This window comes from Niallia sp. Marseille-Q9988, assembly GCF_976954375.1.
Genome location: NZ_CDRJSZ010000016.1, coordinates 1 through 57,671, shown reverse-complemented (window position 1 = coordinate 57,671; position 57,671 = coordinate 1). Strand labels below are relative to the sequence as shown.

The window sequence follows — 57,671 nt, the reverse complement described above, 5'->3', positions numbered from 1 at the left end:
AAAATATTTTTTACAATCTTTTCGCATATAACTCTATAGTCTTGTAACTCACTTGTCCTACTCAACATATATAATGCATTTAACCATTGTATATGTTGATAATCTAAATCTTCTAGCAGTTTATCAAGCAGTTTTTTCCCTTCACTACTTAATCCTTTTTTTAACCCATTTTTTACTCCATAATGATTCTCTAGAATATAATGGAACCATACTTTATTACTCGAAAATGTATCCTTAAAATGCCCCATATTAGCAAATAGAACTATAAGTTCGATAACTTCAGCAGCTGTTATTTTTTCTTCATATTTTAATTCTTTATCTAAATCCCAAGATTTAAAATTAAATTTAGATCCTAAACCTATCTCACTGTTTTTCTGAACAAAATTTATTAGCATATATTGCAATAATACATATTCGTATCTTGTATAATGTGCTCCGTTATGAATATATCTAATTGCCCCTAATTGGTTAGTATCTCTCAATTTTCTCTCAAGATTAAGATTTTTATTTTGGTAAAGACCTTTAGGAAAATTATATATAATAGGAGTAATTATACCTATACCATTAATATTGTATTCCAATTTCACCGAACTATTTTGCATTATAACTACCTCCACCTAAACTAGCCACTACTAAGTCTATCAAACTAGAATAATAGTTCCCTAATGAAAAACCTTTTAAAATATAATTTTACTATAGATCTTATTTTACACCATTATAAGGAAAAATATTGAAATGGTTTACAAAAAGAAATACAAGGTCATTTACTTTTATTTATTTGTTTGTTGATACACCTTTTTCACACTTGCTTCCCGGAAACTTTTCATTATCGAAAAAAAGACCCTAGCTTTAAAAGCTGGATCTCTTGAGCATATTTCAATATTCTTTTTCTTACGCCCCTTCATACTCCTCAACATTACGATTAATGGTATCAATAACTTTTATAATCCTTCTAACATCATCTATATTATCTCTAAACAATTCAGTTACGCTCCCCAATGATCGGAATGGGTCTTCTTGTAATACTTTCTTTTCAAGAGTCCCATTTTTAACAACATAATCAATGATAAGTTTAACGAATCGCAACTGATTAACATTCAACTTTTCTTCATTCAAGAACTCTGAAAATGCTTCATTAGCTGCCTGTTGATCAAGACCAACTATTTGTCTTACTAGTTTTGTGATAGGTGTATCGCCAAATTCCTTTTTATAATCTTCCTGTGAACCAAGTTCTCCCCAAAGGATTCCTTCAAGCGTTTGCACGTCCTGTTTTGTTAACGGTTTGTTTTGACGCAACTTGTAAATCGCTGTCTGATCTTGGTGTTCTTTTAAATATTGATTAACCTTCTTACGATAATTTTGCAAATCATTTGAACCATAAAAAGGAGTGTCACCTTCACCAATCAAAGTGAAGTTATCCTTAAAGTTCGTGTAATAATCTTTTTGACTTTCTTTTTCTAAGAATTTAACCAACTCCCGTATTGCTTCACGTACTTCTTCAAGTTCAAAAATATTGGCTTCTTCCCAAAAAACATCTGTCTGTACCTTTAACAGAATGTCTCTTTTGACATTAACTTGAGGGATTGTACTTAGCTTTGATAGCTCCTCGGCTGTCTGAACTACACTTTTTATAGGTCTAGTTGCATTCTTTACAGTAAGTTTAGCAAGTTCTATGGAATACATTACGCTATCAAACCGCTTTGCTAGTTCATCATCTATTATTGAAATAATCAATGGTGAGATATGCTCCTGAATTTCACTTACATTCGTTACGCTAAGAGCTTGCCAATTCTCCCGGTTTTTATATTTGTGAACATACTGTAGATGCATTCTTACTTGGAAGTTTTCATCATTAAGTCGACTAATCTCTTGATACACATCTTCAACTAATCTTGACGGTGTCGAATATAAGGTTCCTCTTGAAAATCGAGTGCCTGAAGTTCTTTAATAATATCTACCTTCAAATTAAAGATTCGTTCAGTTAAACCAACTGAGACTTTCCCTTCGATTCCTTTTTGATTTTCTCTAAAAAACTCAAAGTTTCTTAAATAATCAAAAATTAAAAAGTACTCTTTATCCTCACCCACTCCAAAAAGATTTTCACATAGCCGAGTACCTCGGCCAATCATCTGCCAAAACTTTGATTTTGAGCGAACCTTTTTGAAAAATACCAAGTTTACTACTTCTGGAATATCTACTCCGGTATCTAACATATCAACGGATACTGCAATCTGCGGAAACTTATCTTTAGTTGAAAAATCATCAATAAGAGTTTGTACGTAATCAACTTTATAGTCAATTTGAGCAGCAAACTTTCCATTGTATTGGGGATATATATGGTTAAACCGTTCAACAATACGTTTAGCGTGCTTGGAATTATTAGCAAAGATAATAGTCTTACCAAGCTTATCTCCACCCTCAACCTTAATTCCTTTCTCCATTAGGTCATTCAATACTTGGTCGATGGTATTGTCATTAAACAACCACTGGTTAACAGCGGAGTTACTTATCTCTTCGCCTTCTTCTTCATCAAAGGTATCTTCAAATTGTTCTTTCTCTTCATCAGATAATTCATCATAGCGGAGACCGTCATCTAAGATTTTTGAAGAAGCTTCAAATGTTCGATACTCAACTAAATAACCATCTTTTACTGCTTGTTCCAGTTCGTATGCATAAGTAGGAGCACCAGTCTCTAAGCCGAAAATATCGTAAGTATTTTTATCAATTTCATCTTTTGGAGTGGCTGTTAATCCTAATAAGATTCCATCAAAATATTCAAAGATTGCCCGGTATTTTTTATATATACTCCGGTGACTTTCATCAACAATTATTAAATCGAAATGCCCAACCGTAAAAAGCTTATTACCGTCTTTTCGTTTAGTATCATCTATCGCATTCATCATTGTTGGATATGTAGAAAATACCATACGGCTTAATTCCGGGTTATCTTTGTTATCAAGCAAGTTACATAGAGTCATACTTGGAAGAAGATTGTTAAAGTTTTTCTTTGCTTGTAGGACAAGAGCAGTTCTGTCCGCTAAAAACAATACGTTTTTTACCCAGTTATGTCTTACCAAAACATCAACTAAAGATACAGCGGTTCTTGTTTTTCCGCTTCCAGTAGCCATAACCAAGAGTGTTTTTCGTTGTTTTGATTGTATAGCTTCACAGACAGCAAGGATTGCTTCTTTTTGATAATAACGGTTGGAGATATCCTCTTTAATTACAATATCCACCAATGGTCTTTGAATTGTGCGACGATCAATTAAAAGTTGAAGATCTGACTTAGTATAAAATCCAGATACTTTCCGTTCAGGGTAATTCACATCATCCCAAAGGCGGATATCAAATCCATTTGTGTAAAAGATTATCGGTCTTTGACCGTGCATTTGTTCAATGCAATCAGCATATAACTTTGCTTGCTGCTTTCCTTTGTTAGCATCATATGAAGTTTTCTTCGCCTCAACCACAGCAATTGGTTTACCGTTATCTCCAAGTAAAACATAATCCACAAATCCTGTGTTTTGACTGTTTGGCATACCAGAAACTTGATACTCTTCAATTACGTTTTTTCCAAACTCCCAACCTGCTAATTTAAGTTCTAAATCAATGTAGATCTTTCTGGTTTGGAGTTCAGAAATTTCGTCTACTTGGAAATTGTATTGTTCGGTGTTCTCAATACGTTTATCAGTTAAGACCTTACGTAGTTCCTCATTTTCACGCATCAAATCTTCAAGCTTTCGGTCTTTGGAACTCAACTTTTCATATAGTTCTTTATATTCTTCAGGTCTTCTTCTTGGCTCGTCTCCAGTTAAAAGAAGCTCTTCTTTGAACCCTGACTCTGAATAATTATCCGAATAACAATAATCTAACCAATCAATAAATTGATGAAGGTTATGTAGTGCTAGTACAGCCTCATCCCTTGTAATGGAAGAATTAGTATGAACCGCCACATTGCCTAGCTTAATGATGTATTTCATTAAAGGAAAAAGATCTTCATCTATAATTGACTTAAAAGTTGGTTCGTGAATCAAGCTAGATAAATTATCTTGATATGGTACCTTTAACTCACTATCTGAAGCATATAGCCATTTAACTGCTAATTCCAACGCACGCCGTGTTAAAATTGCACAAGTAGCAGGACTTACTTGGAGACTTTTCTCTGCCTCCAAGCAAGCATTTGAAAAACTATTAAATTGAGATTTATCACGAAGATACTCAAAATTGCTTAACAAAAATAGTCCCCCCTTGCTTAATAAAATTTACAAAAAAGTGTTAGACACTAAATAATTCCCCTTTAAAAGCCCTTTGTTTAATGGAGTTTAGATTATTCTCAAGGCCTAATAATCCATTGATTAATAATTGCTTCTGATTTTCAATATTTATTATTATGTTTGAAAACTGTTCTTGTAATTCTAGTGGTGGAACAATTATCTCTAGTCCTAATAAATTTTTCTTTGATATATTAGGCATTGACCCAGAACTTCCCTCAGCTAAAGAAGATACTTTACGTTTAAAAGTATTATTATTTAGTAATCTCCATAGAAAAATAGGGTTAATTGGATTTTCAGATTCCTTAAAGACTAGTCTAAAAACGGTATCAGGTATCATTAGATTAGGTGGAGTATCAAAAACATACGAGCAAGCACCGACTAACTCTTTAGTATTTTTTCTTGTAATTAATAAATCACCTTTTTTAACTTCCAACACTTTTTTTAATGGTGTATCTGAATATAGGGCTTTATTTTCCTTGTATTGATAGACTCCTTTGGTTACTGCACTTAATTTCAGTACCCCTTTTTCTCCTTCTATTGCTGGAAACGATTCACTTTTAGGACTCCATCCACTTTCAATTTTCTCCAGATATTCACCTAAAGGTCTAATACTCCATTTGTTATTCAGAATTGGGTTACCAAACATTTCAGTAAACACACTTTGAGCAAGATTTGATAATGAATCAATTTGTTCAATTCGAAAGTTTATTAATGATTGAGCTTTTTCAATAACCTCTACAATTTTTTCTTGAATTTCTTTTGGTGGAAGAGGAATTTTAATATCTTCTAATACCTGTCTAGAGATATGTGGAATAGTTGCCCCAGTGCAATTATCACGTAAAAATTGTGCCTTTGTTTTTAAAAATATAGCAACATAATGTGTATTAATGTCTACTACCTTACTTTTTAGTACCGCAAGTGTGCTTCCTATCGCTCCTTCAAGGTTATATCCAATAGTACCTGCGTTTGCCCCATCCCAAGCGATAATTACATCATTTTTTGTTGCGTAGACATAATTCTTTTCAGGAAGACAATATTTTATATTTTTATCATTTCGTAAGTCATCAATTTGAATATAACGAATACTCTCTAAAGTTTTTAATTGTATCTGTTCTACTTTTTTTCCCTTTTTTATATCAAACAACTGCTTTAAAGTTATCTCTTTCATATTAATTACTTCCTTCAATCAAGCCTTTTAGTTCTATCAACCCATCTTTAATCTCTTCCTCTAAACTAATTATATTTTTAATAATATCACTTGGTTTTTCATACTCTAACTCTTCATATTCAATTTCTTTATATTTGTTTATTGATAGGTCATATTCTTTTTCTATAATTTCATTAACGGGTACAAAGAAGGATTGCTCGGTCCGTTTTCTGTCTTTATCAGCTTTTATGTTATTAAATCTTTCAAGAATATCAGGAATATCATTTGCTTCTATAGGATTTCTCTTATCGTCTAAGGAGTATCCATCTGCTTTCATTTCATAGAACCAAACATTGTCAGTACCACCAGCACCAGTTTTTGTAAAAATCATTATAGCAGTTGAAACTCCAGCATAAGGTTTAAATACACCCGATGGCATTGAAATAATTGCTTCTAATTTGTGATTATCAACTATTTCTTTTCGAATAGATTTATGTGCATTAGAACTACCAAAGAGAACACCGTCTGGAACAATAACAGCAGCCCTTCCACCTTTTTTTAGCAATCTGATAAACAATGCTAGAAATAATAACTCAGTTTTCTTTGTTTTAGTTATTTTTAAAAGGTCATCAGATACAGATTCATAATCCAAAGAGCCTTTAAAAGGTGGATTTGCCAGAACAAGTGTGTACTGCTCAGTATCCTTATTCTGCTCGGACAAACTATCACGGTAAGCTATATTAGGATTATCCACCCCGTGAAGCATCATATTCATTGCACCGATCCGGAGCATCGTTCCATCCATTTCAAATCCGTGGAACATTTTCTGGTTAAAATGTTCTTTCAAACTCTGAACTAAGAACATATCACTGTGATTTTCTTTTAAATACTCTCCAGCGGAAACAAGAAATCCTGCTGAACCAGCTGCCGGATCCACTATAATATCTTCAGGTGTTGGCTTCATCAATTTAACAATCATATCAATAATATGACGGGGGGTTCTAAATTGACCATTTGTACCAGCAGTAGAAAGTTTGGAAAGTAAATACTCATATAAATCACCTAAAGTATCCTTTTTACCATCTGTATTACTGGCTTGCATTAGTCCATTTATTCCTGCAACTACTCTTGCTAAGAGCGATGGTGTAGGAATTACGAAAATAGCATCCTTCATAAACTTAGAGTAAATAGATCCTTTCCCACCCAAATCTTTAATAAATGGAAAAACTTCCTGTGATACTACTTTAAACATTTCGTCCGGTCCCATATTTGAAAAGATTGACCAACGTAGCTGAGGCTTATCTTGTGGGAAGATACCTTCGTGTTCTATCCCTAAAAGTTCTGCATCCATTTCTTTTTTCTTCTCGTTATCATCTAGGCCTTTGATATACAACAAATATGTAAACTGCTCAATAACAGTTAAAGGATTTGTTATTCCACCTGTCCAGAATGTCTCCCAGACTTTATCTACTTTATTCTTCAATTCTCCCGTAATCATTGTTACACCTCATAAATTAAAAATCATAAATACATATGTAAGTCCTATTATACTATATCTCCACTTGGAAATATAATGGAAACCATCCAATCAGAGTATGTACGAATAGTACTTTTTACCTAAAATGAATTTTTTCTCCAAAACCTTGGTTTTTAAAAAAATTAAAGAATATAATCCGTTTGAAAATTTTAAAGCAAGAAATTTGGAAGTAATTTAACCGATAATTTAACACTTACATACAAGAATCAGTATTGAGCTTACTTTACTTCTTTTTTTCTGACATATACACCACTAGAACAAGGAGAGAGAAATTTGAAAGTTACACGCTACTACGCATCTCAAGAAAATGCCCTAAATGTAAGAACTATTATCCAAGATTTATTAGTTTCCGAGTTAGAAAGAATACTAGTTCAACCAGCTATTGAAAAAAATCCCGGAGAAAAGAAACATCAGTTAGGAAGTGAATGTGCTTGAGACCTACAGATCAAGATTTTCCGTCAAAGAGATTAAACCATAACAAATTTACAGAAAAATTAGTAAGGCTTCGGGTGGAAGGCTACTTATCGCCTTTCCTTCTAGAACAATTTTTAGCCCATAAATCTGGGGGGATAACCAATGAAAGAAAAAAACATTAAATCTTTCCCAGGTCAGCAGAAAGGAATTATTCAAATACTTGTTAAGCACACAGATACAGAAGAAGAATCTGTACAACTAAGATTTGATTTAGAATTTGACGATCAGGAATCATAACTATTTAAGCTTAACCGTATAAAACCCACCGCTTTCCGTCAAAGATGAAAAGCGGAGGTGTGTTTATGCGGAAGAAAATTAATATTCAAACCGAATCTGAGATGAACCCTGTTGCTGATATTTGGGTGCAACATTTAATTCAACGAATAATTGTTGAGCAATTAGATGTTCATCATAGGATACAGGCAAAATTACTTTATCAAGACATTGTAAAGGAAAGAAGGAACAATGATTCAAGTAATAAAAAACAAAAATAAGTATAAGGTTTTTTTTCGAAGAGTAAGTACCGCCAACCAAGATTTATCTATGCAAGAATCGGCTGATGCAATGTACAGAGAGAAGTACTTAAGCAGTGAGATATTACTTATGAATGAGGATGGAGTTTCTGCTAACAAACTGGATATTGAGAATAGGCCACAAATGAAAAAACTAATTCAAATGATCATTAATAATCAAGTTGAGATTGTCTATGCCTTTGACCGCTCAAGATTGTTCCGGGACTTTTATGAGTCCAATTACTTTGTTTCACTGTGCAAAAAACATAAAGTGAATATTTTCTTTACATCAGCAGGGAATGGTCATCAACAGGCTACAGATAGCACACTTCTTGAAGGCGTAATGAATATTGTAAGTGATGTTGAGGGGAAAAACATTGCTAGGCGAACGGAAGAAGCGAGAAAAAGATATCCTCCTCGTAAGCTTGGATACATAAAACAAAAAGAGACCAAGCAGTACATTAAGGATCCTAGTAAAAATGATGCTTTACTCAAATTCTTTGCAGCAATCAAAAAGGTTAATACACACAAAGATCTGGAAGAAACACTAAAGGAATATAAAAAAATCCTTAAAACTACTCCAAATCAACTAATAAAAATTGCAAAAGATCCTTTTTATGCCGGATATGATTTGACAAACGGGAAGAATAAACTTTCACACATAGAGCCTTATTTAAGTTATGAGGACTTCGAAGAGTTACAAGCTCACAATACCGTGCTTTTAACTTATCAAGAAATTGAACGCTCTTTAAAAAATCAAGACATTTACGATATCAGTTGCGGAATTTGTGGGAAGCCAATGAAATTTCATTTGAATATCCCTGCTGAAAAAGCCTGGTACTCCTGCTCTCGAAAACACTCAAAAACTTTTATAGGAACTGAAGATTTATTTCTTATTATTAATAAGTCACTTGAGAAAATCATTGAGCACTTAAATACAGAAATGCTGCTTAAAGATTCAAGGCATTTCTTCCAATTAATTCGAAAAAATGTTGATGCAGAACTGAAATCACTAGAAGTAAAAAAACATAATTTAATGGAGAAAATCATTTTTGATACTGATGATTTTACGAATTGGAAAGAGAACCCTCACTACGTTGAAATAACAAAATTAGAGAACATACAAAAGGATCGTCTTAACCTAATCGAAGAAAAAGAGGACCTTTTATTAGAAAATGAGAGATTGGTAAAACTAGTAAAAGATTATTTACATAAATGTAGGCAAACAAATCCTTTTTTCCTAACTTCGTTGCTTATCCGAACATTATATGTTTATCCAAATGAGGTAAACATTGAAGTTAGCAAATTTGACTATCTCCAAGATATTCGTTCCCAATACATTTTTAAAGGAGATGATTTACTTTGAAATTAGCATTTGCTTATATTCGTCGTTCTTCGTATAAGCAACAAGAAAATAACAGTGTCGAAATCCAGAAACAGCATATTCAAGAATTTGCCAAGCGGAATCAACTCTTTGTCCCTAATGAACTAATTTACATTGAAGATGTTACAAGTGCATATTCCAAACGTGCTGCTCAACGAAGAAAGTTGATGGAACTGGGAGAAAAAATGGTTGAAATGAATATACCGACTGTTATTTTTCACGATATTTCCCGGATGGATCGTACTGGTTATTCCTTTACTATTGATTTTTACCGCCCAATGCTAGAAAAGCTGCCGGAACTAGAAGTCTATACAACTGACTCGAATAAACCTATTGATCCTGAAGACACTAGTATCAAAATGAATTTCTTGTTATTTCAACACGAATCAGAAGTAAAATCTGAGCGTGCAGTAGGTAATTTAACAACTTTTTTAGAAAGTAAAGAAACATTTAGACCCGGATCAAAAACTCCTTATGGATATAATCAGATTAAAAAACAAAAACACCAACAACAATTGGAACCCAATGAAAATGCTGACATTGTATCTTTTATTTTTTTCCTGTCTAGCTGGGGGAAATCCTTACAAAAAATAGCCATAATTTTAAATGAAGCAAATATTCCCTCACCGAAGGGAGGTACTTGGCGGTCCAGCACAGTTGAAAATATCCTTAAAAATCCAGTTTATACAGGAAAATTAATCTGGGATATACCTAAACGGACAGATGGTGGAAAAAAGCAATTTGTTTTTGAAGATTCACATCCCGCAATTATAAGCAAATTCCATCCACAGTTAATAAAGTTAAATAACCAACTTCAAAAAACTTTTGGCAGAATAGATACACCGTTTCTTTTTTTAAACAAGGTGAAATGCAGACATTGCGATCAATTGTTAAGTACTCAAAATGCTTCGACCAGACGAAATGGTATCAAGTATCCGTATTATTACTACGTATGTAAGAATTGCGGTTATAAAGTGAACATCCAAGAAGTTCACGACAGGTTTATCCCTTTGATTTTAAAACGTGTAATGGAGCTATTATCTAGTCACCAGATAGAACTTCAAACCTTATCATTTATTAATCAAATGATTGATGAGGTTGAAGACAGTATCAGCTCTAAAGATCAACTCTTAAAGAAACTCGAGGATAAACTAAAAATTGCAAGAGAACTTAAAGATCGAGAACTTGAGCTGAAAATTTTGGAATTTATTCATCAACACAAAATTTCTTTAAAAGAATACACGATTTGCCAAGAAAATTTAAAGACAACTTATCAACTTGTAGAAAAGGATCAGTTCTTTTCCAGATTTAATGAGATACTGGATCATCGATTAGGGACAGATGAGAAAAGACTCATCATCCTGTATTTTGTAGACTACCTTGTTCTCTCTACTGACCAGGAACCACAATTACATTTCAAATCAAATATCTTCTCCAATCTAATTGATTAACATATTGGATGAATTATCGAAATGTAATAGTTGATTATTGGACAAATAACCGAACATTTAGCTGTTGGAAATAACGCCAATTTAGACTATACCCAGAACCCCTATAACAAGGGGTTTCATTTGAGGCTTGTTCGGTACTTTATCCAGATTGGTATACCATTACGGACAAAGTATCGAAAAATTATTATTAGTATGGACGAACTTCCGAAATTTATACATAGGTAAAATGAAAAAGGAGAAATCAAAATGTACTTAAACTCAACTCAGATAAGCTCAGCAACTATTGGCAATGCTATAGTCATAAACCCACCAACATCTCAATACTTTACTACTTTTGGTGGTGAACGCATTATGAGATGTGCAATTTATGCTCGTGTATCCACTGAGATGGAGACACAAAGAACTTCTATCGATAATCAAATCGATCTATTTCGAAATTACGCTGCCCAAAATAATTGGGAGATCGTAGAGATATACACAGACAAGCAATCAGGAACAAAAGGAAACCGTCCAGGTTTAAAAAAACTGATTGATGACGGTAAGGCTGGTTTATATGATGTGATATTAGCTAAGGAACTTTCCAGGTTAGCTCGAAACGGAAGATTGTCTTATGAATTAAGGGATACCTGCCTACTAAATAACATTCATATTGTCTGCCTTGATAACTCGATTAATACAATTACCGGGGACGTTCAGAACTTTGGTCTTTTTGCTTGGCTGTATGAAAATGAGTCAGCAAATAGCAGCCGAAGAAATAAGGCTGCCAAACGCACAAAAGCTAATAGAGGTTTATTTGTAGGTTCCAATCCACCTTATGGATACTACTCTGACAAAGGTAAGCTAAAAATTCGTGACGATAACACACCGGAAATTGTTAGACGAATTTTCGAAGAATACCTGGATGGAAAAGGAATGGATTCCATAGCTAAAACCTTCACAGCTGAAAGAATCCCTACTCCTTCTCAAATCGCGAGAAAGTCTAATGCATCACCTTTATGGCACGCATCAACAGTAAAAAACATTTTAAACAATCAACATTATTGTGGTGACCTTGTTCAAAACAGAACTGAAACTGTATCCGTTACAACAACAAAACGGAGAATTCTTGGTGAAGACAAAGCTACGATACAAGAGAATACTCACGAGCCTATCATCTCAAAAGAGACATTCCAGGCCGTCCAAAAGATGCTTCAAACAAGAACTCGTACAAGTACAGCCCCTAAAAAGCATCTGTTTACGAATATTTTGTTCTGTGAAAATTGCCAAAAGGGAATGTGGTTCAAGGCTAATCAAAAAGGCTATAGGTGTGGCGGCAATATTAAACACGGAGATACTTTCTGCGAGAATAGAGTAGTTATCCGAGAAAAAGAACTAGAAAACATTATCATCGAAGATTTACAAGAGCTTTTTAAATCTATTCAAGACGATGAGTTCCTAAGAAGCTTACAAAAGAGACTCGATCAGAAGAAATTTCTGATAAATAATGAACTCAAAAAAATTGAAAACAAATCAAATAAATTACGTTCTAGAAAGAAAGATTACCTTGATATGTATGCTGACGAAATACTATCTCGGGAAGAGCTAGTGGAATATCGTAAACAGATTGATCAGGAAGTATCAAATTTAGAAACGGCTAAGATCAAGTATCAAGAAAAACTAGAAGAATGCGAAAGTGAGAACTATGCAATTGATTTAGGTAAGAAGCTTAAAGAAGTTTCAATACTAAACGATTTAACTCCTCAAGTCTTACACTCACTGGTGAATAAAGTCACCTGTAGCGTTGATGGTAATCTTCGTATTCATTACAATTTCGTAAATCCTTTCGAAGAACAGGAATAGGCAACAACCACAAGGATTAGTTGCCTTCTTTTAAAATGAGTTGCGAGATACATTCGACGTGCATTGTCTGCGGAAACATATCCACAGGCTGCACTTCTTCTGTTTTGTAGCCCCCGTCTTCTAATATCCGCAAATCGCGAGCTAAAGTTGCTGGATTACAGGACACATAGACAACTTTTTTCGGCTTCATATCAAGAATAGTCTGTAGTAATGCTTCATCACAGCCTTTTCGTGGTGGATCTACTACTAAAACGTCTGCTTCATTTCCTTCTTTATACCAGTTGGGGATAACTACTTCTGCCTCTCCTACTGCGAATTCCACATTGTGGATATCATTTAGGCGTGCATTGTTTCTAGCATCTTCAATCGCTTGTGGAACAATTTCAACACCGAATACTTGGCTAGCTTTTTTTGCTAAAAATAATGAAATGGTTCCAATTCCACAGTAAGCGTCTATTACTTTCTCTTCCCCATTCAAATTTGCATACTCCAATGCCTTCTCATAAAGCACTTTTGTTTGTTCTGGATTTACTTGGTAAAAAGAGCGGGCAGAAATAGCGAATTTCACATCGCCAATATAATCGGTAATGGTTTCTTCTCCCCAAATCGTACGCGTTATATCTCCCATTATTACATTCGTTTTTTTGTTATTCACATTGTGGATAATTGATTTGATATTTGGCACTTTTTGCACAATTTCATCAACAATTGCTTTGCGATTGGGGATATCCTGTGTACGAGTGATTAATACAACCATTACTTCCTTCGTAACGAGCCCTCTTCTCGCCATAATATGACGTAACTCTCCTTTATGGCGTGCTTCGTCATAGGCGCGAACTCCATATTTCGAGCAAATAGCTTTTACTGTATTGACGACATAATCATTTTCCTCTTGCTGAATCATGCACTGTTCCATATTAATGATTTGGTGGGAGCGCTGTTGATAGAATCCGCCAATAAGGCCACCCTCCTGCTCACCGATTGGAACCTGTGACTTGTTACGGTAACGCCAAGGATTTTCCATGCCTAGGGTTGGATGAACAGTCGTATCAATTTTGCCAATCCGCTCAAGAACATCTTTCACATGCTTATGCTTCGTTTTCAATTGCCCTTCATAGCTTAAATGCTGTAGTTGACAGCCCCCACATTCCTTGTAAATAAGGCATGGAGCTTCTACACGATAGGGACTTCTTTCTGTTATCTCCATTAAACGGCCGAAACCATAATTCTTATTTGTCTTAATTACTTTTACTTTTGCTTTTTCACCTGGCAATCCATTGGGGATAAATAGTGGATAACCATCTACTTTTGCTACACCTGAACCATCGTGTGTTAAATCTTCAAAAACTATATCTATTATATCGTTCTTTTGAACGGGTAATGTTTTACTCATTATCGTCTTCCTTTACATCGATATTTCCGAAAAAAATAAGCGTGGTAATTGTACCATATTATCAGGAAAGCGCAAGCTTCTTCACTATGGAAAAATTAAAGGAACTAAAAAACAAAAAGTGAGGGGATTTCTTCTTCCTCTCACTCCTCGATATTGTCTGTTTGTGATGCTTCTTTATAATCCTTCAGTTCAGGTCGGTCTTCCTCTCGAATTTCTTCAATTGGCACAAATAACTCAAAATGGCGATATAAATTTATAAATTCGGCTGGTAATAAGCCGCCAAATTCTCCATCAAGATTTAATTGAACCTTATCGTCAGAGCTAACTTTAATATGATTCGCATTCGTATAAATGACGTTCGGGTCATTTATATGTTCCCCACGAAGAGCAAGTGTAGCGATTCGAATGAAATCTGCAAGGTTTGCCTTTTTTAATATTAGCAAGGAGAAAAGACCATCATTAATCGAAGCTCCAGGAGCTAACTTTTCAAATCCACCAACTGAATTGGTAAGGCCAACTAGAAATAACATAGCTTCCCCTTCAAATAGCTTCCCATCATATTCGATTTTGACATGCGTTGCTTTAATGAAAGGCAGCATTTCCACACCTTTTAAATAGTATGCAAGTTGTCCTAACATCGTCTTCAGTTTACTCGGAACCTCATAAGAGATTTCCGTTAAATGTCCACCACCACTTATGTTGATGAAATATTTATCATTCATTCTTCCAATATCAATTGGAATTGTATCGCCCTTTGCGATGACTTCCACCGCTCCCATAATATCTCTTGGAATATGCAGCGCTCTTGCGAAATCATTTGTCGTTCCTACTGGAATAATCCCAAGCTTGGGGCGATATTCCTGCTCAGCCATCCCATTTACCACTTCATTGATGGTTCCATCCCCACCAGCAGCAATAACAAGATCATATCGTCTTTCTACCGCGACTCTTGCTGCATAGGTTGCATCTTCCGGACCAGTTGTGGCATGACAGGAAGTTTCATATCCTGCCTCTTCTAATCTTTTTAGCACCTCTGGCAAATGTCTTTTAAAAGCTTCTCGACCTGAAGTAGGATTATATATTATCCTTGCCCTTTTCATTTTTCATCATCCTATAATCAAAATTCATTTTTTCCATAGCCACTAACATCATATACGATAGCACTTGCTTAGGCAATTTTTAACTCTAGCTACTACCATGTTATGTGACAACTTAGAGTAAGTGTCCAAGATTAGCATTTCTTCCCATATTATAACCCAATCTATTCGTTCACCATACTTTCCTTTCCACTATTGCTTGATTTTTTCTATTAATCAAACGTTTGATTAACTTTTTTCCGACAGCATGAGTCAATATTTTATGACTATTGGGAAAATCTGCAACAATATGGGACATGGTTCGATAAGATTAACTAAGGTTCCATAAAAGGATGATTTTCCTCAGAAATGCTTTATTCTTTGAGGCAAATCTATCCCTTTTATCTTCTTTAATGGTAAAAAGCAAACATGGATAGATGTTTTACCTTGTTAATGATTTGTTAAATCTAATGATCCACTGTTAAAAACATGGATAGCAGGACTTCCTTTTCCCTTTTGTAAAATCGCAGTTGTCTCACTTTCCGCCTTTTCATCCTCTGTACTTGTATATTCCCATTCCTCTCGATCTCGATTGTTGATGATTGTATCATTGACAGAAACTTTAACATTCGCTGTTTCATCTAATATTAAATCAATTTGCGGAACATTATTGACTGTCCAATTGCTTTTTAATTCACGGGGATTTAAGGTAATATCATTATTCAAATCAATAATATCTAACTTCTTATTCGTTGGCACAAGTATCGTGGTATGTATAGAAGAATAGTCTGTATAAAATTCAGACATTCGATAAGGCAGTTGTTTTATACGTACAAATAGAGTATCTCCCTTTTGAGACACATTTAGATAATCCTCTGGCTTCGAAACTTCCATTTCCTTCGATTCTACGGTACGAAAAGTTCCGAATAATGATAGAACATTCTCATTTGTTCCTTCTATTGTAATCGGATTTTGTTGACTTTCTGATTCTATGACAATTCTTTTGATGTTATCCTTCATTGCATAATTAAATTCTGGCAAATCTTTTGTTACTTCTTCTCTTTTTAACCCTTGTTCTACAATATCCAAAATACCTGTGGATTGCAGGAAGACCATCGATATTCCTGCAGTACCAATGATACCAACGATAATAATACTGAATAGATCAAAGCTTAAATAAGGTTTTTCTTGCTTGGAGGAAAACAAGTATAATAAAATTTCCATTCCAAGAATAACTAAAATAATTGGCCACCAAACTTTTAATACAGTGATAATCTGCCAATCAAAAAACTGTGTAAGTAATAGAAAAACTCCTAGAAATACTAAAGATAGGCCCATTGAAAAAGTGCCGACCCGCCATTGTCTCATTCTATTCTCTCCTTTTGTAGCCATTGGCCATTTGATTGGAATAATCAAATGCCAATAGCATAATCTATCTTTTTATTTTCGCGAGATTTTTACATTTTTTTCTTTTTTGTACCCTTTAATAAATGAATTCCACCTAATATAAGAACAAGACAAACAATTCCTGTCTGAAAATATTGGTAAAAAAAGAAACGTATATCAATATTTATTGTTTCTCTAATGATAGGCGAAAATATTGGTAGGATAATATTAATCATTAAATAATAGAGACCAATAACGAGTAGCCCAATTCCAAACCATTTCTGATAGTTAATTAGATAGGCAATGACAGGTACATCCTCTAGCTCTTCTTCTCCTATCTTTGACGCTTTTTGCAATCCATCAAAGAAACTATAGAACCAAATAATCGGGATAACGAATAAGAAGAGACCTAATCGTAGTTCATTGAGAATAAAGATAGAGAACAAGAAAGCTGCCATTAGCTGAATCCCTCTTTGCTGCAGACCTAAATATAAATGACCCGCACCTGGAAATACAGATAAGAAGGTGGCGATAAATTTACTTTTCTTCCCTTCTTCCTGATTCTTTTCAAAATCTTGAAAAATAGTAATGTCCTCAAGCTTTTCCCCTTTCAGTTTCTTATTAAACTGCTGGGAAACATCATAAAATCCGTAAATCCAAATAACCGGTAAAATTGCCAAGAATAATAGAAATTCATTCGTATAGGTTAGAAATGTGATAAATAAAATCATAATTCCTAGACCTAGAAACGCCGTCAATAAAGTTATTCCACGGTATACTAATCCTAATTGAATATGCCCTAAACCAGGAATAAACGATAAAACAATCGTATAAAAACGCTCGGACTCGGTTGTTTTTACTAATACAGGTGCTGCCTCTCCAGCTTCCGTATGATTAGTAAAATTCACCCGCTCTTTTAAATAGCTACTGGTCGTTATTAATGTATCGAGAAAACTAATACAATAGATAATAAAGCCAATAACAATTACAATAAATGTCCACTGGCCGTAATACCATGAACTTTGAATGATGATGGACATAAATGCTAGTCCAAATACAGCAAGCCCATATAAAAAGCCTCGTAGCTTTTTCCCAATGTAGAAAAGACCTCCGCCTGGAAAAAATGCTAAGATTGTTGCAACAATCGGGTTTTTCATTTCTTAAAATCCTCCTTTTTACTACCATCGAATGAATCCATCCAAGCAAATGTCTTATCCACTAAACCGCCGGATTTTGGCTCTTCTTTCAAAGATACTTCCGCTTTTTGGATTGTTTCTGTATGTTTTATAATCGATTGAAAGAATCCTGCCGACATCAGTATCAATGTGAGACTCGCGGCAATGGCATAATGGAATATGGATGATTGATAAAAAGGACGTTTCTTTTTCGCGTCTTTTTTCCTATCCATATTTTCATTGGTTATTTGCTCCATAATATCATTCATAAAGGCTACTTCATCTGAAATTGAAGGAAGTTTCTCCTCTTTCATGTCTACTGCATCTATATATAATTCTAAGCATTGATCGCATGTATACAAATGATCTTCAAGTAGAATTCTTTCTGTCTCCTTTAATTCATCCCTTACATACTTCATCCAATAGTCTTTAGAATAATGTGTTGTCATAAAAAGTCTTCCTCCTTCCAATGCGTTTTGATCCAAAGCCTTGCGCGATATAGCTTCGTTTCAATCGTTTTCACTTGCACATTTTGTTCAGAAGCCATTTCTTGATAGCTTTTTTCTTGAATATAAAAACCGTAAATGACATCCCTATAATTAGCAGGTACTTCCTTAAGCCTTTGTTGGACAAGCTTTTGTCTTTCCCGCTTTATCACTTCTAATTCTACATCATCAGCAAGTGAGCCTCCTATGTGAGATTCCAATTCTTCTGCCATCTCTTCTTTTCTTCTTTGCTTCTTTCTTCTCATATCAATGGCATGATTGACAGCAATTCTTGTAATCCATGTTTTAAAACCTTGATTCTCATATTTGGGGAGAGAGGTATAGATTTTAATAAACACTTCCTGCGCCGCATCTTCCGCTTCTTTCTGATCCTTCAAAACACTGTATATGGAACGAAACAAATAGTCTCGATGCTTTTCTACTAACAGTCGAAATGCGTGATCATTTCCTGCCTTTACTTTATCAATTAATACTTGATCACTAATGGCCTCTCCCCCCTTTCTTAGCCATTCTATAATAATAGACGTAAACGGATTGTCATCCCCCTACACTCTTTTTATTATTTTTGCTTGCTTCTTCCTTTTATTTGGATTGCTCTCCTTTGTAATAGTACCATTATTACTTGAAACTTTTTACCACTTCTTTCGTATTTACTCTATAGCAAATTATTAAAGGAGAATGTGTATGCATTATTTATTTGCGTTACTGGCTTTAACACTAAATCCATTCCTATGGAAAAGCCATCTAAAAAAACAAAGATTTCTCATTTTTCAAGTTATACGATTGCTTGCTGGGCTTTTAATTATTTTTTGTCTTGATTATTTTCAGCTAATCGATCATTCCTTACAGGCTCTATTTAAATATGGTGCTATTTATATTGCTTTCTTCTTATTTTTAGATTTACTTTTTGGAAAAGTAAAGGGATATAAAATAACCGGAATTCTATTTTTATACTTTGTCTTATTTAGTCTTTACGTCCAATTTATCTATCCATTAACTATTACCGGCGATAAATATCGATTTGTACAAGAAAAAGCAACTGTTATCGACAAAGAAGCTGTATCTACAAATGAGAAGCATATCGTCGTTGTACCGGAAAGCTATGCACGTTATCGAAGCGAGAAAAAACTTGGGGAGCTTGCCCATCCTTCTTATTATGATTTAGGAAATTCCACTCTACAAAAAATCGATGATCATCTCTATTGGGTAACGCCGATTGAATACACAGGATTTTTCAAATGGGTAAAAGGAAGTGATGTTCCTGGCTTTATTAAAATGAGTGCAGAGGATGAAAATGAGGATGCCATCTTAGTTCAATCATCCATGAAGTATGTTCCGTCTGCATACTTTAACGAGGATTTAAAAAGGCTAGTCAGAAATAAGCATAAAGATATGATTCTGCTTGAGGCAAGCTTTGAACCCGATGATAACGATAAACCTTATTATGTTATTCCGTATGGTCAATATAATAAATTCCGAGAAATTATTGATATTAAAGGGATTTATATCATTGATCCAGCTACTGGAAAAATAGAGGACTATGCTATGAACAATATTCCTGATTTCATTGACCATGTCATTCCTACAAGTGTTGCTGAGGACTGGAATGAGTGGTATGGAAAATATATTCATGGTTTCTGGAACACTCTTTTTGCAAAAGAAGACATGAAATTGCCAACTGCTTGGGAAAATGTAGACGAAGTAAATGGTGTATTTAATGAAGACTTACAATTGCATTGGTTTACTGACTTCACTCGTCCGAAATCAGACAGTGGTAGTATGGTTGGTTATTCTATGATTAATGCTCGCACTGGTGCTCTTACTTTTTACACCGAAGCAAACGGCTCTTTAAATGGTAAATCTGCTATCAATGTAGCGGAAAAAACCTTCCGCGCCCAAAAATACGAAGCTGGCACTCCGCTGCTTTATACAATTTATGGGCAATTCACATGGGTTGTCCCGCTTATGGACAGCAATCATGTATTAAGAGAAATTATGTTGATTAATGCAAAGGATGAAAAGGTGTATAGTTATCATACTGAAAAAACAAAGCTTTTTAATGATTATAAATATGCTCTTGTCACCCTTTTAAAAAATGATAAAACTGTCCCTAATAATATTGCCGAACAAAAGACAGTAACGGGAACGGTCAGCTATGTATATAAATCTGAAGTAGAAAATAGCACGATTGTAAAATTCATGTTAGATGGAAATAAAACCATTTTCCAAGTTTCATCAAATGATTTTCCTTATAGTATTTTCCTAGAAAAAGGGATGCAGTTAACTATAGATTATGTGGATACAGAAGAAGTGATTGTTACGGTTGAAAAATTGGTAGTAAAAGAACAAGATTTAAATCCATAACATTTATTTATAAAATAGACTTTTAAAAATTAAATAAAAAACAGCATCTTTTATTTATAATATAGGGAGAAGGAAACAATCTTCTCCCTTTTGCTGCATAGAATAAAAGAAGAAAAAAAATATTGTTTAATTCTAGTAAACTTAAGATTATGTCAAAGGAGAAATGCACTTGATTATTATTATCCTAGCTTCTTACTTAATCGGTTCTTTTCCAACTGCCTTAATTATCGGCAAGGTTTTTTATGGTATAGACATTCGTAAACATGGCAGTTTTAACCCAGGAGCTACTAATTCTATTCGCGTGTTAGGCAAAAAAGCTGGGATTGCCGTTTTACTACTTGATGTCGGAAAAGGAGCGCTAGCCACATGCTTACCATACTTGCTAATGGTAGATATAAATCCGTTATACACTGGATTAGTCGCTGTCATTGGTCATTGCTTTCCAATTTTCGCTAGATTCCGTGGTGGAAAAGCAATTGCAACTACAGCAGGGACCCTTCTCGTTGCCAATCCAGCTTTGTTTTTCATTACCTATTTTGCATTCTTCGCTGTTATTTTTATAACAAAATATGTATTCTTGGGTAGTATTTCAGTAGGAATAATCATTTTTTTATATGCGCTATTATCTCCTACCATCCAACATGACTGGCTCTTTTTCTTGTTTTTAATACTATTAATCTTTTTACATCGCTCTAATATTCTTAATTTTATTCATCATCAAGAACCTAAAATTAATGATAAAAACATAAAAAAGGATCGAATTAACCCGAAGAAAATAGGCTGATTCCCCTTAATTGGACAAGCTTTTCAGGAAATTGTTGATTACGGACTTTTCCTGGGAAATACTGTCGAATGAATGGAAATCAAAATAAAGAAGTTGCTCTTTTAAGAGTTGCTCCTTTATTTTGATTTTGGAGGTTGTGGAGGGAAGTGCTGGGATGGGGATGGTGGTTTGGCTGATTTATCGCTAGTTCGGCTGATTTCCTTCTTACTTTGGCTGATTTATCGCTAGTTCGGCTGATTTCCTTCTTACTTTGGCTGATTTATCGCTAGTTCGGCTGATTCCCTTCCTACTTTGGCTGATTTATCGCTGGTTTGGCTGATTTCCCTCCTACTTTGGCTGATTTATCGTTGGTTTGGCTGATTTCCACGTTCGACTAGAATATATACCACTATCCAAGCTAGTTTTGCCATCCTCCCCCTCTTTTCCCATTAAAAAAGCTGCCAGCAAAGTCGTTTTCAACATTTGCTGACAGCTAAAGGGGAGATAGATTCCCTTCTTATCTTTTATTCATTTCTTCGACTAATAATTTATTAACCATTTGTGGATTTGCTTGTCCCTTTGTCGCTTTCATCAATTGACCAACAAGAAACCCAATTGCTTTTTGTTTTCCATTTTTAAAGTCTTCAATGGATTGAGGATTGTTATCCAATACTTCGCCGATGATTTTCAGCAATGCACCTTCATCAGAGATTTGCACTAGCCCTTTCTCTTTAACAATCGCTTCCGCATCTCCGCCATTTTCAATCAACTCTTTAAAAACTTGTTTTGCAATCTTACTGGAGATTGTTCCATTTCCAATGAGCTTTATCATACCAGCAAGATTTTCTGGAGTTAGCTTTACTTCTGCTAGCTCCTTTTGCTCTGCGTTTAAATAGGCAGAAACATCGCCCATTACCCAGTTAGAAGCAAGCTTTGGCTCCGCTCCATTTGCAACAGTGCCTTCAAAGAAATCAGCCATTTCCTTCGTAACGGTTAATACTTTCGCATCGTACTCTGGTAAGCCCCATTCTTCCATATAACGCTTTTGTCTTGCATCTGGTAATTCTGGAATTTCCGCACGAATTCTTGCTTTCCAATCTTCGTCGATATACAAATCTGTTAAATCTGGTTCGGGGAAATAACGATAATCATCTGAACCTTCTTTAACACGCATTAGCAATGTTGTACTTGTTGCTTCATCAAAGCGGCGTGTTTCTTGATTAATGACACCACCTGAAGAAACAACCTCTCTTTGTCGTTGTTCTTCATACTCTAATCCTTTGCGAACAAAGTTAAAGGAGTTTAAGTTTTTCAGCTCCGTTTTTGTTCCAAATTCCTCTTGTCCTACAGGACGAATCGAAATGTTGGCATCACAGCGCAAAGAACCTTCTTCCATTTTACAATCAGATACGCCTGTATATTGAATGATGGATTTCAATTTTTCCAAGTAAGCATATGCTTCATTTGGTGTACGAATATCTGGCTCAGAAACGATTTCAATTAATGGCGTTCCTTGACGGTTGAAGTCCACTAATGAATATCCTTTCTCATGATTCAGTTTTCCTGCATCCTCTTCTAAATGCACACGGGTAATCCCAATTTTTTTCTTATAGCCATCTACTTCAATTTCAATCCAGCCATGCTCTCCAATCGGTTTATCGAATTGTGAGATTTGATAAGCTTTTGGATTATCTGGATAAAAATAGTTTTTACGGTCAAATTTCGTCTCCGTCGCTATTTCACAGTTTAATGCCATAGACGCTTTCATGCCATATTCTACAGCTTTTTTATTTAAAACAGGTAGTACGCCAGGATAGCCTAAATCGACTACTGTCGTATTTGTATTCGGCTCAGCACCGAAGTGATTGGGACTTGCTGAGAATATTTTTGATTGTGTTTTTAACTCTACATGGACCTCTAGCCCAATGACTGTTTCAAATTCCATCTTTTTCACCCCTTACAGCGTTGGTTTTTGTTTATGATAATCTGTAGCTTGTTCAAACGCATAAGCCACTTTATATACAGATGCTTCATCAAAGTGTTTACCGATAATTTGTAAACCAAGTGGCAAACCGTTAGAGAAGCCGCAAGGAACCGATATACCTGGTACGCCAGCTAAGTTCACTGGAATCGTTAATATATCGTTTGCATACATCGTTAATGGATCATCCACATTTTCTCCTAACTTAAAGGCTGGTGTTGGAGTAGTTGGTCCAATAATAACATCATACTTTTCAAATACATCTTCGAAATCTTTTTTAATTAATGTACGTACTTTTTGTGCTTTTTTATAATAAGCATCATAATAGCCAGAGCTTAAAGCAAAGGTTCCAAGCATAATTCTGCGCTTCACTTCATCGCCAAATCCTTCTGCACGTGAACGCTTATACAGATCGATTAATGTTTCCACATTATCCGCACGATAACCATATCGTACCCCATCAAAACGAGAAAGGTTTGCAGATGCTTCTGAAGAAGATAATAAATAATATGTAGCAAGGGCATATTTACTATGTGGCAAGGAAACTTCTTCCCATGTTGCGCCTAATTTTTCTAATACCTTTAATGCATCTAAAACAGATTGGCGAACTGTTTCGTTTACTCCTTCTGCTAGATACTCTTTCGGCACAGCTATTTTCATGCCCTTAATATCTCCCGTTAGGCCTTTCGTAAAATCAGGAACCTCTACATTTGCCGAAGTAGAATCCATTGGATCTAAACCAGAAATAGCATTAAGCAAGAAAGCATTGTCTTCTACCGTACGTGTAATTGGTCCAATTTGATCAAGTGAGGATGCGAACGCAACGAGACCAAAGCGAGAAATTCTTCCATATGTAGGTTTTAAGCCGACAACCCCACAGAAAGCTGCTGGTTGACGAATGGAGCCACCAGTATCTGATCCAAGGGAAAATAGTACTTCACCCGCTGCAACCGATGCAGCAGATCCACCTGATGATCCACCAGGAACTGTTTCAAGATTCCATGGATTTTTCGTTTTTTGGTAATAGGAATTTTCCGTGGAAGATCCCATAGCAAACTCATCCATGTTTAGCTTTCCGATTGTTATAGCTCCAGCTGCTTGCAGCTTGTCCATAACTGTTGCATTATAAATCGGTTGGAAATTCTCTAAGATTTTACTCGAACAAGTTGTTCTTAAATCCTTCGTAACAATATTATCCTTTATCCCAATCGGCATTCCGAATAGGCTCCCGGAATGTTCCCCATTTACAAGCTTGCTATCTAGTACGCTAGCTTGTGATAAAGCATTTTCTTCATCTAATGTTAAAAATGCTTGTACTTTCCCATCTACGTCTTTTATGCGATTATACGATTCTTTTACTAAATCTGTAACAGATATCTCTTTCTTATGTAATAGTTCCTGTAAATCCGTCATCTTTTGATCAAAAAGACTCATATGATTTCCCCTCCTTACTCAATGATAGATGGCACTTTAATTTGTCCATCCTGATGGTCTGGCGCATTGCGTAAAACTTCCTCAACAGGTAAGCCCTTTGTTGGTACATCTTCACGTAATACATTTTTCATATCTAATACATGGGAAGTTGGTTCAATTCCCTCTGTGTCTAATTCATTTAGTTCTTCTGCAAAAGAAATAATAGCATCCAATTGCTTTTGAAAATGCTCTGCTTCCTCATCCGATATCGCAAGTCTAGCTAGATTCGCAACATGCTTTACTTCTTCCTTTGTAATTCTTGACATATATATGTCACCTCCATCATTATACGTACAATACAATAATCTGATAATAGCAAACAAATCATTAGGAAAGCAACCGAAAGTAAGATTATATCTTGTAAGAAAGCCGTTTCTTTATAAATGATTGTTTTCCTTGAAAAATGTTTATCCATATTAAATGTACATAGTCTTTACAATTATACCATTTTGATTTAGTTGGTCGCTCCGTTCATTTCTATTTTAAAGTAAAAATAGAGGGACCTCCCTCTTTTTATCGGTTATTTTCCAGCGAGGAAAGGAGTGGCTCATACATCATTAACGCATGATTTTCTGTAATATACTCTTCCTCCAATAATACACCTCTTCTATTAAATTTTTTTCGATAAATTTGATTATGGCGAATATAGCCGCCGAAATAGGCTGGTGTGATTTGATGCTCTTTTTCAAACACTTCATAATGAGATAAACTAGGTGCTGCCCCTAGCCATTCCCCACTTAAATGGGTATTTGTTACTTCTAAGCATAATTGAAAAGTAGTATCTGTTTCATTTTTGATTTGTAGGTCTAAATAATTGTAGGAACAAGTCGCGCCACTACCGAATGGCTGTGTTCGGTTGGAATCAGGGAAAACATCATAACTATGGCGATGCCTTTCCACCACTGTTAACGGAGTATGTAATGTCATCCAATAAATCAGATTAGAAAGCTGGCACAGCCCTCCTCCAACTCCAGTACGATAGCTCCCAGAATACAGAACCATCCCGTCTACAAAACCCTTTTTATAAGTGGGCTTGCCTATTGTTCTCCAATAAGAAAAGGTTTCTCCTGGTTCTATGACTATCAAATTTATTTTTGAAACCGCCACTTTTAAATTAATAATTTTGTTATACTGCAGCCTCATATCAACATCCTTTAATTCTCTTAGTAGCATTGTTTTATGGGTAAAATAAGAATGGGGTAGTAATGCCTTTTGCTTTTTCTTTGCATAGTGTTTTCTCGCTTTCATCCATTGCATATATCTCTTTGTGGTATAATATTTTTTCCCGAAATAAAGACGTAGGGCTGACCTTTTTTTGGGTCTTAACGCTGTAATATTCATAAATACGCTCTCCATTTTTTCCCTTTTCTCCTTTATTTCGCTAACTATTTCGTAAATCCTTCTTTTTTCTAAGAGGGTTGTTAAGCAGTAAAAATCCCTTATACCCGAGACAGAAATTGCTTTATTTTTCTCATTCTTGGCAAATAGATAGGAAATTCACGCAAAATCCGATACAATAGTTAATATTTAGAAGACTAAAAAGCTAGGTGACGAACAATGAATGAATTAGACTCTTTAAAATTAGAAAACCAACTTTGTTTTCTTTTATATGCAAGTTCACGGGAATTAACGAAAAAATATAAGCCCTTGTTAGAGGAGCTAGATGTAACCTATCCACAATACCTAGTTCTTTTACTTCTATGGGAGCATAAAAGTCTTAGTGTGAAGGAAATGGGAAATTACTTATACCTCGATTCTGGTACACTAACGCCAATGCTTAAGAGAATGGAACAGCAACAATTACTCCAACGTAAGCGATCCCTTGAGGATGAGCGTTCCGTACTCATTACCTTAACGGACAAAGGAGCTTCTCTACAGCAAAAAGCAGCATGTATTCCAACCGAAGTTTTCAAGCTTTTTGGAAAATCAGACGAAGAAATCACTGAATTAAAGCAATCACTATTAAAGCTTTTGCAAAACCTCACGTAATGCACCATGATTTAAAATAGGATAGACATAAAGAGAGCAGATAAAAGTTTAGGTACTTTCATCTGCTCTCTTTTTATGCTTCTATTAAGCTGTAACCACTTCTAATTGAACATCAATATTTCCTCTAGTTGCTTTAGAGTAGGGGCAGAAGTTATGCGCTTTGTGTACAAGCTCCTCTAAAACATCCTTTTCAATTCCAGTTCCTTTTACAGATAATTTTACAGCTAATTTAAAGCCTTGATCTGTTTCATCCTTTAGTAAGCTAACACTAGCTGTTGTTTCAGAGTCAAAGTTTACTTTTTCTCTCTGCGCCATTAATTGTAATGCACCATCAAAACATGCCGAATATCCAGCTGCAAATAATTGCTCAGGGTTTGTCGCATCCTCCAATTCCTTTGCTCTTTGAGTTCCTGGCATCGCTGTATCAAATTGAATAACATAGTCTTCTGACTCTACTCGACCTTCTCTTCCACCAGTTGCTGTAACAGATGTTGTAAGAATTGTATCGCTCATGATTATTCCTCCAATAATTTATTATTTTCCGCATATACATTGTACACAATATAATTTCACAAAACAAATATTTTGCACTTTCTTTTCATATTTACCCTTTTCAAAAAAAGTAAACATGCCTACAACAATTATTTTAAACAAAAAGGCCCAAAAAGATTTCTCCTTTTGAGCCCTTTTCTTACTTACTAAACCATTTTCCAATAGTCGTAAATAATCCCTTTTTCTGACTATCTTGCGAAGATTCCTCTTCTACTGTATCGTTTGTTTGTTCCCCGATATAAATATCTTCTTTATTAATCGCATGATCATAAGCAATTAATAAGCCAATTTCACTATCTGCCTCTTTATTGGTTACAATCGTGTATTCCATTTTGGCTTGATTAGCTTCCTTAATATATTTCGATAAGTATGAATAGTCTAAATGACCATTTAAATATAACTTCGCACCTGTATTCTTTTTCATCGCATCAAGTATTTCTTTGTAGGGCGATGGTTCAATTACTTGGGATTGATTTAGTGCAATCACAACTCTTTCTCTTAGAGTACCAAGAAATTTTCTTCGTTCCTCTGGCTTTGTTTCCTTTGCCCCATACATTCCCTTTTGCATATAATCATCTAAGTTAGGGTTTGATGACATGTTCACAACTCCTTCAAATAGATTCCTTTTCTCATACTATACTCTACTCTGCTGATAAAAAACCTTGTACCTTTTTGAAATTTTTTTGTCATGATACAAAAAGAGAGAGTTAGGCATCAGTTATTCCACTTTTCAAGGGAAGCATGATGATTAACTCTCTGACATTATCCTCTTAACCTTCAGTAAGTACACCGTTAGCTTATAAAATTCGAGGAAGAAGGTGTTCAACTAACCATAAACGAGAGATCAAGAGTTCCCATTTATGGAAGTATCCCTTTATTGATAAATATGAATAAATGGTTCTTCTGCATCAACATCACGAACAATTAATGCTTCAGGGCCATATACGGAGGTAATGCTAACCTGCACAGAAGAGGTATTATTTGGCGGAAAATGTTCCATAACCTTCCCTGCAACAAATTGAGTGAAGCCGAGTGCTTCTGCTTCTCCATAAAACTGAATCGGAATCTCAATACTTAAATTCTGCATTTCATCATTCACATAGAAAGCTCTTCCGACAACTCCATTAAAGTTAGGAAAATAATTTTCAATGTCCTGCTTAAAATAAGAAAATGCATCCGCTTCTGACTTATATTGCGTATCTGAGCTTGGGAATAAAATATATTTTTCATTAATCTCTTCCCAATCCCCTATACTTTTGCTATCACCTGCAACCTTAGCATATGAAATAAAGTTTCCAGGAACAACAGAGGAGCTTTCCTTCTGCTCAAAAAGAGAAATAATGATTGGAACCTTTTCAAGTCCTTCCACTTCTCTAATTCTTTTTACTACCTCTATTGCAATTTTTTTCCCTTCTTTTTCAAGCTTTGTTCGATCTATTTTCAGTTCTTTTGCCGCTCCCTTTTCTACATAGGAATAGACTGAATTCATAGCCAAACCAATTGAAATTCCACCAAGCTTTAAACTATTATCATCGGTTTTCACTAAATAATCATGTTCGAGGATATGAGCTAAATAAATGGGCTCTTTGCCATTTTCCTCGCCAGCTGGATTTAACCCCTTTGCATTCTTGCTAGACTTTCTCCCAAGCCAATTGGTGATTAAACTGCTATCTAAATACTGGCCTTCTTGGAAAAAGTATTGTTCTGGATCATATGCATTTTGTGCAATTCGCATTAATCCTGTTTCAAATTCAGCAATGTCATAGCGGGTATTTAAATTATTTACAACCAATCCCCTTGCTTCAGAAGCTTTGAATGGAACAACTACCTTATAATAATCGTCAGAGATTTTATAATTTGGTATAATCGCTGTTTCTGTTGTATTACTATCTACGTCTTCTGTCTTTACTTCTTCTTCTTTATTAAAGTTAGGTGCACAAGCTGATAGGACTAATATTAGTCCAAGCACCATCATTACGTGTTTTTTCATTCACCAAACACACCTTTGTTCTTCAATTCTTCCATAAGTTTTTCCTCATCCCATACTTCAAGACCTAACTGTTCCGCTTTTGTTAATTTACTTCCTGCATCATTTCCTGCAATGACTAAATCTGTTTTCTTACTGACACTTCCTGTTATTTTACCACCTAATAATTCAATTTGTTCTTTAGCTTCATTACGAGAAAGTTGTTCTAACTTTCCTGTTAAAACAATGGTTTTTCCAGCAAATACGGAATCAGCATCTTCTGTCGTTACTGGTAATGGACCCGTATATTCCATGTTAACACCATAGGTTTTAAGTTCATTGATTAATTCCAGCACTTCTTCCTGTTCAAAAAAAGTGACAATGGAGTCAGCCATTTTTTCGCCAATTTCATTAATAGCCGTTAACTCTTCTTTTGATGCTTTAACAAGCTGGTCCATATGTTTGAATTCCATTGCAATTGTTTTCGCTGCTTTTGCTCCCACATGTCTAATTCCTAAGCCAAACAACAGCCTCTCAAGGGAATTTTGCTTTGAAGCTTCTATTGCTTGCAATAAATTATTCACAGACTTTTCGCCCATTCTTTCTAATTGAATGAGTTGCTCATAATCTAATGTGTATAAGTCCGCAACATCTTCAATTAGTTTTTCAGAAAATAATTGGCTCACTACTCGCTCACCAAGCCCGTCAATATTCATAGCATTTCTAGAAACAAAGTGAATTAAGCCTTCCCTAATTTGCGCAGGACATTTTGGATTAATACAGCGCAATGCTACTTCTTCCTCTAATCGAACAAGTTCACTATTACATTCAGGACAATGAGTAGGCATTAGAAATTCTTCTTCTTCACCGGTTCTTTTTTCCACTAAAACATTCACTACTTCTGGAATAATATCACCAGCTTTTTTGACAACAACCATATCGCCGAGTCTAATATCTTTTTCCCGTATTAAGTCCTCATTATGTAGTGATGCTCTTTTCACCGTTGTTCCAGCAACCTTTACGGGTTCTAATACAGCAGTTGGCGTCACAACACCTGTTCTCCCCACATTCAGTTCAATGGCAAGAAGCTTTGTCATTACTTCCTCTGCGGGAAATTTGTATGCTATCGCCCATCTCGGACTTTTTGCAGTTGTTCCAAGCTGCTCTTGCTGAGCTAAACCGTCTACTTTTATTACAATACCATCTATTTCATAGGGCAAGTGTGGACGTTTTTCCTGCCAGCCTTCAATATACTGTAAAACATCCTCAATTGTTTGACATTTTTTTCTTTCTTTGTTTGTTTTGAATCCAAGTGTATCGAGTAAATCCAGTCCTTCACTATGGGATTGAACACCAGTCTGACCAACATCCCCAATGGCATAAAGGAAGATATCCAAGTTTCGAGATGCCGCAATGCGCGGATCTAATTGACGTAAAGAACCAGCTGCAGCATTTCTAGGATTGGCAAATGGCTCTTCCCCATTTTCATCCTTTATTTTATTAAGTGCCTCGAAGGATTTTTTCGGCATAAATGCTTCGCCACGAACCTCTAAACTGATCGGTTGATTTAAACGTAGGGGAATAGAACGAATCGTTTTCAGATTCGCCGTAATATCCTCTCCAGTTGTTCCATCTCCTCGCGTTGCTCCTTGTTCAAATAAGCCATTCTCATATCGAAGGGAAACAGCAAGCCCATCTATCTTTAATTCACAGACGTATGAAAAGTCTTCCCCAATAGCCGCACGAACCTTTCGATCAAAATCGCGTAAATCCGCCTCATTAAATGCATTCCCTAAGCTCAGCATCGGTTTTTGATGCTGAACCTTTGAGAACATATCCAGTATTTCTCCGCCAATTCGCTGTGATGGAGAATCATTTGTTCTTAAGCTCGGAAATTGTTCTTCCAAACGGATTAATTCATTTAATAATGCGTCATATTCCGCATCAGGAACAGAAGGATTGTCCAGAACATAATATTCATACCCATACTGATTTAATAAATTATGCAGTTCTTTAACTCGCTTCTCTGCAAGAGTTTGTTCCATATATCCTTTTCCTTTCCTTATCCTTTTTGAATCGGTGCAAATTTAGCTAATAGTCGTTTAATGCCTACTGGGCTTGGAAAAGCAATGTCTAGCTCTTTTGAATCGCCTTCCCCTTTAACACTAACAACCGTCCCAGTACCCCATTTACCATGGACTGCTTTATCGCCTACACTCCATCCGATTCCTTCTCCACCTGTTGCGACTGTAGCAGGACGGATAACTGCCTTTCTCGTTGGCTGCTGTTGGGAATAAGAAGTTCGAGAGCCGCTTTGTGCTGGTGACATTCTTTGTCTATTCGAAACAGGATTCACACCTTCAAGCAAATCTTCCGGAATTTCTTTTACAAACCGAGAAGGTGGATTCATATTGGTACGTCCAAATAAAGTTCTCATCTGGGCATTTGTTAAATACAATTGCTTCTCTGCCCGTGTAATTCCTACGTATGCAAGACGGCGTTCCTCTTCCATCTCTCCTTCTTCCATTAATGAACGAGAATGTGGGAAAACTCCTTCTTCCAAACCAATTAAGAAAACAATTGGGAATTCTAAACCTTTTGCAGAGTGCAATGTCATTAAAACAACAGAATCTGCTTGTTTTCCATCATCATCCAATTTATCAATGTCGGCAACCAATGCTAAATCTGTTAGGAAAGCAATTAATGATTTATCGTCATTAGCATCTTCAAAGTTTTTCGACACAGACATAAATTCTTCTATGTTTTCTAATCTACTTTGAGCTTCAATGGACTTTTCCGCTTTTAACATGTCTACATAGCCGGATTTATCAATAACTTCTTCGACAAGTTCTGTCACAGATAAATATTCCTGCATTCTTGTATAATTTTGAATTAAATCACGGAATTCACTTGCAGCCTTCGTAATCTTTGGACTTAAGCCAATTAATTCAACGGCCTCTAATGCTTGATACATGGACATATCATGCATTGCTGCGAAATTAGCGATTTTATCAACTGAACTAGAGCCAATTCCACGCTTTGGAACGTTAATGACCCGTTGGAAGCTAATATCGTCATCCGGATTTGCAATCAGACGAAGATAAGCAAGTGTATCTTTAATTTCCTTTCGATCGTAGAACTTTATACCTCCAACAATCGAATATTCAATATTTGACTTAAGAAGCATTTCCTCCATTACACGTGATTGTGCGTTTGTTCGATAAAGGATAGCTATATCCGATAAGTTAAGAGATGTTTCTCTTCTTAATTCTTGAATTTTCCCAATAACAAATTGCGCTTCCCCTTGCTCACTATCAGCTCGGTAATAGTATATCTTGTTGCCATCTTCATTTTCTGTCCATAAATTTTTATCTTTACGACCAGAATTATTGGCAATGACCTGATTCGCGGCTTGCAGAATTCGTTTTGTGGAACGATAGTTTTGTTCCAGCATTACTACTTTTGCATTTGGATAATCCTTTTCAAAAGAAAGGATGTTGGATATATCTGCACCACGCCATGCATAAATAGACTGATCAGAGTCCCCAACTACACAGAGATTGCGGAATCGGCTTGCTAAAAGTTTTACTAGCATATATTGTGATCTATTCGGTTGCGATAGGTAAGACTTTGAAGTAATCTCCATCTTTTCCCCCGCTTAGCACCGTACGTGAGACTTTCACCTCATACGGCGCCCCATCAACTACTAGCTCGTTACATTATCAATTACACAGTTGCCCACTTTTTTACGAAGAGCGTTAACTTTACTCAGTTGTTCTTCATTAAGATTCAGTACATTAAGGTACTTATTAATGGTGTTTTCCTTTACCGCATGGATTAACTTATGGACTTCCTTACATATAAATATAAGGTTTTGATAAGCGTCCGTTCCACCTTTATTTCTAGGCTTTTTATGATGGAGTTCCATTTCCCCAATGATTAAATCTTTACGTGTTATTGCACATTTACCTAATTGAGCAATATATTTTGAGAGTCGATTGTCATTGTATTCCATACTCTCCGATTTTATTGGGTTTTCCATCAAATAATGTACCATGAATGGCGATACAGCCTCTTGGCTATTGTGAACCAAGATTCGTCCACTTTCGGTATAAGAGTTTTTCTCCTGAGTAAAGTTCAAAGGGCTTTTGTGTTTCACCCCATCTATCGGGAATAACATCATGCCACACGCAAAGAATTTCTTTTTATTAAGATAATCTTTATATGCTTTTTGAAAGAATGGTGTGATAACTCCCTTTGAACTCTTTGCTTTTTTAAGCTTGTTATACAGGATTCGTTTGACTGAGTAAGAAATTTCACTGAAATCCTTTGTCGTATGTGTCGCATACCGATAATAATTGTGAATTCCCAAGATAGTTGAGTTAAATTTAGTTACTTCAGCCTTATTCGGTTTTCTTCGAATAAATTCAGCTTTTGTTTTTATTTTCTCAATTACCTTGCGTCGTGATTTATCTGTCATATGCGATTTAACAACACGCTTTTTGCCTTTTGGAACTACTTTGAACTTAAACCCTAGAAACTCCGAATAGTTCTTACGTAAATTGACTACTCTCGATTTCTCATTGCTGATTTCAAGGCCTAATCTTTCCTTTAACCACTGCTTAGAAGATTCAAATATAATAAATGCGGTTTTGTGGTCTCGACAAAAGATTTTAAAGTCATCTGCATATCTTACAATAAACATTTCCTTTAACTTGGTATACCTTTTAAGGGTGGCGTATTTCACCGTTTGGTCAAACCGCTGTTTTCCACCAATTACACGTATCTTTGTGTAATCCTTTCTCGTCTTAATTGTTTCCCACTGATTACTTATCCACCAGTCGAATTCATTCAATACTACATTTGAAAGTAACGGAGAAAGAATTCCTCCCTGTGGAGTTCCCTTAGTAGGTTTCCCAATTCCTTTAACCTCAGCTTTGAGCATCTTACTTATAATCGAAAGAATACGTTTATCCCTAATTCCAATCGTCCATAGTTGTTTAAGCAACTTCCCATGATCAACGTTATCGAAGAAACCTTTAATATCAACATCTACTACATAATGTAGTTTGTTTTTGTTTGCTAATGTTACAGCCCTTGAATATGCGTGGATTTGACTCCGATGAGGTCTGAATCCATAGCTATGTTTATGAAAGCGAGCCTCGCATATAGGTTCAAGAACTTGTAATAAGCATTGTTGAATAAGTCTATCTTCAATAGTAGGAATTCCTAAAGGACGAATGCCGCCATTTGGCTTTTGGATTTCCTTACGTTTCACTTTATGAGGTTTATAATCATCTAGGCGTTTTTTAACATATTGTACAAGCATATCAGGGCTTCTAAGTCCGATTTCGAATATAGTGTTTTGATTCACTCCCGCTGTCTTACTTCCCTTGTTTTTCTTGATGTTACGAAAAGCAAGTTTAACATTTGCAGGGTGTAGAACTAATTCATATAACTTATTAAAAGTTTTTCCTTCCGAACTTAGCTGATATAACTGGTCAAACATGTCTTGTGTGTTGTAATACTCATTGTTTCTCAGCTTTTGACTTTTTAACTTCTTCGGCTTCGCATGGGTTTCAGTCAATTACTCACCTCTTTACATTCCCAAATTGGGTTTGTAATTTCAGCTTTCATTTCTCTTAGTCATACTCGAACCTGAAATTTCTGTTTTAATAATGTCGTCTTCTAACAGTTGACTAATGGCTATCCCTCCACTGTTTGTTATAACAGTTTCTTTGGTACTGTGCCATTACCTTCACCGACATAAAAGAGGTTATACATATACACTTTCGACATATATGCTTTCCCTGCTACCGCTTCATAGAATGCAAACTCTCCACGTTATCGGCTTACCACGTTCCAAGAATCCTATCTGTTCATTCACAATCCGTAGGTGATTCCTCTAGCCCTGTTAGCTGGATGATGCCTGTAACATCATAAGGTATTTCATAAAGACAAATTTTACTCTACCTCACTAACCCCGACATGCGGGACTATCCGTTTCGAATAGCTATATCTCTAGAGCCGTACATTCGGAATTTCGTCAATAGATGGCTGTGACATCTAATTTCTCACCATAGATTGTCTTGTAGAACCCCGGTCTATCAGCCATACCCCCTGCCTCCAGAGAGCTTTCCTCGTCTTTCTCGTTAGGATGACCTTCAACCGACTTCACCGAGCTTATAACCCTCAAGTGTTTTGCACCACCTGAACGCTATTCGGAGGATTAGGCGAGCCTTTCAGGGCGTTACCCCATCATTCGACTCTTCAGATTCTTAGTTCTCCTAGCATTACGCTAGTGTCTAACCTTTTCAGTTAGAAACGTGTCGCACTATCCTGATACTCATCTACATGAATATATTGAAACTTACGTTGATAGTATTCTAAAACTTCTGGTACTCTTTGAAATAGATGGATTGTCTGCATGATTAAATCATCGAAATCCAAGGCTTGGTTTTTGCGCAAGCGTCTTTGATACTCTGTATATACATCACTAACAATTTGTGAAAAGTAATCGCCTGCAGTCTTCGCAAATTCTTCTGGAGTAACAAGCTCATTCTTTGAAGAACTAATACTTGCTAGAATAGCACGGGGATCATATTTCTTCGGATCAATGTTTCGGTCTTTCAGGATGCCTTTAATAACAGACTGCTGATCTGTTGTATCCAATATCGTAAAGTTTCGGTTATAGCCAATTCGATCAATATCTTTTCTTAATATCCGCACACACATCGAGTGAAAGGTTGATATCCATATATCCTCACTTGCTCCGCCTAAAACAGCTGCTATTCTCTGACGCATTTCCTTCGCCGCTTTATTTGTAAACGTAATTGCTAAGATATTGTATGGATTAACCCCCTTTTCCACCATAAGATAGGCAATTCTCTGTGTTAAAACTCGGGTTTTCCCACTTCCTGCACCTGCCATAATTAATAAAGGACCCTCTGTCGCTTTAACAGCTTCCTTCTGTTCTGGATTTAATCCATTTAGTATTTTATCTGTTAAAAATTGCATCTTTTCACCACCATAAGAACATATATTCTATTTTAACCTAGCTTCATTGGTTATTCAACGATAACTCTTTTTTATTTCGACCGTTCGCAATGCGGCAGATATGTCTGTGTAAATTATATTTCCGACAACAATTACATCTGCATAATTTGCCATTTCCTCAGCCTGTTCGACTGTTTCAATACCTCCACCATAGAACAGAATGGTTTTACTTAATTGACTCTTTGCAGCTTTTACAATCGAAGGTTCTCCATATGCTCCGCTATATTCCAAATAAAAAATGGGCAAATGAAACATCTTTTCTGCCATTAAGGCATATGCTGCGATATCTTCTTCGGATAATTCTGTCTGGGCATTTGTTAATTCCGCTACTTTACAGTCTTTATTTAACACACAGTAGCCTTGAATCAAAAATTCATCCCAATCCATAAGCTCGCCATATTCCTTCACTGCTTCATGGTGAAGACCAGTTATCCATTTTGTATCCCTGCTATTTAAAACAGTTGGAATAAAATATAAATCAAATCCGGGTGAAACCGAATCTATTGTTGACACTTCTAATATACAAGGAACAGTATAGCGACGAACACGCGCCATTAGATTTAGGACATTATCTAATGTTATGCCATCCGTTCCTCCAATGATGATTGCATCTGTACCAGATTCACATAAACGATCTAGCGCTTCATCTGAAATTTCCTTATTCGGGTCTAATTTAAATACATGACGCCATTCGCGCACATCATACATGCAAACTTCCTCCATTCTAACCTTTACATCATTTCATTATAGCATTAGATATTCCATCAAAAAAGAAATCCTTCCGTTTAACTGCTTGTAAATATTTCTTGGTGATTAGAAAAGCGGAGGACACCCGTTTAGGAGCGTGTGAGGTGGACCAACTTTTCCTCAGATATAGGAAAAAACATGGTCAACTCTAGTGAACCGATGTTGACTTATCGTAAGGAAAGGTTGTGAAGCCCATCAGCTTCTAGGTGCCCGGAGCTGGACACCAAATCAACTTCATAAACTTATGCTTTCTTAACTCTTAAAAGGAATGGAGGAAACCCCTCTCTTTTCTATTGGACGAAAAGGAGGAAGCAATTGTTTCATTTCTCACATAGTAAATTAATCATTGTTTTCATCAAAAACTGTCTAGAATTCAAAAATAAAAGGGTTGTCCCGAAAAAGAAAATCGTTCAGATTTAGTCTTTTTTGGGACAATCCCTTTCGCAATCTTATTCTTCTATTTTAGTTGGATCTTCTTTCTTAATTCGTGCTAACGCTAATTCATATGCATCATTTCCATAATTCAGGCAGCGTTTAACGCGGGATATAGTTGCAGTGCTTGCACCTGTTTCTTTTTCAATTGTATGATACGTATTTCCTTCCCTTAGCATTCTTGCTACTTCTAACCGTTGGGAAAGGGATTGAATTTCATTGACTGTACATAAGTCATCAAAAAACTGATAGCATTCTTCCAATGATTCAAGGGAGAGAATGGATTCAAATAATTGATCCAACTCTCTTCCTCTTAATTTATCAATTTGCATAGGAAACCTCCATTTTTTATCCATTATTTTTATCAAAGGCAACATTTTTAATAATCAGCCTTACCAATAGTCAATCATTATTTCAACGTTACGGCGCTCTTTAGTCCAGGAGTCGAAGGGATTATATTAATCCACGTTTTCCCAGGTACAAAACCTACCTGTTTATCTCCTTTAAATGGGAGAAGTCTTCCTTCAACATTTTCCCAATGAACTTCCTGCCATTTTCCTTGCTGCAACAAATAGGCGTTGCCGCCAGATGTTAAATCAATTTCTTTTCTTCCTTTATTATCAATAACCTTATGACTAGTTTCAATTATAAACACATTATCTACTGCCACGGATGCATTTGTTTCATAATCAACTGTTTGTTCCCCATTAGAGAATCGAATATATTTCTGGATATCATCTTCATATAAAAACTGTGAATTAAAGCTTGGATTCGTACCATAATTAATACTGACAGAGGTTGCCTCTTCGCCCTCTATTTCCTCTAGTTCTTTTGTTTTTAAAAATTGTAATGGTTCTGGTGCTCCTGATAACGAATAATTATTCTCCTTTGCACCCTTCTCAATGTTGGCAAAGCTTATGTAAGAATTATGCGGAGCAACTCGATCAGAGGACCTTTTAAAGAGGGTTCCATCATACTCCATGCCGTTTAAATTATCAATATAACCGTTTGTAAGCAGTTTTTTTGCTTCTGGACTATAGCCATGTGCAATATACAAACTATTATAACCCTTTGCAAGCTCGATATAATAGTCTCGTGAACTACGGACAGGCCCAACTACTGTAGGCTTTGTACTTTGAAAAACCGCTAGAAACCGAGTAACTTCACCTTCTGCTAATACTTCATACACAATATCTGCATCTGTCAGTCCTGTTTGTGGTCTTGCATCAGGATGATTATTAACCATAACAGTAACTGCACGGTCTGTACTTTCTGTATTGCTAGGCAAACCAGTTAATGGATATAAAGTAGCAAGGTCTGTTAATCCCTCTTCTTCCTTAGCACCATTGCCGGTTTGATTACCATTATGTTTTCCTACATCCTTCGGTTCGCTGTTGCAGGCCGTTAAGGTAAGAAGCAGAAATAGAAAAACAAACCATCTTTTCTTCATAGTCCCCTCCTAGTAATCCATCAACATGATGTTAAATGGTCTGTGTCGTTTATAACATCTACTCCCTTTATGGGAGTAAATCCTTACTTATTTAATATATCAGAATATTCTAATTAAACAATAGAACTCTTTTATATTTTAACGCATTATCGCTGGAAAGAGTACACTTTTATTCATAACATCAAATAAACCTTTTTGCGTAATCCGAATATATGGCAAATGGGTGGAGGTGAAAAACACAATGGTATAGATAGGATCCTCATACTGGTAACCTCTATCTTTAATATACTGCAGTAATTCCTTCTCTTTTTTAATAAGCTCCTCCATTGGCATAGCAGCCATCATTCCTCTTAATGGCAATGGAATTTCAATGTCTACCTTTCCGTTTTTCACCAGAACAATGCCTCCACCTATCTCCTTTAAGCGATTAAATGCGGTTATCATATCAGCATGGCTTTTTCCTAATAAAACTATATCTCCATCTCCTGTATAAGAGCTAGCCATTCCGCCAATTTCCTTTGTAAATCCCTTCAATAAAGTGTTGATTCGCCATTCTCCCTCTCGATCTAAGAGCATAAAATAACATTCATCGTGTTCCTCTGTGAGAATTGCATCAGAAACGTTAATCGAGATGGAATATGGTTTGGTAATTACTGCATTCTCTAATCTTATTCCAAAGGGCATCGAAAATTGCATGTCAAGGCTATTTACATTCCATTTTATATCAAGGGGGGTTAAATTAAATTGCTCCCACTCAACCGATGGATAGGCTTCCTTTATTTCTTTACGATCTTTCTTCACCCAAATTCCTTTGGCTAACACAGAGACAGGCGTTGGATTATCTTTCGCCTTCAGTAAGTTGATATTCGCAACTCTCCCTGTTGCAATGTTGCCATGTAAATGTTCAATCCCATGAAAGTTAGCGATATTAATGGTTGCCATATTATAAGCATCTATTAATGGTACACCATGATCCATTGCTATTCGAATGAGCTGATCAATATGCCCATTTTCGTAAAAAGAGGACGGAGATCCGTCTGTAGTTAACATTAAACGATCATACTGATCAATTCCCAATTCTTTCATTTCCTTTAGCAATTTAGGCAAATCTGGTCGGATAGAAGAGTACCTAAGACTTACTTTATACCCTTGAAGCAAACGATTCAGCACCTCTTTCCCTGTCATTGCTTCATGATCACTATCTACTCCCAGAAGCATTAATTTTGCGAGCGTTTTCTCAGATGCTCCCGGAAAATGTCCCTCGATTCGCTTTCTCAGACGCTTTGTCTCCTGCATCCAGTGAAGCATCATATCATCACCGTCTAAAAGTTTCGGCCAGCCTGTTAATTCTCCACCTTGAATTACTGCATCATTCTCTATCCAACTTTTTACATTTCCATGGGAAAAAACTTGCTCTTCATCTTGTAGCTCTGTTTGTGCATCATATCTACTCCACCATAATATCGTAGATGGAATGTCCTTCATAAAGTTCAAAAAAGTAAACGCTTTCTTTTTTTCTAACTGCATAGCCAAAACAAGGTTATCATTCACATATGTAGTTGTACCAAATTGTGATGTATATTGGGCTAAGGTTAGGGGATTATATATTTGAAAAGGATGAGCATGTGGTTCTATATATCCTGGAACTAAAAAAAGTTCTGTGCAATCAACAATTTCTGCTTGATCTATTCGGATGGGCATGTCATTGCCCACATAAATGATTCTATCTTGATATATCCAGATATTTGCTATAAGCCACTTGCGTAATATCTGATTTAAATAAGTTGCATTTTTTAGAATGATTGTGGGGGATTTTTCACCATTCAAAATGGATACATGGTCACGCAAAACTTTGTTTTTCCATCGATATCGCTGAGCTAACACTACGCTTCCTCCCTTTTCATGGTCTGTCTCATGTATATAAAAAATGGAACGATTTCTCTTTGAATATATTAGGAATTGCTATGTAATTTCCTAAGATTAACATTATTTTACCATATAAAATATTAATTCATATTACTGTTTTGTTAAATTTATGTAGGAGGAACGAAACTTATGAATCCAAAACAAAATATAAGTTTAATTAATGCGCTTATTCGTATTACTTGTGGTTGTGCATTCCTTGCATGGAGCACGGCAAAAATGACGAAGAAGCCTTATCGACAATCATATTTTCTAATTGCATTGCTAGCTGGGATGAAAATCGCAGAAGGTATCGTCCGTTATTGTCCATTAGTTGCGCTTTATGGAAAAAAGGATGAAATGATGCCTAAATTCCAGCACAAACACACGCAAAATCAAAGCTCTCACAGTCCATCACCATCTTCCCACGATTCCGAGGCAAAAGATTCTTCTTCCTCTCATGGAGTTGCAGAAATGATGGAACAGTTTAGTCCAGAGAAAATATTTTCTCCAGACGATATGAAAAAATAAAACATTGCTATGGGCTATCCAATATATCGGATGGCCTTTATCTTGTTTATGTTTAGGAATGCCTTAAGGTGGTAAATGCAATAACATAAAATGAACGAAGGAGTTGATAAAATGGCAAATCCAAAAAATCCATTGGATCTATATTATAATGATGAATTTCCAAAACAATATCAGGAGCCTCCTGGTGTACAAGCTAAAATGGATCCCCAGCCTGATTGTGGGGAAACAAGCTATAAGGGCTCTGGAAGATTAAAAGGACGAAAATCATTAGTAACTGGTGGCGATTCTGGCATTGGTCGTGCAGCCGCCATTGCTTATGCCCGTGAAGGTGCTGATGTAGCCATTAATTACTTACCAGCTGAACAAGAAGATGCTGATGAAGTAAAGAAATTAATCGAAGCAGAGGGACAAAAGGCAGTGCTGATACCTGGAGACTTAAGTGATGAGAGCTTCTGTAAAGAATTAGTGGATAAAGCTTATCAGGAATTAGGTGGACTAGACGTATTAGCTTTAGTAGCCGGAAAACAACAGGCTGTTGATGATATTCTAGATTTATCAACAGAGCAGCTCCGAAAAACCTTTGAAGTAAACGTATTTTCTTTATATTGGGTAGTGAAAGCGGCACTTCCATACTTGCCAAAGGGAGCTTCTATTATCACAACCTCCTCTGTTCAAGGCTATAATCCAAGTCCAAACTTATTAGATTATGCCCCATCCAAATTCGCCATTAACGGCTTTACTCGAGGCCTTGCCAAACAATTGGCTTCTAAAGGAATCCGAGTAAATTCTGTTGCACCAGGCCCTATTTGGACAGCCTTACAAATTACAGGTGGACAGCCAAGTGAAGCTATTCCTTCATTCGGCCAGCAAGCACCTTTGAAACGTGCTGGACAGCCAGTTGAATTATCAAGTACTTATGTATTTCTGGCATCTGATGAATCTAGCTATGTTACTGCTCAAATATATGGTATTACCGGTGGGATTGAATTGGCTTAAGTTTAAATGGGGGAAGTGTCTCTGTTACCTAGAGGTTGGATTTTTTATGTTGTTGGGCTTAGAGACGACTCCTCTGTTACCTTGAAGGGCGCTTTTGCTTGATTTTGGGCTCTGAGACGACTCCTCTGTTACCTTGAAGACGGCTTTTGCTTGATTTCGGGCTCTGAGACGACTCCTCTGTTACCTCGAAGACGACTTTTGCTTGATTTCGGGCTCTGAGACGACTCCTCTGTTACCTCGAAGACGACTTTTGCTTGATTTCGGGCTCTGAGACGACTCCTCTGTTACCTCGAAGACGACTTTTGCTTGATTTTGGGCTCAGAGACGACTCCTCTGTTACCTTGAAGGGCGCTTTTGCTTGATTTTGGGCTCAGAGACGCTTCCTCTGTTACCTCGAAGACGACTTTTGCTTGATTTTGGGCTCAGAGACGCTTCCTCTGTTACCTCGAAGACGACTTTTGCTTGATTTTGGGCTCAGAGACGACTCCTCTGTTACCTTGAAGGGCGCTTTTGCTTGATTTTGGGCTCAGAGACGACTCCTCTGTTACCTTGAAGGGCGCTTTTGCTTGATTTTGGGCTCAGAGACGACTCCTCTGTTACCTTGAAGGGCGCTTTTGCTTGATTTTGGGCTCAGAGACGCTTCCTCTTCCTCTATTACCACACCATATACCATTAACAAAAGAATCCCCATATGCAATCATCGACTAAATCAATGCTACATACGGAGATTCCTTCTTATTTTATCGCTTTAAAGCCGATGTCATTTCGATAAAAAACGCCATCGCTCTCTAATTTCTCTAGCTCTTTATATACTTTATCCTGTGCATCTTTTAAAGTATGGCTCTTGGCAGCAATTAATAAAACTCGACCGCCATCGGTTGTAAATGCCCCTGCTTCATTTAAGTTCGTTCCAGCATGAAAAATAGAGACATCTTCCATTTTGTCTAAGCCATGGATAACAACGCCTTTTTCATATGCCTCCGGATAGCCTTTTGACGCAATAACTACTCCTAGCATATCCTCTTCATACCATTCAATAGTTGGAGTGTCTCCATTTAATACAGACAAAATAACTTCCACTAAATCGGACTTCATGCGCGGTAAGATAACTTGTGTTTCTGGATCACCTAGTCTTGCATTAAATTCGATTACCTTTGGCCCTTTATCTGTAGCGATTAAGCCAGCATATAAAATGCCTGTAAATGTTCTGCCTTCTGCTATCATCGCTTTTGCAGTTGGTTTGACTATTGTTTCAATTGCCGTTTGCACGATTTCTGGATCGATGTGTGGAACAGGAGAATAAGCTCCCATCCCCCCTGTATTTGGCCCTTTATCTCCATCAAAGGCACGTTTATGATCTTGGGCAATTTCCAAAGGTATTACCGTATCTCCATCCACAAAGGACATTAAAGAAAATTCTTCGCCAGCTAAAAATTCCTCAATAACGACTGTTGCAGAAGCACTTCCGAATTTTTCGCCAACAAGCATTTCCTGGATGCTCTCTAGTGCCTCTTCCATGTTCATTGCAACAGTTACACCTTTTCCTGCTGCTAATCCGTCTGCTTTAATAACAATTGGTGCACCTTTTTCCTCAATATACGCTTTCGCCGCCTTATAATCAGAAAAAGTTTGGTATTCTCCAGTTGGAATTTGATATTTCTTCATTAAGTCTTTAGCGAATGATTTGCTTCCTTCTATTTCAGCGGCACGTTGATTTGGGCCAAAAACTTTTAAGCCAGCAGCTTGAAACTGATCAACCACCCCAAGAAGTAACGGTACTTCTGGACCTACAATAGTTAAATCAATCTTTTGCGTTAAGGCAAAATCGACCAGTTTCGCTACCTCTGTTTCTTCTATCGCAATACGTTCTGCGACATCGGTCATTCCAACATTTCCTGGCGCCACAAAAACAGTTTCCACTTTTTCACTTTCCCTTATTTTTGTACAAATTGCATGCTCCCGACCACCGCGGCCAATAACGAGTACTTTCATTCTCTTATATCCCCCAAGCTTAAAGATATTAATGTTTGAAATGTCTTACTCCTGTTAATACCATTGCAATTCCATATTCATTTGCTTTTTTGATGGAATCTTCATCACGAATACTTCCACCTGTTTGAATAATCGCTGTAACTCCTGCTTTGGCAGCCGCTTCAACCGTATCATCCATTGGGAAAAATGCATCAGATGCTAACACTGCACCCACTGCTTTCTCACCAGCCTGTTCTAAGGCAATTTTTGCAGACCCGACGCGATTCATTTGGCCAGCACCAACCCCAAGTGTCATTTCTTTGTTATTCACTACAATTGCATTTGATTTAACATGCTTAACGATTTTCCAGCCGAATTTAAGAGCTTCCCACTCTTCATCTGTAGGTTTCTTCTCTGTAGGGATTGTAATCGTTGCATCATCTAAAGAATAGCGGTCAAAATCTTGTGTTAATAATCCACCCTCAATAGAAGTGAATTTCATTTCTTTGCTGCTACCTGTTTCAAAAGGAATCGTTAATAAACGAATATTTTTCTTTCCTTGTAAAATGTCTAAAGCCTCTTGGGAATAAGAAGGGGCAATAACAATTTCTAAGAAAATTTCATGTAGTTTTTGAGCTGTCTCTGCATCTACTTCTCTATTTAACGCAATAATCCCACCGAAGATAGAAACTGGATCTGCTTCAAAAGCTTTTGTGAAAGCAGTAAAAATATCTTCTCCTGTTCCAACTCCACATGGATTACTATGCTTAATCGCAACTGCAGCAGGCTCTGCAAACTCTTTTACAATTTGGATTGCTGCATCTGCATCGTTGATATTGTTATAAGATAGTTCTTTTCCATGTAATTGAGTTGCATTAGCAATCGAGAAATCAGATCCAAGTGGTTTACGGTAAAATGCTGCCTTTTGATGTGGATTCTCTCCATAGCGCAAGGATTGCTTCAACTCATATGTAACTGTTAATTTTTCTGGTGTTTCTTCTTGCGTAAGCTCTGTCATATATTCTGCAATCATAGCATCATAAGCTGCTGTATGACGGAATACTTTTGCTGCAAGTCTTCGTCTCGTTTCAAACGATACTTCCTTATCTTGCTTTAATTCAGAAATAACGGTTTGATAATCAACAGGATCTACCACTACCGTTACATACTGGTGATTCTTTGCTGAAGCACGAAGCATTGTTGGTCCGCCGATATCTATATTTTCAATCGCATCTTCCACCGTTACATCTGGCTTAGCAATCGTTTGTTGGAAAGGATATAAATTAACACAAACGATTTGAATTGGGTCAATTTTATGCTCTTCTAATTGGGCAATATGGCTTGGCTCATTAAATTTCGCAAGCAACCCACCATGAATATACGGATTTAATGTTTTCACTCTTCCTTCTAGAATTTCAGGAAATCCAGTGACCTCGCTAACACTCATTACAGGAATCCCACTATCTTGAATTGCTTTTTTTGTTCCGCCTGTAGAAATTAACTCAAATCCTAATTCATGTAGCTCTTTTGCAAAATCTGTAATACCTGTTTTATCAGAAACACTAATTAACGCTCTTTTTTTCATCATTATTCCCCCTGATATTTCATGCCTGTTGATATCTTAAGTATGATGGTCTTTTTAGTTTATCTGTTCGTCTATTGATGGAATACTTCTTTTTTATGAAGTAAGTGTTGTATAACGCTTGGATAAAGTCGGTGCTCCAATGCTTGAATTTTTTCCTGAATGCTTTCTCTTGTTTCTTTGTCTGACAAAGTAATGGCCTCTTGGGCAATGATGGGGCCTGTATCCATTCCAGCGTCAACGTAATGAATCGTGATGCCTGTTTGCGAAACTTTAGCCTTTAATGCTTGGCCAATTGCGTCCTTGCCTGGAAAAGCTGGCAATAGCGACGGGTGAATATTGATAATTTTTCCAGAATAAGCTTGTAAAAGTGTTTCACCTATTAATCTCATATATCCTGCTAGAACAATTAAGTCAACTTCATTTGCTTTTAAATGCTTTAAAATCTCTCGTTCATAGTTTGCCTTTTCCTGATAATTCTTCGCTGCAAAAACAAAGGTAGGTATTTCTTCCTTCATCGCTCTATCAATAACAAAAGCTCCCGGTTTATCAGAGACTAATAGGGTAATAGAGGTATTTAGCTCCTCTCGTTTTACCGCATTTACTATTGCCTGAAAGTTTGAACCATTACCAGAAGCAAAAACAGCAATCCGCTTCATATACATTCCTCCAACACTATTTGAGGATGATATTTATTTCCCCGTCATCTGTTACTTTACCAATTGTATACGCCTTTTCCCCAATACGAGTAAAATGGTCAATTACTTGCTCCTCTTCTTCTTTGCTGACAGCAAGCACCATTCCAGTGCCCATATTAAAGATGTTATACATTTCTTTACGATCGATTTCACCAATTTGCTCCATTTTTTCAAAAACAGCTGGTACTTCCCAGTTTGATTCATCCAGTTCCATTCCGAAGCCTTCTGGAAGCATTCTTGGAATATTTTCGATAAAGCCGCCGCCAGTAATATGAGCAAGACCTTTAATCTCAAATTCCTTTAAAGCAGATAGCACTGATTTGACGTAAATTTTAGTCGGCTTGATCAATTCTTCTCCTAACGTACAACCGAATTCCTCGATATAATCAGATAGAGACATATTGGCTTTGTCAAAAAATAATTTTCGGACAAGAGAGTAGCCATTGCTATGAATTCCATTTGATGCTAGGCCAATCAATACATCTCCAGCTTGGATTTTTTCGCCAGTTACTAGCTTTTCTTTTTCACAAGCTCCGACAGCAAATCCTGCTAAATCATATTCTTCCTCATCATACATTCCTGGCATCTCAGCAGTTTCACCGCCAACTAAAGCACAGCCGGCTTGTTCGCAGCCATCTGCAATTCCTTTGACAATCGCCTCGATTTTACTAGGGTCTGCTTTTCCACAAGCAATATAGTCAAGGAAATAGATAGGTTCTGCCCCTTGAACGACAATATCGTTCACACACATTGCCACAGCATCAATTCCAATTGTGTCATGCTTATCAAGCATAAAAGCAAGCATTAACTTTGTTCCTACTCCATCTGTCCCTGATACCAAAACAGGATTATTTAAATGAAGGACAGATAAATCGAACATGCCGCCAAATCCGCCTAATCCACCCATAACACCTGGACGAGTTGTTTTTTTCACATGCTTTTTCATTCTTGTCACTGCTTCATAGCCTGCCTCTATATTAACTCCTGCTTGTTTATAAGCTTCAGCCATTTTATGCCTCCTAAAATATCGAAAAGTCTAGTTTGATTCAGGTGGAAAAGCGACATTTATTCATGCCGCTTTTCTTTTATTTTTAACAGTTAAAGAAGTATAATTTTTTTCATTCCATTTGGATCTTAGCTTCTTATCTTTATACTTTCTCGTATGGATGATCCGCGTTGGGATAAATTTCTGTTGGGTACCTACCAGTAAAGCAAGCAAGGCAATGTCCTCTATTTTCCCCATCATCTGTTCTGCCAATTGCATCAATCATTCCTTCTGTGCTTAGGAAGATAAGAGAGTCAGCTCCAATTAATTCACGAAGTTCTTCTACTGAATATTTCGATGCAATCAACTCTTCTTTTGTTGATGTATCAATTCCATAGAAGCAAGGATTTTTAATTGGTGGGGAACTGATTAGGACGTGCACTTCTGTTGCTCCTGCTTCTCTTAACATAGTCACAATACGTTTACTTGTTGTGCCACGAACGATTGAATCATCGACCATAATTACTCTTTTTCCTTCTACTACTCCGCGTACAGCAGAAAGCTTCATCTTAACACCTTGCTCACGAAGAGACTGGGAAGGCTGAATAAATGTTCGACCAACATAGCGATTTTTAATCAAACCAAGCTCATACGGAATACCAGTAGCTTCCGCATATCCGATTGCTGCTGAAATACTAGAATCCGGTACTCCAGTTACTACATCTGCTTCAATAGGTGCCTCGATTGCTAATCTTTTCCCAAGATTTTTACGAGCAGTATGCACATTGATTCCATTTATATTGCTATCCGGTCTAGAGAAATAAACATACTCCATTGTGCACATGGCAATATTAGAAGCGACAGAGAACATCTCTGAACGGAAGCCGTTGTCATCAATGATTAAAAGTTCGCCTGGTAAAATATCACGAACAAACTCCGCTCCGACTACGTCAAATGCACATGTTTCAGATGCAACAACATACGCATCTCCTAATTTTCCTAAAGAAAGGGGACGCATGCCATTTGGATCTAGGGCAACCATTAATTCTGTTTCCGTTAAGATAAGAAAAGCATACGCTCCTTTTATCATTGTCAGCGCATTTTTCACTCTTTCCTTAAATGCCGAAAAACCGCCTCTTCTAATTAAATGGGCAAGAACTTCTGTATCAGAGCTTGTTTGAAAAATACTTCCTTGTGCTTCAAGCTGGCTTTTTAAAGCTGTCGCATTTACCAAATTTCCGTTGTGGGCAAGTGCCATGCTTCCGCTTTGGAAATGGAACAGAAGAGGCTGGACATTTTCATATCCTCCGCCTCCTGCTGTTGCATAACGTACATGCCCAATTGCAGCTTTTCCAGACAATTCTTTAATTGCTTCTTGGGTAAAAATTTCGGAGACTAACCCTTCTCCTTTAATTCCTTTTAACTTTTCCCCATCTGTTGCTACAATACCAGTTCCTTCTTGGCCACGATGCTGTAGGCTATGCAGTCCATAATATGCTAATTGAGATGCATCCTCATGTCCCCAAACACCAAAAATGCCACATTCTTCGTTTAACCCTCTTATTTCAGCAAGCATGGAATTGCTCCTCTCCAGGCATCCATTAACGAATCAACCTGTTCATTTACTAGAATAGTTTCCCCTTGGCTTATGGTAAGAACGGCTGTATCTGTAACTTCTCCTACTAGTGTAGCAGGAACTAATTTTTCAAAAGTCTCTTTGTTTTCTGGTTTAATAGAAAGCAAGAAACGTGATTGTGATTCACTGAAAAGTGCTGTTACTGCATCTTCTTTAACATTAACTTTTGCTCCTAAGCCTTTTGAGCTAATTAAGCTTTCTGCAACAGCAACTGCCAAACCACCCTCAGCTAAATCATGAGCGGACTCAACAACGCCTGTGCGAATTGCTTCTAGAACTGCTTGTTGATAAGCTTTTTCCACTTCTAAGTCTAAGGAAGGTGCTTTTCCAGAAATAGATCCTTCTAGCATTTTTTGCAATTCACTTCCACCAAACTCTGCTTTTGTTTCTCCGAGCACATAGATTAAGTCCCCAGCTGCTTTAAAACTTTGTGTAGTGATATCTTTCGTATCTTTTACTAATCCAACCATTCCAATAACAGGAGTAGGGTAAATAGCTGTTCCATTCGTTTCGTTATATAAAGAGACATTCCCGCCGATTACTGGTGCATTTAATGCTAAGCAAGCTTCGCTAATTCCGTCTGCTGCTTTTTCAATTTGCCAGAAAATCTCCGGTTTCTCTGGATTTCCAAAATTCAAGTTGTCAGTAATAGCAAGTGGTTCTGCACCAGAACATACGATATTGCGAGCTGCTTCTGCTACTGCAATCTTGCCGCCTGTTTCTGGGTCTAAGTATAAGTATCTCGCATTACAGTCTGTTGTCATTGCTAAAGCTTTTTTCGTTCCGCGAATACGTACTACTGCTGCATCAGAACCTGGTGCAACTACTGTATTAGTACGAACCATATAGTCATATTGATCATAAGCCCACTCTTTGCTTGCAATAGTAGGCTGCTTTAATAGATTAATAAGTGTTTCCCCATAGTTCTTTACAGTAGGAATATAGTTTTCCATCACTTGGAACTCCCGGTAATAAGCGGGTTCACTAGATGGCTTATGATAGACAGGTGCATCCTCTGCTAAAGCATCTGCTGGAACATTTGCTACTACTTCTCCCTTATGAAGAAGACGAAGCATTTTATCATCTGTTACAACACCAATTGCTACTGCCTCTAAATCATATTTATGGAAAAGATCTTTGATTTCCTGTTCTCTTCCTTTTTTCACAACAATCAACATACGTTCTTGTGATTCAGAAAGCATCATTTCATAGGCAGTCATTCCTGTTTCACGCTGTGGAACTAAGTCTAAATTCATTTCAATACCAGAACCTGCTTTACTTGCCATTTCTGCACTAGAGCTTGCCAGTCCTGCAGCACCCATATCTTGAATACCAACTAATGCATCTGATTGAATCAATTCAAGACACGCTTCAAGAAGAAGCTTTTCCATAAATGGATCTCCTACTTGAACAGCAGGACGCTTTTCATCGGAGTTCTCTGTTAATTCTTCAGAAGCAAATGTCGCACCATGAATACCGTCACGACCTGTTTTTGCACCAACATACATTACCGTATTACCAACACCGTGTGCCTGGCCTTTTTTAATATCCTCATGATTAATTAAACCAACACACATTGCATTAACAAGCGGGTTGCCTGCATAGGAATCATCAAAAGCAATTTCTCCGCCAACTGTCGGAATACCAATACAGTTACCATAGCCAGCAATTCCTGCAACTACTTCTTTAAATAGATATTTCGTACGTTCATTATCCAATTCTCCAAATCGTAAAGAGTTAAGAATAGCAATTGGTCTTGCCCCCATCGAGAATACATCACGGATAATTCCACCTACACCTGTTGCAGCTCCTTGATATGGTTCAATAGCTGATGGATGGTTATGGCTTTCGATTTTAAACGCTACCGCTTGGCCATCGCCGATATCTACAATCCCTGCACCCTCACCAGGTCCTTGTAATACTTGAGGTCCTGTTATCGGAAACTTCTTTAATACAGGCTTAGAGTTTTTATAACTACAATGTTCTGACCACATAACGGAAAATAACCCGATCTCTGTATAGTTAGGAAGGCGACCAAGAATTCCTTCTACCATCGCAAACTCTTCATCCGTCACACCCATTTGTTTGTAAATTTCTTCTGATTTAATTTGTTCTGGACTTGGCTCAAAGCTGAACGACATTTGCTTCCCTCCACTGACTAACGATTGATTTAAATATTTTCAGACCATCTGCTCCACCTAATAGCTCATCTACTGCTCTTTCTGGATGTGGCATCATGCCAAGGACATTTCCTTTTTCATTTGTGATTCCAGCAATATTTTCTAAACTTCCGTTTGGATTTGTACCATTATAAGTAAAGACAATTTGATTATTTGCTTTTAAGTTGGCTAATGTTTCTTCATCACAGTAGTAATTGCCTTCTCCGTGCGCAATCGGGACAGTGATTACTTCGTTTTCCTTATATGCAGAGGAGAACATCGTATTATTATTTGCTACCTGTAGTTCAACTGGCTTACAGATAAACATTAAACTTTCATTTCTTCTCATTGCACCAGGCAGTAAACCTGCTTCTAATAATATTTGGAATCCATTACATACACCAAGAACTGGTTTGCCTGCTTCTGCTGCTTTCACTACTTCTTTCATTACATTACTGAATCTTGCAATCGCTCCTGTACGAAGATAGTCACCATAAGAGAATCCTCCAGGTAGCAATATTCCGTCAAATCCTTCTAAACTATCTGTATCATGCCATACATATTCTACTTCTTCTCCAAGCTCATCCTTTACCGCATGGAACATATCAACATCACAATTGGATCCTGGAAATACGATTACTGCAAACTTCACTGTGCAACAACCTCCTCCACCTCATAGCGGTAATCCTCAATTACTGTATTAGCAAGTAGCTTTTCACACATTTCCTTCACTAGCTCATCTATATTTCTTTCTGATTTATCAATTGTTAACTCTAGGTATTTACCGATACGTACATCTTCTACTTCTTTATAATTTAACGAATGCAAAGATCCCTTCACTGCATTACCTTGTGGATCTAATACACTTTCTCTCAATGTGATATATACTTTAACCTTAAACATGTTGACTTCCCCCTAGTCTCGCTAAAATATTTTCGTATGCATCTGTTAGATTACCTAAATCACGACGGAATACATCCTTATCTAATTTCGCATTTGTTTCTTTATCCCAAAGTCGGCATGTATCTGGCGAAATTTCATCAGCAAGAAGAATATTTCCATCTTTGTCTTTTCCAAATTCTAATTTGAAATCCACTAAGTTAATTCCCAGTTCACCAAAAAATTTGCTTAATACTTCGTTTACTTCTAGTGCCTTTTTCTTTAAAAATGCAACTTCCTCTGTTGATGCAAGCTTTAATTCTTCGATATGGTCTTCCGTAATCATTGGATCCCCTAGTGCATCATCCTTGTAGTAAAATTCAACCAATGGCTTTGATAACGGATTGCCCTCTTCTATTCCTAATCTTTTTGAAAAACTTCCCGCTGCTAGATTACGAACAACTACTTCTAATGGGATAATATCCACTTTCTTTACAAGCTGTTCCGTTTCGGACAATTTTTCGACAAAATGTGATGGAATACCAAAGTCTTTTAACTTTAAGAATAGTAAACTAGTAATCTCATTGTTTAATCGACCTTTGCCTGTTATAGTCGCTTTCTTCTCACCATTAAAGGCAGTAGCGGAATCTTTATATTCCAGCCAAACAATATCCTCATCTGAAGTTTTATACACTCTTTTTGCTTTTCCTTCATACAATAAAGCTCTCTTTTCCATTTGAAGAGTCTCCTTATCAAAAAAATTAGGGATAAAACGAAAAATTCTTACTTGCGCTATCTTGCTTAAAATTCGGTATATTCAGTTTCAACTGTTTGTAGTAGAGCTGTCATTTTATGTGACAGCTCTTATTTTTTTATAATCCAAGACGATCAAAAATCGTATCAACATGTTTAATATGGAAGTGATAATCAAAGCAATCATCAATTTCTTCTTTTGTTAACTTAGAAGAAATTACTGCATCGCTATCTACTAGCTGACGGAACGGTACTTGCTTTTCCCAAGATTCCATTGCCCTAGGCTGTACAGTGTCATACGCTTCTTCTCTTGTAAGCCCCTTATCAATTAGCGCAAGTAATACTCGTTGTGAGTAAATTAAACCAAGCGTACGATCCATATTACGCTTCATGTTATCAGGGAATACAGTTAGGTTTTTCACGATATTGCTGAAACGGTTTAACATATAATTCAATGCGATCGTTGCATCTGGAATAATGATACGCTCTGCAGAAGAATGGGAAATATCTCTTTCATGCCATAATGGGACATTTTCATACGCTGTTAGCATATAACCACGAATAACACGTGCAAGACCTGCCATGTTTTCTGAACCGATTGGGTTACGTTTATGCGGCATAGCAGAAGACCCTTTTTGTCCTTTAGCGAAAAATTCTTCTACCTCTCTTGTTTCACTTTTTTGCAATCCACGAATTTCCACTGCGAATTTTTCAATAGAAGTAGCGATTAAAGCTAGAGTAGACATATAATCCGCATGACGATCACGTTGCAACGTTTGCGTAGAAATCGGTGCTGGTTTTAATCCTAATTCTTCACATACATATTGCTCCACAAAGGGATCAATATTAGCATAAGTTCCTACCGCACCGGAAATCTTGCCATATTCAATTCCTTCAGCTGCTGCTTTAAATCTTTCAAGGTTACGTTTCATTTCTTCATACCATAGGGCAAGCTTTAGGCCAAAAGTAGTTGGTTCAGCATGAACTCCATGTGTACGCCCCATCATAACGGTGTATTTATGTTCTTGTGCTTTATTCTTCAAAACTTCAATAAAGTTCTCTACATCTTTTAATATAATCTCATTTGCTTGTTTAATTAAGTATGAAAGTGCTGTATCAACAACATCTGTAGAAGTTAAACCATAATGTACCCATTTTCTTTCTTCTCCTAGTGTTTCAGATACTGCTCTTGTAAATGCTACAACATCATGTCTTGTATCTAGCTCAATTTCTTTAATGCGCTCGATATCAAACGAAGCATTTTCGCGGATCTTTTTAACATCTTCTGCTGGGATTTCACCAAGCTTCACCCAAGCTTCACATGCCAAAATTTCTACTTCTAACCATGCTTTAAAGCGATTTTCCTCTGTCCAAATGTTTCCCATTTCTGGTCTTGTGTAACGATCGATCATTGTTTATCCTCCGATTTTTTCTGTCTGCACATTCCATACGTTTGTATTCTCGATTTCATCTAATGCTATTTCAACAGATGAGCGAAGTAAGGTTGCATGCCCCATTTTCCTATTTTCCTTTGGTTCCAGTTTTCCATAAAGATGAATTTTCCAATCCTGTAAATCAGGAATCCTATCAATCATCTGTCCTTGATGTTGACCGAGAATATTAACCATGACAGCAGGTCTTAATAGTCTAGTGCTCGCTAACGGCCAATTACACACCGCACGGATATGCTGTTCAAACTGTGAAGTCTCGCACGCCTCAATTGTATAATGCCCAGAATTATGTGGTCTAGGAGCCAACTCATTAATATAAATCTCTTCGTCTTCTGTCAGGAACATTTCTACTGCTAGTGTTCCTACTAAATGTAGATTCTCAGCAAGCTTACTTGCTTTTTCAATCGCTAAGTCTTTTGCCACGTCGCTAATTCGAGCCGGAACGATTGATTCATGCAAAATATTATTAAGATGGATATTTTCACTAACTGGAAAAACAGTAGCCTCTCCCTTTCCACTTCTAGTGATAATAACCGATATTTCCTTATTAAAAGGAATCCATTTTTCTAATACACAAACTCCATTGTTTAAAAGCTTTTCCGCTTCTGTTATTTGACTGCTTTCTTTAATAACATATTGGCCTTTTCCATCATAACCTCCACGGGCTGTTTTTAAAACAGCTGGATAGCCTAATTGTGCTAAACCACTATAAATATCACTTGTTTTTTCAACAACTACATATGGAGCTATCTTAACTCCAGCTTGCTCTATTGCTTTTTTTTCCTTTACTCGATCCTGTGTAATTTCAAGAACAGCAGAACCTTGTGGAACGTTAGCATTATTGGTTAACCAATCTAGACAAGCTGCATCTATATTTTCAAATTCATAAGTTATTACATCACTTACTTCTGCTAATTTTTTTATAGCTGATAAACTATCATAGGCATCGATAATTTTATAATCAGCTACTTGCCCACAAGGAGAATCTTCGGTTGGATCTAATACTGCAATTCTAAACCCTTGTGCTTTTGCAGCGATTGCCATCATTCGTCCTAACTGACCGCCACCTATAATACCAATTGTTTGACCTGGCAGTATTACTTTATTAGACAAGCTCATCACTACTTTCCATTACTTCTTTTTTTGTTCTTTCTCTCATGGAAAAAAGTCTTTCTGCTAATTCTAAGTCTGTAGCACCTAGTATTTGGGCTGCAAGAAGTCCTGCATTCGTCGCACCAGCTTTACCAATTGCTACAGTAGCAACTGGCACTCCACCAGGCATTTGTACAATTGATAATAGAGAATCCAGTCCATTTAAAGCTCTTGATTGAACAGGAACTCCTATAACAGGCAAAGTTGTCTTAGCCGCAATCATGCCTGGAAGATGTGCCGCTCCACCTGCTCCGGCAATAATTACTTTCATTCCTCTATCTCTCGCGCTTTCGGCATATTCAAACATTAAGTCAGGAGTACGATGAGCAGAGACCACTTTTTTCTCGTAATCTACTTCCAGTTGATCTAATATTCCACACGCATGCTTCATTGTTTCCCAATCTGATTTACTCCCCATGATAACACCAACAGATGCGGTCATGTTCTCCCTCCTGATTCCATTTAAAAAGCCCTAGCCAGAACACTTTTCTACACTAAAAGAGAGAAAGTATCTGTCCAGAGCTTAAATAAACCTGAATAAAGTATACTCTACTTTTTTCAGCTCGTTTTCATTCACTTTCCCTCATAGTCCAGTATTTTACGGTTACCGGGTAGAAACTTATGGGCCATATTCCCATTATTATATGAGGGCTATTTAATTTATTTTATTTCCGTCTTTTTTAATTAACACTATACCATCTTAACAAGCATATTTATATATTGTCAACAGTAAATGTCGAACAATTAATATAAATATGATTTTATTGTTCGTGATTTAACCTTCTAGCTGTATTGCTTCAAAGATAATTTGTTGTGATACTGGCTCATAAGACATTTGACCATTCACCTTTATTTCCTTAAAAACCGGCTTTTCCATCCGTTTTATTGGCGTATAACCTTCCTTCTTCATTCTTTCTAGACAATCATTAATCGTCTCATTTATTTGTACTTCAAATCTTTTTTTCTTACTCATTAAACAATTTTCCCTTCTTAACACTTTTCACCCAGAATCCACCATAAATCGCTTTTGGCTCATATGCAATTATAAATGCTTTTGGGTCCAACTCTTTAATTGTCTGATATAATTTTAATTCATATTTTCGAGGAGTCAATATTTGCAAAGACATACGATCGCCTTCTAGCCCCTGTGCAGCCCATGTTGTTACACCATATCCTTTAGTTCTTAAAGAATTAGGCAAATCTCTATCATATTCCTTTGTTATAACATTAACTGTTATATATCCTAAAGCTAGCTTCTCCTCAATTTTCATTCCAACAATTACTCCTATACCATATCCGATAGCATAGGCAACTAAGTTCTGAATTTGATCCAAATTATCCAAAACCAACCCTAAACCTATAACATAAATGACTACCTCTATCATGCTGATAAATGCAGCTAAATAACGTTGGCCCTTTAAAGTTAAAATCATTCGTATCGTAAAAAAAGAAACGTAGACAATATTGATTATGAGAATAATCAATACCATCGTAACACTATTTTCAAGCATGTATTTGCTCACTCCCATATGTATTTACTATTCCAATATTATACTTATTATTACCTAATAAGAAAGAAGTAAACAATTTTATATTCTTCAATAAAAAACAGATAAATCTGAAAATATATATAATAGAAGAAAGTCGGTTTTTTTTTGAAAAAACTCACTAATATTGTGGCTGATTTCTTCATTTATTTTAGTAAGGAGATATATAATTGTTAACTCCATTATTTGATGTTTAAGTACGAAGTAATAGGATGAATTAGCGAAATGAAGTAGCTATGTCCCCAATTTAATATATTGTCTAAAGTCACAAAGATATAATCTATTACTCATCACTAGTTAGCGCATCTGTTCTGATTTAGTATTTTATTTACGTAAAAAAAGACCTAAAAGCAATAAAGCTTTTAGGTCTTTTAGTGGCCTGGCGACGTCCTACTCTCACAGGGGGAGAACCCCCAACTACCATCGGCGCTTTAGAAGCTTAACTTCCGTGTTCGGTATGGGAACGGGTGTGACCTTCTCGCTATCGCCACCAGACTTATTT

At 36.5% G+C, this 57,671-nt stretch carries 48 protein-coding genes, 1 rRNA gene, 3 pseudogenes and 1 riboswitch (1 of these 53 running past the window's edge); of the genes and pseudogenes, 11 read left to right on the top strand and 41 right to left on the bottom strand.

The features are described 5' to 3' along the window. From ACWNMZ_RS22445 to ACWNMZ_RS22430, 4 genes and pseudogenes are all read right to left on the bottom strand, one after another. A protein-coding gene (locus tag ACWNMZ_RS22445; RefSeq protein ID WP_251627810.1) for a hypothetical protein crosses the window boundary here: on the bottom strand, positions 1-602 show its 5' portion. 1,210 nt of this gene lie to the left of the window's left edge; 602 of the gene's 1,812 nt are visible here — the first part of the coding sequence; its start codon is at positions 600-602; the stop codon falls past the left edge of the window. Positions 603-891: 289 nt separating this feature from the next. Further along, positions 892-4,235: pseudogene (locus ACWNMZ_RS22440) on the bottom strand (DEAD/DEAH box helicase family protein). Positions 4,236-4,275: 40 nt separating this feature from the next. Then, positions 4,276-5,460, bottom strand: coding sequence for a restriction endonuclease subunit S (locus tag ACWNMZ_RS22435; protein WP_251627811.1), 1,185 nt, complete (start codon positions 5,458-5,460; stop codon positions 4,276-4,278). Beyond that, positions 5,444-6,919 (bottom strand): type I restriction-modification system subunit M, encoded by a 1,476-nt coding sequence (locus ACWNMZ_RS22430; RefSeq protein WP_251627812.1) that lies wholly within the window; start codon positions 6,917-6,919, stop codon positions 5,444-5,446. The genes ACWNMZ_RS22435 and ACWNMZ_RS22430 overlap by 17 nt, the downstream gene beginning before the upstream one ends. Before the next feature lie 312 nt (positions 6,920-7,231). On the opposite strand from ACWNMZ_RS22430, the gene ACWNMZ_RS22425 reads away from it, so the two are divergent. From ACWNMZ_RS22425 to ACWNMZ_RS22400, 6 genes are all read left to right on the top strand, one after another. After that, on the top strand, positions 7,232-7,393 hold the full coding sequence (locus tag ACWNMZ_RS22425; protein ID WP_251627813.1) for a hypothetical protein: 162 nt from the start codon (positions 7,232-7,234) through the stop codon (positions 7,391-7,393). A gap of 141 nt (positions 7,394-7,534) precedes the next feature. Then, entirely contained in the window at positions 7,535-7,669 is a 135-nt protein-coding gene (locus tag ACWNMZ_RS22420; protein WP_285846409.1) for a hypothetical protein, read from the top strand. Between the two features lie 65 nt (positions 7,670-7,734). Continuing rightward, on the top strand, positions 7,735-7,926 hold the full coding sequence (locus ACWNMZ_RS22415) for a hypothetical protein (RefSeq protein WP_251627814.1): 192 nt from the start codon (positions 7,735-7,737) through the stop codon (positions 7,924-7,926). Further along, positions 7,898-9,310, top strand: a complete 1,413-nt coding sequence (locus ACWNMZ_RS22410) for a recombinase family protein (protein WP_285846410.1) — start codon at positions 7,898-7,900, stop codon at positions 9,308-9,310. Before ACWNMZ_RS22415 ends, ACWNMZ_RS22410 begins: the two co-directional genes overlap by 29 nt. Beyond that, positions 9,307-10,779, top strand: a complete 1,473-nt coding sequence (locus ACWNMZ_RS22405) for a recombinase family protein (protein WP_251627816.1) — start codon at positions 9,307-9,309, stop codon at positions 10,777-10,779. The genes ACWNMZ_RS22410 and ACWNMZ_RS22405 overlap by 4 nt, the downstream gene beginning before the upstream one ends. 246 nt (positions 10,780-11,025) lie before the next feature. Continuing rightward, entirely contained in the window at positions 11,026-12,618 is a 1,593-nt protein-coding gene (locus tag ACWNMZ_RS22400; protein ID WP_251627818.1) for a recombinase family protein, read from the top strand. Between the two features lie 16 nt (positions 12,619-12,634). Here ACWNMZ_RS22400 and rlmD read toward each other — a convergent pair whose 3' ends face one another. The 6 genes from rlmD to ACWNMZ_RS22370 form a co-directional block, all read right to left on the bottom strand. After that, the gene (gene rlmD / locus ACWNMZ_RS22395; protein ID WP_251627820.1) at positions 12,635-14,011 is read right to left on the bottom strand and encodes a 23S rRNA (uracil(1939)-C(5))-methyltransferase RlmD; all 1,377 of its coding nucleotides are present in this window, start codon (positions 14,009-14,011) and stop codon (positions 12,635-12,637) included. A gap of 140 nt (positions 14,012-14,151) precedes the next feature. Continuing rightward, entirely contained in the window at positions 14,152-15,111 is a 960-nt protein-coding gene (locus ACWNMZ_RS22390) for a diacylglycerol kinase (RefSeq protein WP_048718937.1), read from the bottom strand. A 426-nt stretch (positions 15,112-15,537) separates the two neighbouring features. Then, positions 15,538-16,455, bottom strand: coding sequence for a hypothetical protein (locus ACWNMZ_RS22385; protein WP_441131662.1), 918 nt, complete (start codon positions 16,453-16,455; stop codon positions 15,538-15,540). A gap of 89 nt (positions 16,456-16,544) precedes the next feature. Further along, a complete protein-coding gene (locus ACWNMZ_RS22380) occupies positions 16,545-17,630 on the bottom strand; it encodes a hypothetical protein (protein WP_449598899.1) in 1,086 nt (361 codons plus the stop codon). Beyond that, entirely contained in the window at positions 17,627-18,097 is a 471-nt protein-coding gene (locus ACWNMZ_RS22375; RefSeq protein ID WP_031538068.1) for an anti-sigma factor, read from the bottom strand. The genes ACWNMZ_RS22380 and ACWNMZ_RS22375 overlap by 4 nt, the downstream gene beginning before the upstream one ends. Next, positions 18,094-18,582 (bottom strand): sigma-70 family RNA polymerase sigma factor, encoded by a 489-nt coding sequence (locus ACWNMZ_RS22370; RefSeq protein WP_342585617.1) that lies wholly within the window; start codon positions 18,580-18,582, stop codon positions 18,094-18,096. The genes ACWNMZ_RS22375 and ACWNMZ_RS22370 overlap by 4 nt, the downstream gene beginning before the upstream one ends. A gap of 256 nt (positions 18,583-18,838) precedes the next feature. Between ACWNMZ_RS22370 and ACWNMZ_RS22365 the strand changes: the two genes are divergently transcribed. Both ACWNMZ_RS22365 and plsY read left to right on the top strand, forming a co-directional pair. Beyond that, positions 18,839-20,518 carry a hypothetical protein gene (locus ACWNMZ_RS22365; protein WP_031538071.1) on the top strand — a complete coding sequence of 560 codons (1,680 nt, stop codon included), beginning with the start codon at positions 18,839-18,841 and terminating at the stop codon, positions 20,516-20,518. Positions 20,519-20,681: 163 nt separating this feature from the next. Further along, positions 20,682-21,302 carry a glycerol-3-phosphate 1-O-acyltransferase PlsY gene (plsY, locus tag ACWNMZ_RS22360; protein ID WP_031538072.1) on the top strand — a complete coding sequence of 207 codons (621 nt, stop codon included), beginning with the start codon at positions 20,682-20,684 and terminating at the stop codon, positions 21,300-21,302. A gap of 327 nt (positions 21,303-21,629) precedes the next feature. Here the strand turns inward: plsY and ACWNMZ_RS22355 are convergent, their stop codons facing one another. The 5 genes from ACWNMZ_RS22355 to ACWNMZ_RS22335 all read right to left on the bottom strand — a co-directional run bounded on the left by ACWNMZ_RS22355 (position 21,630) and on the right by ACWNMZ_RS22335 (position 26,076). Further along, on the bottom strand, positions 21,630-21,764 hold the full coding sequence (locus tag ACWNMZ_RS22355; RefSeq protein WP_449598898.1) for a hypothetical protein: 135 nt from the start codon (positions 21,762-21,764) through the stop codon (positions 21,630-21,632). Positions 21,765-21,798: 34 nt separating this feature from the next. Next, positions 21,799-23,226: an Asp-tRNA(Asn)/Glu-tRNA(Gln) amidotransferase subunit GatB gene (gene gatB, locus ACWNMZ_RS22350; RefSeq protein WP_031538074.1), complete on the bottom strand. Its 1,428-nt coding sequence runs from the start codon at positions 23,224-23,226 to the stop codon at positions 21,799-21,801. Positions 23,227-23,238: 12 nt separating this feature from the next. Then, entirely contained in the window at positions 23,239-24,696 is a 1,458-nt protein-coding gene (gene gatA / locus ACWNMZ_RS22345) for an Asp-tRNA(Asn)/Glu-tRNA(Gln) amidotransferase subunit GatA (protein ID WP_031538076.1), read from the bottom strand. Positions 24,697-24,710: 14 nt separating this feature from the next. Then, positions 24,711-25,001: an Asp-tRNA(Asn)/Glu-tRNA(Gln) amidotransferase subunit GatC gene (gene gatC / locus ACWNMZ_RS22340; RefSeq protein ID WP_031538078.1), complete on the bottom strand. Its 291-nt coding sequence runs from the start codon at positions 24,999-25,001 to the stop codon at positions 24,711-24,713. 247 nt (positions 25,002-25,248) lie between these two features. Further along, positions 25,249-26,076 carry a VanW family protein gene (locus ACWNMZ_RS22335; RefSeq protein ID WP_441993467.1) on the bottom strand — a complete coding sequence of 276 codons (828 nt, stop codon included), beginning with the start codon at positions 26,074-26,076 and terminating at the stop codon, positions 25,249-25,251. Between the two features lie 216 nt (positions 26,077-26,292). Between ACWNMZ_RS22335 and ACWNMZ_RS22330 the strand changes: the two genes are divergently transcribed. Then, entirely contained in the window at positions 26,293-26,724 is a 432-nt protein-coding gene (locus tag ACWNMZ_RS22330) for a MarR family winged helix-turn-helix transcriptional regulator (RefSeq protein ID WP_031538081.1), read from the top strand. An 84-nt stretch (positions 26,725-26,808) separates the two neighbouring features. Here ACWNMZ_RS22330 and ACWNMZ_RS22325 read toward each other — a convergent pair whose 3' ends face one another. The 11 genes and pseudogenes from ACWNMZ_RS22325 to ACWNMZ_RS22275 all read right to left on the bottom strand — a co-directional run bounded on the left by ACWNMZ_RS22325 (position 26,809) and on the right by ACWNMZ_RS22275 (position 40,811). Continuing rightward, a complete protein-coding gene (locus ACWNMZ_RS22325; RefSeq protein ID WP_031538082.1) occupies positions 26,809-27,237 on the bottom strand; it encodes an organic hydroperoxide resistance protein in 429 nt (142 codons plus the stop codon). Positions 27,238-27,415: 178 nt separating this feature from the next. After that, positions 27,416-27,874, bottom strand: coding sequence for a YueI family protein (locus ACWNMZ_RS22320; RefSeq protein ID WP_031538084.1), 459 nt, complete (start codon positions 27,872-27,874; stop codon positions 27,416-27,418). A gap of 276 nt (positions 27,875-28,150) precedes the next feature. Further along, positions 28,151-29,266: a CamS family sex pheromone protein gene (locus tag ACWNMZ_RS22315; protein WP_031538086.1), complete on the bottom strand. Its 1,116-nt coding sequence runs from the start codon at positions 29,264-29,266 to the stop codon at positions 28,151-28,153. Next, a complete protein-coding gene (ligA, locus tag ACWNMZ_RS22310; protein ID WP_441993294.1) occupies positions 29,263-31,287 on the bottom strand; it encodes an NAD-dependent DNA ligase LigA in 2,025 nt (674 codons plus the stop codon). Before ligA ends, ACWNMZ_RS22315 begins: the two co-directional genes overlap by 4 nt. A 17-nt stretch (positions 31,288-31,304) precedes the next feature. Then, a pseudogene (locus ACWNMZ_RS22305) lies at positions 31,305-32,852 on the bottom strand (3'-5' exonuclease); the annotation flags it as partial. Between the two features lie 96 nt (positions 32,853-32,948). Next, positions 32,949-34,751 carry a group II intron reverse transcriptase/maturase gene (ltrA, locus tag ACWNMZ_RS22300; protein WP_449598903.1) on the bottom strand — a complete coding sequence of 601 codons (1,803 nt, stop codon included), beginning with the start codon at positions 34,749-34,751 and terminating at the stop codon, positions 32,949-32,951. An 824-nt stretch (positions 34,752-35,575) separates the two neighbouring features. Continuing rightward, a pseudogene (locus ACWNMZ_RS22295) lies at positions 35,576-36,259 on the bottom strand (UvrD-helicase domain-containing protein); the annotation flags it as partial. A gap of 54 nt (positions 36,260-36,313) precedes the next feature. Then, positions 36,314-37,006 (bottom strand): heptaprenylglyceryl phosphate synthase, encoded by a 693-nt coding sequence (locus ACWNMZ_RS22290; RefSeq protein WP_031540067.1) that lies wholly within the window; start codon positions 37,004-37,006, stop codon positions 36,314-36,316. Positions 37,007-37,494: 488 nt separating this feature from the next. Next, positions 37,495-37,809: a YerC/YecD family TrpR-related protein gene (locus tag ACWNMZ_RS22285; protein WP_031540068.1), complete on the bottom strand. Its 315-nt coding sequence runs from the start codon at positions 37,807-37,809 to the stop codon at positions 37,495-37,497. Between the two features lie 77 nt (positions 37,810-37,886). Next, complete coding sequence (locus ACWNMZ_RS22280; RefSeq protein ID WP_441131833.1) at positions 37,887-38,927, bottom strand: DUF3048 domain-containing protein; 1,041 nt, start codon at positions 38,925-38,927, stop codon at positions 37,887-37,889. Positions 38,928-39,065: 138 nt separating this feature from the next. Then, positions 39,066-40,811, bottom strand: coding sequence for an adenine deaminase C-terminal domain-containing protein (locus ACWNMZ_RS22275; protein ID WP_441131835.1), 1,746 nt, complete (start codon positions 40,809-40,811; stop codon positions 39,066-39,068). Between the two features lie 171 nt (positions 40,812-40,982). Between ACWNMZ_RS22275 and ACWNMZ_RS22270 the strand changes: the two genes are divergently transcribed. Both ACWNMZ_RS22270 and ACWNMZ_RS22265 read left to right on the top strand, forming a co-directional pair. After that, positions 40,983-41,360 (top strand): YgaP-like transmembrane domain, encoded by a 378-nt coding sequence (locus ACWNMZ_RS22270; RefSeq protein WP_065429138.1) that lies wholly within the window; start codon positions 40,983-40,985, stop codon positions 41,358-41,360. Positions 41,361-41,471: 111 nt separating this feature from the next. After that, on the top strand, positions 41,472-42,356 hold the full coding sequence (locus tag ACWNMZ_RS22265; protein ID WP_441131836.1) for an SDR family oxidoreductase: 885 nt from the start codon (positions 41,472-41,474) through the stop codon (positions 42,354-42,356). A 735-nt stretch (positions 42,357-43,091) separates the two neighbouring features. Here the strand turns inward: ACWNMZ_RS22265 and purD are convergent. The 15 genes from purD to rrf all read right to left on the bottom strand — a co-directional run bounded on the left by purD (position 43,092) and on the right by rrf (position 57,664). Continuing rightward, complete coding sequence (gene purD, locus ACWNMZ_RS22260; RefSeq protein ID WP_349204687.1) at positions 43,092-44,348, bottom strand: phosphoribosylamine--glycine ligase; 1,257 nt, start codon at positions 44,346-44,348, stop codon at positions 43,092-43,094. Between the two features lie 28 nt (positions 44,349-44,376). Further along, positions 44,377-45,912 (bottom strand): bifunctional phosphoribosylaminoimidazolecarboxamide formyltransferase/IMP cyclohydrolase, encoded by a 1,536-nt coding sequence (gene purH, locus ACWNMZ_RS22255; RefSeq protein ID WP_082169284.1) that lies wholly within the window; start codon positions 45,910-45,912, stop codon positions 44,377-44,379. A gap of 71 nt (positions 45,913-45,983) precedes the next feature. Next, the gene (gene purN / locus ACWNMZ_RS22250; RefSeq protein ID WP_031539688.1) at positions 45,984-46,568 is read right to left on the bottom strand and encodes a phosphoribosylglycinamide formyltransferase; all 585 of its coding nucleotides are present in this window, start codon (positions 46,566-46,568) and stop codon (positions 45,984-45,986) included. Between the two features lie 16 nt (positions 46,569-46,584). Then, positions 46,585-47,616, bottom strand: coding sequence for a phosphoribosylformylglycinamidine cyclo-ligase (gene purM / locus ACWNMZ_RS22245; RefSeq protein WP_031539691.1), 1,032 nt, complete (start codon positions 47,614-47,616; stop codon positions 46,585-46,587). 139 nt (positions 47,617-47,755) lie between these two features. Beyond that, the gene (gene purF, locus ACWNMZ_RS22240) at positions 47,756-49,168 is read right to left on the bottom strand and encodes an amidophosphoribosyltransferase (RefSeq protein WP_048718351.1); all 1,413 of its coding nucleotides are present in this window, start codon (positions 49,166-49,168) and stop codon (positions 47,756-47,758) included. Then, entirely contained in the window at positions 49,153-51,369 is a 2,217-nt protein-coding gene (gene purL, locus ACWNMZ_RS22235) for a phosphoribosylformylglycinamidine synthase subunit PurL (protein WP_449598897.1), read from the bottom strand. The genes purF and purL overlap by 16 nt, the downstream gene beginning before the upstream one ends. Beyond that, complete coding sequence (purQ, locus tag ACWNMZ_RS22230) at positions 51,353-52,039, bottom strand: phosphoribosylformylglycinamidine synthase subunit PurQ (RefSeq protein ID WP_235252046.1); 687 nt, start codon at positions 52,037-52,039, stop codon at positions 51,353-51,355. The genes purL and purQ overlap by 17 nt, the downstream gene beginning before the upstream one ends. Then, entirely contained in the window at positions 52,036-52,290 is a 255-nt protein-coding gene (gene purS / locus ACWNMZ_RS22225; protein WP_016205034.1) for a phosphoribosylformylglycinamidine synthase subunit PurS, read from the bottom strand. Before purS ends, purQ begins: the two co-directional genes overlap by 4 nt. Next, a complete protein-coding gene (purC, locus tag ACWNMZ_RS22220) occupies positions 52,283-53,002 on the bottom strand; it encodes a phosphoribosylaminoimidazolesuccinocarboxamide synthase (RefSeq protein WP_235252045.1) in 720 nt (239 codons plus the stop codon). The genes purS and purC overlap by 8 nt, the downstream gene beginning before the upstream one ends. A 136-nt stretch (positions 53,003-53,138) precedes the next feature. Then, positions 53,139-54,431: an adenylosuccinate lyase gene (gene purB / locus ACWNMZ_RS22215; RefSeq protein ID WP_048718358.1), complete on the bottom strand. Its 1,293-nt coding sequence runs from the start codon at positions 54,429-54,431 to the stop codon at positions 53,139-53,141. Positions 54,432-54,434: 3 nt separating this feature from the next. Then, positions 54,435-55,589: a 5-(carboxyamino)imidazole ribonucleotide synthase gene (gene purK, locus ACWNMZ_RS22210; protein ID WP_192840952.1), complete on the bottom strand. Its 1,155-nt coding sequence runs from the start codon at positions 55,587-55,589 to the stop codon at positions 54,435-54,437. Then, on the bottom strand, positions 55,576-56,064 hold the full coding sequence (purE, locus tag ACWNMZ_RS22205; RefSeq protein ID WP_048718360.1) for a 5-(carboxyamino)imidazole ribonucleotide mutase: 489 nt from the start codon (positions 56,062-56,064) through the stop codon (positions 55,576-55,578). Before purE ends, purK begins: the two co-directional genes overlap by 14 nt. A 124-nt stretch (positions 56,065-56,188) precedes the next feature. Next, a riboswitch (purine riboswitch) is annotated at positions 56,189-56,290 on the bottom strand. A gap of 107 nt (positions 56,291-56,397) precedes the next feature. Next, positions 56,398-56,595 (bottom strand): NETI motif-containing protein, encoded by a 198-nt coding sequence (locus ACWNMZ_RS22200; protein WP_048718362.1) that lies wholly within the window; start codon positions 56,593-56,595, stop codon positions 56,398-56,400. Next, on the bottom strand, positions 56,588-57,133 hold the full coding sequence (locus ACWNMZ_RS22195) for a DUF2179 domain-containing protein (protein ID WP_048718364.1): 546 nt from the start codon (positions 57,131-57,133) through the stop codon (positions 56,588-56,590). Before ACWNMZ_RS22195 ends, ACWNMZ_RS22200 begins: the two co-directional genes overlap by 8 nt. A gap of 413 nt (positions 57,134-57,546) precedes the next feature. Next, positions 57,547-57,664 (bottom strand): 5S ribosomal RNA (rrf, locus tag ACWNMZ_RS22190). Positions 57,665-57,671 lie beyond the last annotated feature (7 nt).

Excerpts from the sequence above, each read along its gene's own strand:
- ACWNMZ_RS22430 (WP_251627812.1), bottom strand. The coding sequence starts at position 6,919 with ATGATTACGGGAGAATTGAAGAATAAAGTAGATAAAGTCTGGGAGACA.
- ACWNMZ_RS22420 (WP_285846409.1), top strand. The coding sequence starts at position 7,535 with ATGAAAGAAAAAAACATTAAATCTTTCCCAGGTCAGCAGAAAGGAATT.
- ACWNMZ_RS22415 (WP_251627814.1), top strand. The coding sequence starts at position 7,735 with ATGCGGAAGAAAATTAATATTCAAACCGAATCTGAGATGAACCCTGTT.
- ACWNMZ_RS22410 (WP_285846410.1), top strand. The coding sequence starts at position 7,898 with ATGATTCAAGTAATAAAAAACAAAAATAAGTATAAGGTTTTTTTTCGA.
- ACWNMZ_RS22400 (WP_251627818.1), top strand. The coding sequence starts at position 11,026 with ATGTACTTAAACTCAACTCAGATAAGCTCAGCAACTATTGGCAATGCT.
- rlmD (WP_251627820.1), bottom strand. The coding sequence starts at position 14,011 with ATGAGTAAAACATTACCCGTTCAAAAGAACGATATAATAGATATAGTT.
- ACWNMZ_RS22390 (WP_048718937.1), bottom strand. The coding sequence starts at position 15,111 with ATGAAAAGGGCAAGGATAATATATAATCCTACTTCAGGTCGAGAAGCT.
- ACWNMZ_RS22385 (WP_441131662.1), bottom strand. The coding sequence starts at position 16,455 with ATGAGACAATGGCGGGTCGGCACTTTTTCAATGGGCCTATCTTTAGTA.
- ACWNMZ_RS22380 (WP_449598899.1), bottom strand. The coding sequence starts at position 17,630 with ATGAAAAACCCGATTGTTGCAACAATCTTAGCATTTTTTCCAGGCGGA.
- ACWNMZ_RS22375 (WP_031538068.1), bottom strand. The coding sequence starts at position 18,097 with ATGACAACACATTATTCTAAAGACTATTGGATGAAGTATGTAAGGGAT.
- ACWNMZ_RS22365 (WP_031538071.1), top strand. The coding sequence starts at position 18,839 with ATGCATTATTTATTTGCGTTACTGGCTTTAACACTAAATCCATTCCTA.
- plsY (WP_031538072.1), top strand. The coding sequence starts at position 20,682 with ATGCACTTGATTATTATTATCCTAGCTTCTTACTTAATCGGTTCTTTT.
- ACWNMZ_RS22355 (WP_449598898.1), bottom strand. The coding sequence starts at position 21,764 with ATGTTGAAAACGACTTTGCTGGCAGCTTTTTTAATGGGAAAAGAGGGG.
- gatB (WP_031538074.1), bottom strand. The coding sequence starts at position 23,226 with ATGGAATTTGAAACAGTCATTGGGCTAGAGGTCCATGTAGAGTTAAAA.
- gatA (WP_031538076.1), bottom strand. The coding sequence starts at position 24,696 with ATGAGTCTTTTTGATCAAAAGATGACGGATTTACAGGAACTATTACAT.
- gatC (WP_031538078.1), bottom strand. The coding sequence starts at position 25,001 with ATGTCAAGAATTACAAAGGAAGAAGTAAAGCATGTTGCGAATCTAGCT.
- ACWNMZ_RS22335 (WP_441993467.1), bottom strand. The coding sequence starts at position 26,076 with ATGAATATTACAGCGTTAAGACCCAAAAAAAGGTCAGCCCTACGTCTT.
- ACWNMZ_RS22330 (WP_031538081.1), top strand. The coding sequence starts at position 26,293 with ATGAATGAATTAGACTCTTTAAAATTAGAAAACCAACTTTGTTTTCTT.
- ACWNMZ_RS22325 (WP_031538082.1), bottom strand. The coding sequence starts at position 27,237 with ATGAGCGATACAATTCTTACAACATCTGTTACAGCAACTGGTGGAAGA.
- ACWNMZ_RS22320 (WP_031538084.1), bottom strand. The coding sequence starts at position 27,874 with ATGTCATCAAACCCTAACTTAGATGATTATATGCAAAAGGGAATGTAT.
- ACWNMZ_RS22315 (WP_031538086.1), bottom strand. The coding sequence starts at position 29,266 with ATGAAAAAACACGTAATGATGGTGCTTGGACTAATATTAGTCCTATCA.
- ligA (WP_441993294.1), bottom strand. The coding sequence starts at position 31,287 with ATGGAACAAACTCTTGCAGAGAAGCGAGTTAAAGAACTGCATAATTTA.
- ltrA (WP_449598903.1), bottom strand. The coding sequence starts at position 34,751 with ATGTTTGACCAGTTATATCAGCTAAGTTCGGAAGGAAAAACTTTTAAT.
- ACWNMZ_RS22290 (WP_031540067.1), bottom strand. The coding sequence starts at position 37,006 with ATGTATGATGTGCGCGAATGGCGTCATGTATTTAAATTAGACCCGAAT.
- ACWNMZ_RS22285 (WP_031540068.1), bottom strand. The coding sequence starts at position 37,809 with ATGCAAATTGATAAATTAAGAGGAAGAGAGTTGGATCAATTATTTGAA.
- ACWNMZ_RS22280 (WP_441131833.1), bottom strand. The coding sequence starts at position 38,927 with ATGAAGAAAAGATGGTTTGTTTTTCTATTTCTGCTTCTTACCTTAACG.
- ACWNMZ_RS22270 (WP_065429138.1), top strand. The coding sequence starts at position 40,983 with ATGAATCCAAAACAAAATATAAGTTTAATTAATGCGCTTATTCGTATT.
- ACWNMZ_RS22265 (WP_441131836.1), top strand. The coding sequence starts at position 41,472 with ATGGCAAATCCAAAAAATCCATTGGATCTATATTATAATGATGAATTT.
- purD (WP_349204687.1), bottom strand. The coding sequence starts at position 44,348 with ATGAAAGTACTCGTTATTGGCCGCGGTGGTCGGGAGCATGCAATTTGT.
- purH (WP_082169284.1), bottom strand. The coding sequence starts at position 45,912 with ATGAAAAAAAGAGCGTTAATTAGTGTTTCTGATAAAACAGGTATTACA.
- purN (WP_031539688.1), bottom strand. The coding sequence starts at position 46,568 with ATGAAGCGGATTGCTGTTTTTGCTTCTGGTAATGGTTCAAACTTTCAG.
- purM (WP_031539691.1), bottom strand. The coding sequence starts at position 47,616 with ATGGCTGAAGCTTATAAACAAGCAGGAGTTAATATAGAGGCAGGCTAT.
- purF (WP_048718351.1), bottom strand. The coding sequence starts at position 49,168 with ATGCTTGCTGAAATAAGAGGGTTAAACGAAGAATGTGGCATTTTTGGT.
- purL (WP_449598897.1), bottom strand. The coding sequence starts at position 51,369 with ATGTCGTTCAGCTTTGAGCCAAGTCCAGAACAAATTAAATCAGAAGAA.
- purS (WP_016205034.1), bottom strand. The coding sequence starts at position 52,290 with ATGTTTAAGGTTAAAGTATATATCACATTGAGAGAAAGTGTATTAGAT.
- purC (WP_235252045.1), bottom strand. The coding sequence starts at position 53,002 with ATGGAAAAGAGAGCTTTATTGTATGAAGGAAAAGCAAAAAGAGTGTAT.
- purB (WP_048718358.1), bottom strand. The coding sequence starts at position 54,431 with ATGATCGATCGTTACACAAGACCAGAAATGGGAAACATTTGGACAGAG.
- purK (WP_192840952.1), bottom strand. The coding sequence starts at position 55,589 with ATGAGCTTGTCTAATAAAGTAATACTGCCAGGTCAAACAATTGGTATT.
- purE (WP_048718360.1), bottom strand. The coding sequence starts at position 56,064 with ATGACCGCATCTGTTGGTGTTATCATGGGGAGTAAATCAGATTGGGAA.
- ACWNMZ_RS22200 (WP_048718362.1), bottom strand. The coding sequence starts at position 56,595 with ATGAGTAAGAAAAAAAGATTTGAAGTACAAATAAATGAGACGATTAAT.
- ACWNMZ_RS22195 (WP_048718364.1), bottom strand. The coding sequence starts at position 57,133 with ATGCTTGAAAATAGTGTTACGATGGTATTGATTATTCTCATAATCAAT.